This is a genomic window from Phenylobacterium sp. GW821-FHT12F10, from assembly GCF_058806695.1.
Genome location: NZ_JBXAPY010000001.1, coordinates 656,123 through 710,725 on the forward strand (window position 1 = coordinate 656,123; position 54,603 = coordinate 710,725).

58 protein-coding genes (1 of these 58 running past the window's edge) are annotated in these 54,603 nt (G+C 70.2%); 33 read left to right on the top strand and 25 right to left on the bottom strand.

Features of this window, described 5'->3' with window-relative positions; translation table 11 throughout:
- The first annotated feature begins 97 nt into the window (after positions 1 to 97).
- A complete protein-coding gene (locus tag AC1RN5_RS03265; protein WP_493039829.1) occupies positions 98 to 454 on the top strand; it encodes a hypothetical protein in 357 nt (118 codons plus the stop codon).
- 94 nt (positions 455 to 548) lie between these two features.
- Here the strand turns inward: AC1RN5_RS03265 and AC1RN5_RS03270 are convergent, their stop codons facing one another.
- Entirely contained in the window at positions 549 to 1,451 is a 903-nt protein-coding gene (locus AC1RN5_RS03270) for an alpha/beta fold hydrolase (RefSeq protein WP_493039830.1), read from the bottom strand.
- A gap of 261 nt (positions 1,452 to 1,712) precedes the next feature.
- On the opposite strand from AC1RN5_RS03270, the gene AC1RN5_RS03275 reads away from it, so the two are divergent.
- Complete coding sequence (locus AC1RN5_RS03275) at positions 1,713 to 2,888, top strand: S1C family serine protease (protein WP_493039831.1); 1,176 nt, start codon at positions 1,713 to 1,715, stop codon at positions 2,886 to 2,888.
- 235 nt (positions 2,889 to 3,123) lie between these two features.
- Here the strand turns inward: AC1RN5_RS03275 and AC1RN5_RS03280 are convergent, their stop codons facing one another.
- Positions 3,124 to 3,624: a MarR family winged helix-turn-helix transcriptional regulator gene (locus tag AC1RN5_RS03280; protein WP_493039832.1), complete on the bottom strand. Its 501-nt coding sequence runs from the start codon at positions 3,622 to 3,624 to the stop codon at positions 3,124 to 3,126.
- Positions 3,621 to 4,040: an organic hydroperoxide resistance protein gene (locus AC1RN5_RS03285; RefSeq protein WP_493039833.1), complete on the bottom strand. Its 420-nt coding sequence runs from the start codon at positions 4,038 to 4,040 to the stop codon at positions 3,621 to 3,623. Before AC1RN5_RS03285 ends, AC1RN5_RS03280 begins: the two co-directional genes overlap by 4 nt.
- 165 nt (positions 4,041 to 4,205) lie before the next feature.
- On the opposite strand from AC1RN5_RS03285, the gene AC1RN5_RS03290 reads away from it, so the two are divergent.
- Both AC1RN5_RS03290 and AC1RN5_RS03295 read left to right on the top strand, forming a co-directional pair.
- The gene (locus AC1RN5_RS03290; RefSeq protein ID WP_493039834.1) at positions 4,206 to 5,483 is read left to right on the top strand and encodes a NupC/NupG family nucleoside CNT transporter; all 1,278 of its coding nucleotides are present in this window, start codon (positions 4,206 to 4,208) and stop codon (positions 5,481 to 5,483) included.
- Positions 5,480 to 5,989, top strand: a complete 510-nt coding sequence (locus tag AC1RN5_RS03295; protein ID WP_493039835.1) for a molybdopterin-dependent oxidoreductase — start codon at positions 5,480 to 5,482, stop codon at positions 5,987 to 5,989. Before AC1RN5_RS03290 ends, AC1RN5_RS03295 begins: the two co-directional genes overlap by 4 nt.
- On the opposite strand, the gene AC1RN5_RS03300 is transcribed toward AC1RN5_RS03295, so the two are convergent.
- Entirely contained in the window at positions 5,986 to 6,981 is a 996-nt protein-coding gene (locus AC1RN5_RS03300; protein WP_493039836.1) for an MsnO8 family LLM class oxidoreductase, read from the bottom strand. The two genes, AC1RN5_RS03295 and AC1RN5_RS03300, sit on opposite strands and share 4 nt — an antisense overlap.
- Positions 6,978 to 7,439, bottom strand: coding sequence for a PaaI family thioesterase (locus tag AC1RN5_RS03305; protein ID WP_493039837.1), 462 nt, complete (start codon positions 7,437 to 7,439; stop codon positions 6,978 to 6,980). Before AC1RN5_RS03305 ends, AC1RN5_RS03300 begins: the two co-directional genes overlap by 4 nt.
- 108 nt (positions 7,440 to 7,547) lie before the next feature.
- On the opposite strand from AC1RN5_RS03305, the gene pcaF reads away from it, so the two are divergent.
- The 7 genes from pcaF (at position 7,548) to AC1RN5_RS03340 (ending at position 13,678) form a co-directional block, all read left to right on the top strand.
- Positions 7,548 to 8,756: a 3-oxoadipyl-CoA thiolase gene (pcaF, locus tag AC1RN5_RS03310; RefSeq protein WP_493039838.1), complete on the top strand. Its 1,209-nt coding sequence runs from the start codon at positions 7,548 to 7,550 to the stop codon at positions 8,754 to 8,756.
- A complete protein-coding gene (locus AC1RN5_RS03315) occupies positions 8,753 to 9,370 on the top strand; it encodes a hypothetical protein (protein ID WP_493039839.1) in 618 nt (205 codons plus the stop codon). The genes pcaF and AC1RN5_RS03315 overlap by 4 nt, the downstream gene beginning before the upstream one ends.
- Before the next feature lie 17 nt (positions 9,371 to 9,387).
- Positions 9,388 to 10,536, top strand: coding sequence for an acyl-CoA dehydrogenase family protein (locus AC1RN5_RS03320; protein WP_493039840.1), 1,149 nt, complete (start codon positions 9,388 to 9,390; stop codon positions 10,534 to 10,536).
- Positions 10,537 to 10,538: 2 nt separating this feature from the next.
- Entirely contained in the window at positions 10,539 to 10,853 is a 315-nt protein-coding gene (locus AC1RN5_RS03325; protein WP_493039841.1) for a DUF3253 domain-containing protein, read from the top strand.
- A gap of 84 nt (positions 10,854 to 10,937) precedes the next feature.
- A complete protein-coding gene (locus AC1RN5_RS03330) occupies positions 10,938 to 11,522 on the top strand; it encodes a uracil-DNA glycosylase family protein (RefSeq protein ID WP_493039842.1) in 585 nt (194 codons plus the stop codon).
- Positions 11,519 to 12,541, top strand: a complete 1,023-nt coding sequence (locus AC1RN5_RS03335) for an alpha/beta hydrolase (RefSeq protein ID WP_493039843.1) — start codon at positions 11,519 to 11,521, stop codon at positions 12,539 to 12,541. Before AC1RN5_RS03330 ends, AC1RN5_RS03335 begins: the two co-directional genes overlap by 4 nt.
- 60 nt (positions 12,542 to 12,601) lie before the next feature.
- Entirely contained in the window at positions 12,602 to 13,678 is a 1,077-nt protein-coding gene (locus AC1RN5_RS03340; protein WP_493039844.1) for a Glu/Leu/Phe/Val dehydrogenase dimerization domain-containing protein, read from the top strand.
- A 28-nt stretch (positions 13,679 to 13,706) separates the two neighbouring features.
- Here AC1RN5_RS03340 and AC1RN5_RS03345 read toward each other — a convergent pair whose 3' ends face one another.
- The 6 genes from AC1RN5_RS03345 to AC1RN5_RS03370 all read right to left on the bottom strand — a co-directional run bounded on the left by AC1RN5_RS03345 (position 13,707) and on the right by AC1RN5_RS03370 (position 19,983).
- Positions 13,707 to 13,976, bottom strand: coding sequence for a hypothetical protein (locus AC1RN5_RS03345; protein WP_493039845.1), 270 nt, complete (start codon positions 13,974 to 13,976; stop codon positions 13,707 to 13,709).
- A complete protein-coding gene (locus AC1RN5_RS03350; protein ID WP_493039846.1) occupies positions 13,976 to 15,418 on the bottom strand; it encodes a radical SAM protein in 1,443 nt (480 codons plus the stop codon). Before AC1RN5_RS03350 ends, AC1RN5_RS03345 begins: the two co-directional genes overlap by 1 nt.
- Complete coding sequence (locus AC1RN5_RS03355; RefSeq protein WP_493039847.1) at positions 15,324 to 16,094, bottom strand: prolipoprotein diacylglyceryl transferase; 771 nt, start codon at positions 16,092 to 16,094, stop codon at positions 15,324 to 15,326. Before AC1RN5_RS03355 ends, AC1RN5_RS03350 begins: the two co-directional genes overlap by 95 nt.
- A 19-nt stretch (positions 16,095 to 16,113) precedes the next feature.
- A complete protein-coding gene (locus AC1RN5_RS03360) occupies positions 16,114 to 17,451 on the bottom strand; it encodes an MFS transporter (protein ID WP_493039848.1) in 1,338 nt (445 codons plus the stop codon).
- A 160-nt stretch (positions 17,452 to 17,611) separates the two neighbouring features.
- Positions 17,612 to 18,793, bottom strand: coding sequence for an MFS transporter (locus AC1RN5_RS03365; protein ID WP_493039849.1), 1,182 nt, complete (start codon positions 18,791 to 18,793; stop codon positions 17,612 to 17,614).
- Between the two features lie 287 nt (positions 18,794 to 19,080).
- Positions 19,081 to 19,983 (bottom strand): transglutaminase family protein, encoded by a 903-nt coding sequence (locus AC1RN5_RS03370; RefSeq protein ID WP_493039850.1) that lies wholly within the window; start codon positions 19,981 to 19,983, stop codon positions 19,081 to 19,083.
- Positions 19,984 to 20,075: 92 nt separating this feature from the next.
- Here AC1RN5_RS03370 and AC1RN5_RS03375 point away from each other — a divergent pair, with 92 nt between their 5' ends.
- From AC1RN5_RS03375 to AC1RN5_RS03385, 3 genes are read left to right on the top strand one after another with little or no spacing between them, the layout of a single operon-like run.
- Complete coding sequence (locus AC1RN5_RS03375) at positions 20,076 to 22,241, top strand: transglycosylase domain-containing protein (RefSeq protein ID WP_493039851.1); 2,166 nt, start codon at positions 20,076 to 20,078, stop codon at positions 22,239 to 22,241.
- Between the two features lie 60 nt (positions 22,242 to 22,301).
- Positions 22,302 to 23,528: a putative DNA modification/repair radical SAM protein gene (locus tag AC1RN5_RS03380; protein WP_493039852.1), complete on the top strand. Its 1,227-nt coding sequence runs from the start codon at positions 22,302 to 22,304 to the stop codon at positions 23,526 to 23,528.
- Entirely contained in the window at positions 23,528 to 24,955 is a 1,428-nt protein-coding gene (locus tag AC1RN5_RS03385; protein WP_493039853.1) for a UdgX family uracil-DNA binding protein, read from the top strand. Before AC1RN5_RS03380 ends, AC1RN5_RS03385 begins: the two co-directional genes overlap by 1 nt.
- Here AC1RN5_RS03385 and AC1RN5_RS03390 read toward each other — a convergent pair.
- The 4 genes from AC1RN5_RS03390 to AC1RN5_RS03405 form a co-directional block, all read right to left on the bottom strand.
- Positions 24,927 to 26,096, bottom strand: a complete 1,170-nt coding sequence (locus tag AC1RN5_RS03390; RefSeq protein WP_493039854.1) for an MFS transporter — start codon at positions 26,094 to 26,096, stop codon at positions 24,927 to 24,929. The two genes, AC1RN5_RS03385 and AC1RN5_RS03390, sit on opposite strands and share 29 nt — an antisense overlap.
- Positions 26,097 to 26,753, bottom strand: coding sequence for a TetR/AcrR family transcriptional regulator (locus tag AC1RN5_RS03395; protein ID WP_304698700.1), 657 nt, complete (start codon positions 26,751 to 26,753; stop codon positions 26,097 to 26,099).
- A gap of 73 nt (positions 26,754 to 26,826) precedes the next feature.
- The gene (locus tag AC1RN5_RS03400; protein WP_493039855.1) at positions 26,827 to 28,011 is read right to left on the bottom strand and encodes a vWA domain-containing protein; all 1,185 of its coding nucleotides are present in this window, start codon (positions 28,009 to 28,011) and stop codon (positions 26,827 to 26,829) included.
- Positions 28,012 to 28,103: 92 nt separating this feature from the next.
- Positions 28,104 to 29,093 (bottom strand): aldo/keto reductase, encoded by a 990-nt coding sequence (locus AC1RN5_RS03405; protein WP_493039856.1) that lies wholly within the window; start codon positions 29,091 to 29,093, stop codon positions 28,104 to 28,106.
- A gap of 94 nt (positions 29,094 to 29,187) precedes the next feature.
- Here AC1RN5_RS03405 and AC1RN5_RS03410 point away from each other — a divergent pair, with 94 nt between their 5' ends.
- Complete coding sequence (locus tag AC1RN5_RS03410) at positions 29,188 to 30,072, top strand: LysR substrate-binding domain-containing protein (RefSeq protein WP_493039857.1); 885 nt, start codon at positions 29,188 to 29,190, stop codon at positions 30,070 to 30,072.
- On the opposite strand, the gene AC1RN5_RS03415 is transcribed toward AC1RN5_RS03410, so the two are convergent.
- Both AC1RN5_RS03415 and AC1RN5_RS03420 read right to left on the bottom strand, forming a co-directional pair.
- Positions 30,069 to 30,578, bottom strand: a complete 510-nt coding sequence (locus AC1RN5_RS03415; protein ID WP_493039858.1) for a recombinase family protein — start codon at positions 30,576 to 30,578, stop codon at positions 30,069 to 30,071. The two genes, AC1RN5_RS03410 and AC1RN5_RS03415, sit on opposite strands and share 4 nt — an antisense overlap.
- A 135-nt stretch (positions 30,579 to 30,713) precedes the next feature.
- A complete protein-coding gene (locus AC1RN5_RS03420) occupies positions 30,714 to 31,268 on the bottom strand; it encodes a GNAT family N-acetyltransferase (RefSeq protein WP_493039859.1) in 555 nt (184 codons plus the stop codon).
- A gap of 38 nt (positions 31,269 to 31,306) precedes the next feature.
- Between AC1RN5_RS03420 and AC1RN5_RS03425 the strand changes: the two genes are divergently transcribed.
- From AC1RN5_RS03425 to dxs, 4 genes are all read left to right on the top strand, one after another.
- Positions 31,307 to 32,233, top strand: a complete 927-nt coding sequence (locus AC1RN5_RS03425; protein ID WP_493039860.1) for a histone deacetylase family protein — start codon at positions 31,307 to 31,309, stop codon at positions 32,231 to 32,233.
- 78 nt (positions 32,234 to 32,311) lie between these two features.
- Positions 32,312 to 32,554, top strand: a complete 243-nt coding sequence (locus AC1RN5_RS03430; protein WP_493039861.1) for an exodeoxyribonuclease VII small subunit — start codon at positions 32,312 to 32,314, stop codon at positions 32,552 to 32,554.
- Positions 32,554 to 33,435 (top strand): polyprenyl synthetase family protein, encoded by an 882-nt coding sequence (locus AC1RN5_RS03435; protein WP_493039862.1) that lies wholly within the window; start codon positions 32,554 to 32,556, stop codon positions 33,433 to 33,435. Before AC1RN5_RS03430 ends, AC1RN5_RS03435 begins: the two co-directional genes overlap by 1 nt.
- A 25-nt stretch (positions 33,436 to 33,460) precedes the next feature.
- Positions 33,461 to 35,386, top strand: a complete 1,926-nt coding sequence (dxs, locus tag AC1RN5_RS03440) for a 1-deoxy-D-xylulose-5-phosphate synthase (protein ID WP_493039863.1) — start codon at positions 33,461 to 33,463, stop codon at positions 35,384 to 35,386.
- On the opposite strand, the gene AC1RN5_RS03445 is transcribed toward dxs, so the two are convergent.
- From AC1RN5_RS03445 to flgF, 6 genes are read right to left on the bottom strand one after another with little or no spacing between them, the layout of a single operon-like run.
- Positions 35,383 to 35,880 carry a hypothetical protein gene (locus AC1RN5_RS03445; protein WP_493039864.1) on the bottom strand — a complete coding sequence of 166 codons (498 nt, stop codon included), beginning with the start codon at positions 35,878 to 35,880 and terminating at the stop codon, positions 35,383 to 35,385. The genes dxs and AC1RN5_RS03445 overlap by 4 nt on opposite strands.
- 32 nt (positions 35,881 to 35,912) lie before the next feature.
- The gene (locus tag AC1RN5_RS03450; protein WP_493039865.1) at positions 35,913 to 36,386 is read right to left on the bottom strand and encodes a hypothetical protein; all 474 of its coding nucleotides are present in this window, start codon (positions 36,384 to 36,386) and stop codon (positions 35,913 to 35,915) included.
- 47 nt (positions 36,387 to 36,433) lie between these two features.
- Complete coding sequence (gene flgH / locus AC1RN5_RS03455) at positions 36,434 to 37,156, bottom strand: flagellar basal body L-ring protein FlgH (protein ID WP_493039866.1); 723 nt, start codon at positions 37,154 to 37,156, stop codon at positions 36,434 to 36,436.
- Between the two features lie 14 nt (positions 37,157 to 37,170).
- Entirely contained in the window at positions 37,171 to 37,911 is a 741-nt protein-coding gene (gene flgA, locus AC1RN5_RS03460) for a flagellar basal body P-ring formation chaperone FlgA (RefSeq protein WP_493039867.1), read from the bottom strand.
- 4 nt (positions 37,912 to 37,915) lie between these two features.
- Complete coding sequence (gene flgG, locus AC1RN5_RS03465) at positions 37,916 to 38,704, bottom strand: flagellar basal-body rod protein FlgG (protein ID WP_493039868.1); 789 nt, start codon at positions 38,702 to 38,704, stop codon at positions 37,916 to 37,918.
- A gap of 14 nt (positions 38,705 to 38,718) precedes the next feature.
- Positions 38,719 to 39,456, bottom strand: a complete 738-nt coding sequence (gene flgF, locus AC1RN5_RS03470; protein ID WP_493039869.1) for a flagellar basal-body rod protein FlgF — start codon at positions 39,454 to 39,456, stop codon at positions 38,719 to 38,721.
- A 225-nt stretch (positions 39,457 to 39,681) separates the two neighbouring features.
- On the opposite strand from flgF, the gene AC1RN5_RS03475 reads away from it, so the two are divergent.
- From AC1RN5_RS03475 to AC1RN5_RS03495, 5 genes are read left to right on the top strand one after another with little or no spacing between them, the layout of a single operon-like run.
- Positions 39,682 to 40,278 carry a flagellar basal body-associated FliL family protein gene (locus AC1RN5_RS03475; RefSeq protein WP_421932578.1) on the top strand — a complete coding sequence of 199 codons (597 nt, stop codon included), beginning with the start codon at positions 39,682 to 39,684 and terminating at the stop codon, positions 40,276 to 40,278.
- A 26-nt stretch (positions 40,279 to 40,304) separates the two neighbouring features.
- Complete coding sequence (gene fliM / locus AC1RN5_RS03480) at positions 40,305 to 41,372, top strand: flagellar motor switch protein FliM (protein ID WP_304698724.1); 1,068 nt, start codon at positions 40,305 to 40,307, stop codon at positions 41,370 to 41,372.
- Entirely contained in the window at positions 41,369 to 41,911 is a 543-nt protein-coding gene (locus tag AC1RN5_RS03485; RefSeq protein ID WP_493039870.1) for a DUF6468 domain-containing protein, read from the top strand. Before fliM ends, AC1RN5_RS03485 begins: the two co-directional genes overlap by 4 nt.
- Entirely contained in the window at positions 41,908 to 42,897 is a 990-nt protein-coding gene (locus AC1RN5_RS03490) for a MotE family protein (protein ID WP_493039871.1), read from the top strand. Before AC1RN5_RS03485 ends, AC1RN5_RS03490 begins: the two co-directional genes overlap by 4 nt.
- A 4-nt stretch (positions 42,898 to 42,901) precedes the next feature.
- Entirely contained in the window at positions 42,902 to 45,838 is a 2,937-nt protein-coding gene (locus AC1RN5_RS03495; RefSeq protein WP_493039872.1) for a tetratricopeptide repeat protein, read from the top strand.
- Here the strand turns inward: AC1RN5_RS03495 and fliP are convergent, their stop codons facing one another.
- Positions 45,839 to 46,636, bottom strand: a complete 798-nt coding sequence (gene fliP, locus AC1RN5_RS03500; protein WP_493039873.1) for a flagellar type III secretion system pore protein FliP — start codon at positions 46,634 to 46,636, stop codon at positions 45,839 to 45,841. It lies immediately after the preceding gene.
- Positions 46,636 to 46,905 carry a flagellar biosynthetic protein FliO gene (locus tag AC1RN5_RS03505; RefSeq protein WP_421932573.1) on the bottom strand — a complete coding sequence of 90 codons (270 nt, stop codon included), beginning with the start codon at positions 46,903 to 46,905 and terminating at the stop codon, positions 46,636 to 46,638. The genes fliP and AC1RN5_RS03505 overlap by 1 nt, the downstream gene beginning before the upstream one ends.
- Before the next feature lie 98 nt (positions 46,906 to 47,003).
- Here AC1RN5_RS03505 and flgB point away from each other — a divergent pair, with 98 nt between their 5' ends.
- From flgB to cckA, 9 genes are all read left to right on the top strand, one after another.
- Entirely contained in the window at positions 47,004 to 47,432 is a 429-nt protein-coding gene (gene flgB / locus AC1RN5_RS03510) for a flagellar basal body rod protein FlgB (RefSeq protein WP_493039874.1), read from the top strand.
- Between the two features lie 10 nt (positions 47,433 to 47,442).
- Positions 47,443 to 47,862, top strand: a complete 420-nt coding sequence (gene flgC, locus AC1RN5_RS03515) for a flagellar basal body rod protein FlgC (RefSeq protein ID WP_304698734.1) — start codon at positions 47,443 to 47,445, stop codon at positions 47,860 to 47,862.
- A gap of 11 nt (positions 47,863 to 47,873) precedes the next feature.
- Entirely contained in the window at positions 47,874 to 48,179 is a 306-nt protein-coding gene (gene fliE, locus AC1RN5_RS03520; protein WP_421932572.1) for a flagellar hook-basal body complex protein FliE, read from the top strand.
- A gap of 23 nt (positions 48,180 to 48,202) precedes the next feature.
- On the top strand, positions 48,203 to 48,976 hold the full coding sequence (locus tag AC1RN5_RS03525; protein WP_493039875.1) for an ATP-binding cassette domain-containing protein: 774 nt from the start codon (positions 48,203 to 48,205) through the stop codon (positions 48,974 to 48,976).
- Positions 48,973 to 50,511, top strand: a complete 1,539-nt coding sequence (locus AC1RN5_RS03530; protein ID WP_493039876.1) for a glycine betaine ABC transporter substrate-binding protein — start codon at positions 48,973 to 48,975, stop codon at positions 50,509 to 50,511. The genes AC1RN5_RS03525 and AC1RN5_RS03530 overlap by 4 nt, the downstream gene beginning before the upstream one ends.
- A 128-nt stretch (positions 50,512 to 50,639) precedes the next feature.
- The gene (gene fliQ / locus AC1RN5_RS03535) at positions 50,640 to 50,903 is read left to right on the top strand and encodes a flagellar biosynthesis protein FliQ (RefSeq protein WP_304698743.1); all 264 of its coding nucleotides are present in this window, start codon (positions 50,640 to 50,642) and stop codon (positions 50,901 to 50,903) included.
- A gap of 10 nt (positions 50,904 to 50,913) precedes the next feature.
- Positions 50,914 to 51,672, top strand: a complete 759-nt coding sequence (gene fliR, locus AC1RN5_RS03540) for a flagellar biosynthetic protein FliR (RefSeq protein ID WP_421932569.1) — start codon at positions 50,914 to 50,916, stop codon at positions 51,670 to 51,672.
- Position 51,673: 1 nt separating this feature from the next.
- Entirely contained in the window at positions 51,674 to 52,780 is a 1,107-nt protein-coding gene (gene flhB / locus AC1RN5_RS03545) for a flagellar biosynthesis protein FlhB (protein WP_493039877.1), read from the top strand.
- 132 nt (positions 52,781 to 52,912) lie between these two features.
- Positions 52,913 to 54,603, top strand: the 5' portion of a protein-coding gene (gene cckA, locus AC1RN5_RS03550) for a cell cycle histidine kinase CckA (RefSeq protein ID WP_493039878.1). It continues 376 nt past the right edge of the window; only the first 1,691 of its 2,067 coding nucleotides appear in the window; it begins with the start codon at positions 52,913 to 52,915; its stop codon lies off the right edge, out of view.

The following is a 54,603-nucleotide window of genomic DNA, read 5'->3' on the forward strand; positions in this document are numbered from 1 at the left end:
CGTCGAACGACTTAACGTTCGCTTTCCACCCGTTGCGGACATCGAGGCTATGTATTGTGCGGCTCCCATGCCTCGCGCATCATCGCGGAGATTGACCATGGCCAAGCTCCGCAACAGCGAAGGCGCAATGAACCTCAAACGCCTTCCGATATTTGTGCGATGGGCCGTCTTCGTGGCCACAGTCTACGTGAGCGCGACAGTCGTCCAGGCGGTCGTCTTGGCCTATCCTGCTCATCAGGCCGAGGTTCGGTTCAATCTCGAATTTCTATTCTGGATTTGGGCGATCCCCACAGCATTCCACTATCTCGCGATTGGAATCGGCCGAGCGGTCACCCTGTACCAAATGAGCCGCCCCTTGTCTGGGCCGGGCACTGACGAGCCGGCATGGAAAGCGTTCACCCGGCCGGATCGTAGGCGGCCACCAGCGTCTCCGCAGGACCCGGGCGTCTCCTAACCACCCTGGGCGGTCGCTCGGTCCGTCCGCCATTGGCCTTGCCAGGCGCACTTCGAGGCCGTGAAGGGCGCCCCTGTCCGGTCGTCGGATCACATCACGCCAACGGCCGCACATGCGCCACCAGCAGCGCCAGCATCTCGCCGACCATGAACATCGCCGAGTGCCCGCCGCCCTCGACCGGCGCGTAGGTCGCCCCGATCTCCCGGGCATAGGCCTCGACCTCCGAGCTCACGGAGTAGGCGTCGGCCGTCCCCTGCAGGAACACCACCGGCGTCGCGATCGGCCCAAGCTCGCGGGCCTTGAAGGCCATCAGGTCGTCGCGCACCGCCGCATAGGCCGCCATCGCCAGGGCGCGCGTGTCGACGGCCGGCGCGCGTTCCGGCGGCGCCATCACGCTCGGGTCGGCGAACACCGCCTGCTCGGCCGGAGTCTGCGCCCCGGCGTATTTCGACTTGATCGCGTCGGTGGCGGCGTCGCCGTAGGGCGGCGGTCCGATCCCCTCGAGCTCCGCCACGGCCGCGGCGTCCCCCCGGTCCCGCGCGGCGCCCAGCACCATCGCGTAACTCAGGGCGTCCTGCGCCGCCCAGTCCGTGAACTGCCCGGTCCCGGCATAGACGCTGATCAGGTCGGGGCGCGCGGCCGCCATCGACAGCCCCACCACCGAGCCCCCCGACACCCCCAGCACCGCCAGCCTGGCCACCCCCAGCCGCGCCCGCACCGCCTCCACCACCGCCAGGCCGTCACGGACCAGCCGCGCCAGGCTCAGCGCCATCGGCCCCGTGGCGCCGGCCCCCGGCTGGTCCCACTGGACCACGGTGAAGGCCGCCTCCCAGGGGGCGAACAGCCGGGGCATGCGGCTGAAGGCGACGCCGGGCCCCGACAGCACCAGCAGGGGCGGGCCCCGGCCGCTCAGGGTCAGCCACTGGGGGACGCCGCCGATATCGACGAAGCCGCGGTCGTGGCGCGCGTCCTCGCGCGGCCCCTGGGAAGGCGTCATGGCTGTGATCCGGAATCTGGAGACGGCGGGCGGCGCGCGGGCCGGCCCATTCGCGAAGCTTGTCAGCCGGGACGGGGGCCGCGCAAGCGCCTTTTCGCCGCCGCGTCCCCCGCCGGGAGAATCCCCCTGGCCTTGCCGGCGAACCCGGTTATCACCGCGGTCAGGTCTGGCTCAGGCGCCCGACGCGTACGGGGAACCCCACGGCCCTGGGCGACCTCGCCCGGCCCGTGCGCGGCCCCCAGGGTTCGGGGAGCGATCGAGATGGGCCAACTCATGACCAGGGGCGCGACGGCGCTCGCCGCCGGCCTCTGGCTCGCCGCCTCGGCGGGCGCGGCCCAGGCCCAGGCGCCCCGGCTCTGGTGGGTCTGCGGCGTCGAGGTGCCCCTGTCGCGCGACATCGGCATGCGCATGACCATCGTCGGCCCCACCCTGCGCCATGTGGTGGTCAACAACCTCTACCTGACCACCTTCGAGACCGCCGACCCGGTGGGGCGCGACAGGGCCGCGGCCTATGAAGCGGACTTCGTGAGCTTCGTGGGCAAGTCCGGCTATTCCACGGTCTCCAGCGTCGCCGACGACACCACCGCCTCGTCCTGCCTGCCCCACGGTTCGCCCCAGGAGGCCGAGGCGACCAAGGCGCGCCTCACCGCCGACCGGATCTCGGGGGGCGGCGGGGTCAAGCTGACCACCAACAATGTCTTCCTCACCTGGTCGCCGGTCCCGGCGGCGGCGGTGTCGGCCGGGCCGTCGCCCGTCGCCGGCCCGCGGTCGGGCGCCCCTGCGGCCGGCGGCCTCGGCGCCAGCTTCCAGGACGTCACCCCCCAGACCGCGCAACTGCTGGGCCTCGATCCCGCCCAGGGCGCCGCGGTCATGGCCGTCGAGGCCGGGGGCGTGGCCGCCCGCGGCGGCCTGCGGCGCATGGATGTGGTCACCGAGATCAGTGGCCAGACGGTGGCCACCGCCGCCGACCTGACCCAGATCGTCGCCCGCCTGCGCCCCGGCTTCCGCGCCCCGGTTCGGGTCTGGCGCGACGGGGCCACCCGCGACCTCACCCTCGAGATCGCCGCCGCGCCGGCGGCGGGCAAGCCCGACCCCGCAAAGTCCGCCGCCTCCGGCCCGGCCAGGGCGGCCGCGGTCGCCGGCGGCCCCGGCTTCGGCCTCTGCTACGCCACGTCGAAGTACAACAGCCTGACCCTGGTGCTGACACCGGTGTTCCAGGTCGACGCCGCCGAACCGGCCGAAACCCAGGTCGAGGCGTTCAAGCGCACGGTGGCCGCCAGTCTCAGGGCCGACCCCCAGTTGATGATCCATGTCTGCCGCGCCGACCTCACCCTCGCCGCGGCCCAGGAGGTCCAGGCCGAGCTGCGCGCCAGCCACAGCATCATCAGCACCCTCGACTGGGCGCCGCCCGGCGCGCGGAAGGTCGGGCCGTTCTGAGGCGCGGCGCGCCGTTTCAGCAGCCGTAGGGGGCGCTCAGCCCTCCCTCCTCAAGATCGTCATCCTCGGGCTTGTCCCGAGGATCCATGATCTCCGAATCGACGAAGTGGGCGCGAACCTCGCCGCCAGGATTCATCTGCGGCGCGGCGTCTATGGATCCTCGGGACAAGCCCGAGGATGACGATCCAGGGTGGGGTGTGCGTCCTCATCCGGGCCGGAGGACGCGCGGCGCGCCCTAGTCGCCGGGTCCGCGCAGCTTGCGCGCCAGGTCCTGCAGGCTGGCCCGCAGGGCGACGATCTCCTCAGGCGGCAGGTCGAGCGCGCAGGCGAGCGCGAAGGGCACGCCGGCGGCCTCGTCCTGCAGATGTCGGCCCTTGTCGGTGAGCGCGATCAGCACCCGGCGCTCGTCGGCGGCGTCCCGCCTGCGGGTCACCAGGCCGGCGGCCTCCATGCGTTTCAGCAGCGGGGTCAGCGTGCCGGAGTCCAGGCCGAGCGCCTCGCCCAGGTCGCTCACCGTGCGCGGGGCCTTTTCCCACAAGGCCATCATGGCCAGGTACTGGGGATAGGTCAGGCCGAGCGGCTCCAGCAGCGGCCGGTAGGCCCGGGTCACCAGCCCGCTCGCCGCATAGAGGGCGAAGCAGAGCTGGTTATCGAGGCGCAGCTGTTGCGCGACACCCTGACGGTCACCTGTCGGCGTTCGTCGGTCGGTGGTCTTGTTTGTCGTCTTGGGACTCATTGCGCCCTTACGGTTATCCCAACATCGACATTGCCGCGAACCGCATTCGAATAGGGGCAGACCTGATGGGCCTGGGCCACCAGGGCCTCGGCGGCGGCCTGGTCCAGGCCCTGGGTCTCCACCTCCAGGCCCACCCCCAGGCGGAACCCGCCCTCGGCGCGGGGGTGCAGCTCCACGGTCGAGGTGACGGCGGCGCCGGTCAGGCCGAGCTTCGACTGGCCGGCGATGAAGCGCACGGCGTTCTCGAAGCAGGCGGCGTAGCCGGCGGCGAACAGCTGCTCGGGATTGGTCGCCCCGCCCTTGCCGCCCATCTCCTTGGGCAGCGCCAAGTCGACCTTCAGCAGGCCATCGGTGGTCTCGACATGGCCGGCGCGGCCGCCGACGGCGCGGGCCTGGGTGGAATAGAGGGCGGTCATGGGGTCGTCTCCGGTTTCAATGTTGTACAATCATATTGTGTACAATCTAACTAGGTCAAGCCCGGTCTTCCATCCGTGGCCACCGACACGTCTTGCCTCGGCGCCCGCCTTCCCCTCAATTGCCCCCGTGGGGTTGAGTCCGCCCACGCCGGGGGCCCAAGCCGCATGTTCCGTCCCGAAAACGCCCAGAGCCTGGTCGGTGTCGCCCTGACCCTGGCGGTCTGCTGGGCCATGTCGGAGGATCGCAGGCGCTTCCCCTGGAAGCTGGCTCTGGGGGCCATCCTGGTCCAGGTCGCCCTGGTGCTGCTGCTGTTCGGACTGCCCGGCGCCCAGAGGGTGATCCAGGCCCTCAACGACGGCGTCGACGGCCTGGCCGCGGCCACCGCCCAGGGCACCCAGTTCGTCTTCGGCTACATGGGCGGCGGGGCCCAGCCCTACGCCGTCACCAACCCCGGCGGCCTGTTCGTCTTCGCCTTCCAGGTCCTGCCGCTGATCCTGGTGATCTCGGCCCTGTCGGCCCTGCTCTGGCACTGGCAGATCCTCAAGTGGATCACGCGGGGCTTCGGCTTCGTCTTCCAGAAGACCATGGGCCTGGGCGGCGCCTCGGCCCTGGCCGTGGCCGCCAACATCTTCCTAGGGATGATCGAGAGCCCCATCGTCATCCGCGCCTTCCTGGACAAGCTGACCCGCTCGGAGCTGTTCCTGATGATCGTGGTGGGCCTGGCCACCGTCGCCGGCTCCACCATGGTGGCCTACGCCACCATCCTGAAGAGCGTCCTGCCCAACGCCGCGGCCCACGTCCTGGTGGCCTCGATCATCTCGGCCCCGGCCGGTGTCCTGCTGGCCCGCATCATGGTGCCCGAGAAGCCCGGCCAGGGCGGCTTCTACGCGGACTACAATTCGCTCTTGAAGTATGACAGCGCGATCGACGCCATCTCCAAGGGCACCATGGACGGCCTGTCGGTGGTGCTGAACATCTCGGCCATCCTCATCGTCTTCGTGGCCTTCGTGGCCATCGGCAACGGCCTGCTCTCGGTCTTCCCGGACGTCATGGGCGCGCCGCTCACCATCGAGCGCATCCTCGGCGTGGTCTTCGCCCCCCTGGCCTGGACCCTGGGCATCCACTGGGACGAGGCGCTCAAGGCCGGCTACCTGCTGGGCGTGAAGCTGATGCTGACGGAGTTCATCGCCTTCATCCAGCTGGGCGCCACCCCCGCCGCCGAGATGACCGAGCGGACCCGGATGATCATGACCTACGCCCTGTGCGGCTTCGCCAATGTCGGCTCGGTGGGGATCACCGTCTCGGGCATGGGGATCCTGATGCCCGAGCGCCGCAACGAGATCATCGGCATGGTCTGGAAGGCCCTGGTGGCCGGCTTCCTGGCCACCTGCATGACCGCCGCCATCGTCGGCGCCATGCCCCGCGAACTGTTCGGCCAATGAGGGCGCTGGTCCTCGCCCTGGCCCTGGTCCTGGCGCCCCTGGCGGCCCGGGCCCAGGCCCTGACCCTCGTGGCAGCCGACGGCAAGGCCAAGGTCCTTGGCCCCGCCGACCTTGCCGACCTGCCCCGCGCCGAGGTGAAGGTCACCCTCGAGACCGGCGCCCAGACCTATGAGGGCCCGATCCTGGCCTATGTCCTGCGGGCCGGCGGCCTGCCGGTGGGGCCCAAGCTGCACGGCGATCCGCTGCGGGCCTATGTGGTGATGACCGGCAAGGACGGCTTCCAGGCGGTCTATTCCCTGGCCGAGCTGGACAAGGACTTCCACGACGACGTGGTGATCCTCGCCGACCATGTCGACGGCAAGCCCCTGCCCGAGAAGGAAGCGCCCTGGCGTCTGGCCTCCAGCGGCGACCGGAAGGGCTGGCGGAGCGTCTTCGGCCTGGCCCGCATCGAGGTCCGCATGGCCGAGGCTCCGGCCAAGCCCGCCGAGATGGACCACGCCCACTAGGGCTTGATCAGCTCCAGGGACCGGATGCGGCTCTGCAGGTCGGGGCCCACCGCCATCACGAACACCTCGTCGGCGCCGGTGGTCCGCGCCTTGTCGTCCAGCCGCCTCCGCACCGTGTCGGCGTCCCCGACGATGCCGCGGGCCAGAACGCCGGCCAGCCTGGGATCGCCGGCCCGTTCGGCCAGGAAGGCCTGGGCCTCGGGGATGGAGGTGAAGCGGCGGCGCTCCCCATCCAGGGTGGCCAGATTGCCGGCCCGCATCGGCGCGGCCAGGCGCTCGGCCTCGGCCGCGGTCTCGGCGGCCAGCGCGATGGTCGCCACACCTGCCCAGGGCGTCTGCCGGAAGGCCGAGGGTTCGAAGGCCTGGCGATAGGCCGCCACCGCCGGCCCCCCGTCGGTGCGGGCGATGAACTCGGCGAACACCATGCCCACCCCGACCTGCCCCGCGAAGGTGGCGCTCTCCACCGAGGTGCAGAGCAGGAAGACGTCCGGGTGCGAGGGTCCCTTGGGGTTGGCGTGGATCTCCCGGGCCGGGTGGGCGTCGGTGATCGGCTCGATGTCGGCGGCGTCCAGCAGCCAGGCGCTGAGCAGGGCGAAGTATTGCGGAAAGGCCTCGGAGCCAGAGGTGCGCAGGGCCGCCCCGGTGCGCGGGTCGGTCCCCAGGGCGCGCCCGACTCCCAGGTCGATGCGGCCCGGCGCCAGGGCCTCCAGCTCCATGAACACCTCGGCCACCTTGAGGGGGCTGTAGTTCACCAGCATCACCCCGCCCGACCCCAGCCGGATGGTCGAGGTGATCTGGCTGGCCGCCGCGATCAGGATCTCCGGGGCCGGCGAGCCCAGCCCGCCGATATTGTGGTGCTCGGCCACCCAGAAGCGATGATAGCCCAGCCGCTCGGCGGCCTTGGCCACCTCCAGGCTCTCGCGCACGGCCTGGGCCTGGGTGTTGGTCCCGCTGACCGGCGAGAGATCGAGGACCGAGAGGGTGTAGGTCACGGGGCTCTCGGGGCGGTCTTCTTCAGCACGGCCGAGAAGCTCAGCACCGGCTCGCCCTCGACGGCCATGATCCCGCGCACGAAGACCATGCTGCGGCCGGCCTTCACCACCTCGCCGGTGCATTCCAGCAGGCAGCCGGGGGGCACGGCGCCGACGAACTCGCTGTTGAAGGTGGCCGTCACGCTGCGGCTGTCCTTCAAGGCGTCGCGGGCGATCACGAACAGGCAGTAGTCGGCGAAGGTCATCAGGGCCCCGCCGTGCATGAAGCCGCCGCCGTTCATGTGCTTGGGCTCGGGCCGCATGGCGCAGACCGGCCGGCCGTCCTCGCCCATCCGGTAGTAGAAGGGCCCGGCGTGATCCTCGAAGGGATCATTGCCGTACATGGACCAGCCGGCCCATTCGCCCTCCTGCACCACGGCGTGCACCCAGGGATTGGTCTCGGTCTCGGTCCCGTCCATCGTCGCCCCCTCGTACGCCGGAAGCGTTTGCCCGCCGCCGATCCAAACACTAGTTTGCGGCCGCGAAGACGCGCCGCCGCAAGGCGACCTAAGTGGCGGAGAGAGATGATGCAAGGCCGGACTGTCTATCTGTGCGGGGGCCTGCGCAGCCCGATCGGCCGCTACGCCGGGGCGCTCGGCAAGGTCCGCGCCGACGACCTGGCCGCCCATCCTCTGAAGGCCCTGATGGCCGCCTATCCCAAGCTCGACTGGGGCCAGGTGGACGAGGTGATCTACGGCAACGTCAACCAGGCCGGCGAGGACAACCGCAATGTCGCCCGCATGGCCCTGCTGCTGGCGGGCCTGCCCGCCACTGTGCCCGGCCTGACCGTCAACCGCCTCTGCGCCTCCGGGTTGGACGCGGTGATCGCCGGCGCCCGCACCATCGCGGTGGGGGAGGCCGACCTGATCATCGCCGGCGGGGTGGAGAGCATGAGCCGCGCCCCCTTCGTCATGGCCAAGCCCGACACCGCCTTCTCCCGCACCCCGGAGATGTACGACACCACCATCGGCTGGCGCTTCGTGAACCCGCAGATGAAGAAGGAATACGGCGTCGACGCCATGCCGGAGACGGCCGAGAACGTCGCCACAGACTACCAGATCAACCGCGAGGACCAGGACGCCTTCGCCCAGCGCAGCCAGGCCCGCGTCGGCGCCGCCCGCGCCAAGGGCTTCTTCGACGGCGAGATCGCGCCGCTCACCATCAAGGACCGCAAGGGCGACGTCGTCGTCTCCGAGGACGAGCACCCGCGCCCCGACACCACGCTCGCCGCCCTGCAGGGCCTCAAGCCCATCGTCCGCGAGGGCGGCACGGTCACCGCCGGCAACGCGTCGGGCGTCAATGACGGCGCCGCGGCCCTGCTGCTGGCCTCCGCCGAGATGGTCCAGAAGCTGGGCCTCGAGCCCCTGGCCCGCATCGAGGGCGGCGCCTCGGCCGGCGTCGCGCCGCGCATCATGGGGGTCGGTCCGATCCCGGCGGTGGAGAAGCTCTGCGCCCGGCTGGGGATCAGCCCGCGGGACTTCGATGTCGTCGAGCTCAACGAGGCCTTCGCCGCACAGGCCCTGGCCTGCACCCGGTCCTGGGGCCTGGCCGACGACGCCGAACATGTGAACGCCCACGGCGGCGCCATCGCCATCGGCCATCCGCTGGGCGCTTCGGGCGCCCGCCTGGCGCTCACCGCCGCGCGTAGCCTGCACCGGTCGGGCGGCGAGCGGGCGCTCGCCACCATGTGCGTCGGTGTCGGCCAAGGCTCGGCCCTGGCGCTCGCCAAGGCATGATCCGTCCGCTGATCCTCGCCGCCGCCTTCCTGGCCCTGGCCGCTCCGGCGGCCGCCCAGGACGAGGTGGTCAAGACCGCGCCGGCGGCGTCTCCGCCCCTGGCCGGCGGCCCCGCAGCGCCCGCCGGGACCGCGCCCGCGCGGCCCACCGGTCGACCGCCCCTGGTGGCCGCCCTGATGGCGGCCGGCTTCGACCCCCACTCCAAGCTGATCGGCGAGAGCGTCCAGGTGATGTTCGGCCAGCGGGCCACCGTCCACTTGGCCGACGGCAAGCCGGTCCTGGACGCCGTGGAGATCGGCCGCCTCGACATGGCCCTGCCCGAGGGGACGCCGGACACCTACAAGCCCCTGGAGCCCGGCAAGGTCGCCTTCGCCGTCGATTCCTCGCCCGAGAAGCGGCAGTCCTTCCTGAAGATCTGGAACGGCTTGGGCCACGCCGTGGGTTACGAGGCCGAGCTCACCGCCATCCGCGGCGGCCAGCTGGCCAAGCGCAAGGCCCAGGTCTGCGCCGTGCCCGGCGGCAGCTCCAACTACGAGATCTGGTCGGATCCGGTGCTCGCCGTCACCCTGTCCCAGATCGCCGAAATCGCCGACGACAAGATCACCTGCAAGTAAGCCCCGAGAGAGACATCATGGCCCTCGACCTGGAAACCCGCGACCAGCTCATCGACACGGTGCGCCGGTTCGTCTCCGAACGCCTGCGGCCCCTGGAGGCCAAGGTCTCGGAGGAGGACGCCATGCCTCCGGAGCTGGTGACCGAGATGAAGGAGCTGGGCCTGTTCGGCCTCTCCATCCCCGCCGAGTACGGGGGTCTCGATCTCTCCATGGAGGACGAGTGCCTGGTGGCCGTGGAACTGGGGCGCACCAGCCCGGCCTTCCGCTCCACCTTCGGCACCAATGTGGGCATCGGCAGCCAGGGCCTGGTGATGTTCGGCACCGAGGCCCAGAAGGCCAAGTACCTGCCGGGCATCGCCTCGGGCGACATCATCACCTCCTTCGCGCTCACCGAGCCCGAGGCCGGCTCGGACTCCGCGGCGGTCCAGACCCGCGCCGTGCTGGATGGCGACTGCTACGTCCTGAACGGCACCAAGCGCTACATCACCAACGCCAACAAGGCCGACCTCTTCACGGTCATGACCCGGACCGACGCCACCAAGCCGGGCGCCGGCGGGGTCTCGGCCTTCCTGGTGGAGCGCAACCTGCCGGGCCTGTCCATCGGCAAGCCCGAGAAGAAGATGGGCCAGCAGGGGGCGCACATCTGCGACGTGATCTTCGACAATGTCCGGGTGCCGGTGGAGAACCGCCTGGGCCGGGAAGGGGAGGGGTTCAAGGTCGCCATGCAGGTGCTCGACCGCGGCCGCCTGCACATCTCGGCGGTCTGCGTCGGGGTCGCCGAGCGGCTGCTGGCCGACTGCGTGGCCTACGCCAACGAGCGCAAGCAGTTCGGCCAGCCCATCGCCGGCTTCCAGCTCATCCAGGGCATGATCGCCGACTCCAAGACCGAGTCCCTGGTGGCCAAGGCCATGGTCATGGAGACCGCCCGCAAGCGCGACGCCGGCGAGAGCGTCACCATGGAGGCCGCCGCCGCCAAGTACTTCGCTTCGGAGATGGTGGGCCGGGTGGCCGACCGGGCCGTGCAGATCTTCGGCGGGGCCGGCTATGTCGCCGACCACGGGATCGAGCGCTTCTATCGCGACGTGCGCATCTTCCGGATCTATGAAGGCACCAGCCAGATCCAGCAGGTGGTCATCGCCCGCGAAACCCTGAAAAGAGGCGGCTGACCATGAGCATCGACATGGAGGCCGTGATCCTCGAGATCGTCGGCAAGCTGCCCGCCGGCAAGTCGGTGTCCTCCGAGGAGGTGGCCCGCGCCGCCGAACCCGAGCGCTGGCAGCGCCTGACCGGCCACGTCCGCGCCACCGCCCGCGGCCTGGCCCGCCAGGGCCGCATCACCGTCCTGCGCCACAACAAGCCCGCCGATCCCGACACCTTCAAGGGCGTCTACCGCCTGCGCCTGCCCACCGAGGCCGAGCGCGCGGCGGCCCTGGCCAAGGCGGCCGAGGCGCCGGTGGTGGAAGCGCCGGACGAGGCGGAATAGCTCCAGATCCGCCCCTCCCGGCGAAGGAAGGGATGAGCGGTTTTGGGGGTGGCCGTCCGCGCGCGTCCAACCCACATAGCCCCCATGTCCCTCGACGCCATCCTCGCCGACATCGCCGCCTGCCGGGCCTGCGCCGGCGAGCTGCCGCACGCGCCGCGGCCGGTGGTGATGGTCAAGCCCCAGACCCGCCTGCTGATCGTCGGGCAGGCGCCCGGCCGCCGGGTGCATGAGAGCGGTCTGCCCTTCACCGATCCCTCCGGCGACCGGCTGCGGAGCTGGATGGGGATCGACGCCGAGACCTTCTACGGCCGGCCGGAGATCGGGGTCGCGGCCATGGCCTTCTGCTTTCCCGGGACCAGCCCCAAGGGCGTCGACTATCCGCCGCCGCCGCGCTGCGCTCAGCTGTGGCGGCCGCAACTGATGTCGGCCCTGCCGGAGATGGAGCTGACCCTGCTGGTGGGCGGCTACGCGCAAGACTGGGCCCTGGGCGGCCGCGCGAAGGAGAACATGACGCAGACCGTGCGGGCCTGGCGGGACTACCTGCCCCACTATCTCCCCATGCCCCACCCGTCCTGGCGCAACACCGGCTGGCTGAAGCGGAACCCCTGGTTCGAGGCCGAGGTTACGCCCTATCTTCGCCAAAGGGTCCAAGCCATTCTAGAGTCGTGAAGCGCCTCCTCGTCGCCCTCGCCGCCCTGATGCTGTCGGCCTGCACCCCCCTGATGGTGCAGCAGGCCGGCATGCCGCCGGCCGCCTTCTCGGGCCCCCGGCTGGAGGGCGACAGCTTCGTCTCCTTCGACGGAACCCGCCTGGGCCTCACCACCTGGGCGGCCAACACGCCGGAGCCCTGGGCGGTGATCATCGGCGTCCACGGCATGAACGACTATTCCAACGCCTTCCACCTGGCCGCGCCCTGGTGGGCCAGCCAGGGGGTGACCACCTACGCCTACGACCAGCGCGGCTTCGGCCGCTCCCCCCACCGCGGGGTCTGGGGCGGCGACGAGCTGATGGTGGAGGACCTGCGCACCATGGCCGCCGTGGTCCGCGCCAAGCACCCCAAGGCCATCGTCGTGGTGGCGGGCGAAAGCATGGGCGGCGCCGTCACCGTCCAGGCCTTCGCCTCCGACCGACCGCCCACCGCCGATCGGGTGGTGCTGCTCTCGCCGGCGGTCTGGGGCTGGTCGACCCAGCCCCTGCCCTACAAGACCACCCTGTGGTTCGCCGCCCGGCTGACGGGGTCGAAGGTCTATACGCCGCCGGAATGGCTCACCAAGCGTGTGGCCCCCACCGACAATCGCGAGGAGCTCATCGCCATGGGCCGGGATCCGCTGATGGTCTGGGGCGCGCGCTCCGACACCCTCTACGGCCTGGTGGCGATGATGGAGCGGGCCTGGCGGGAGACCGGCCAGATCAAGGTCCCGGCCCTCTATCTCTACGGCGCCCACGACGAGATCATCCCCAAGCGCCCGGCCTTCGAGGCCGCCAGCCGCCTGAAGCCCGGGGACCGCACCGCCTATTACGCCCAGGGCTGGCACCTGATGACCCGCGACCGCCAGGGCCCCAAGGTCTGGGCCGATATCCTCAGCTATGTCCGCGATCCCGACCAGCCCCTGCCGTCGGGCGCCCCGCCCATCCCCCGTCCGCGCCATCCCCGCGGCGGCCCCGCCACCACATCGGCGGGGTTGTGAGATGGATCACAGGGGCGTAGAGCCGGGTAAATCCTTCCCCACTTCGAGCCAGTTCTCAGCATGACCCTGTTCGATCACCCCGCCTTCGAGGGCCATGAGAGCGTCAACGCGTTCTTTGACGAGAAATCCGGCCTCAAGTGCATCATCGCGGTCCATTCCACCGCCCTGGGTCCGGCGGCGGGGGGCTGCCGCATGTGGCCCTACGCCAGCGCCGACCTGGCCCTGGAGGACGCCCTGCGGCTCTCACGCGCGATGTCCTACAAGAACGCCATGGCCGACATCCCCTTGGGCGGCGGCAAGGCCGTGATCATCGGCGACAGCCGCACCCAGAAGACCCCGGCCCTGTTCGAGGCCTTCGGCCGCGCGGTGGACTCCCTGGGGGGCCGCTACTGGACCGCCGAGGACGTCGGGGTCTCGGTGGCCGACCTGACCCACGCCCGGCGTCAGACCCGCTATGTCGCCGGCCTCGAGGGCCATCCCGCGGCCTCGGGCGATCCCTCGCCGGTGACCGCCGAGGGGATCTTCCGGGGCGTCAGGCTGAGCGTCCGCCGGGCGCTGAACCGTGACCTGGACGGCGTCACCGTGGCGATCCAGGGGGTCGGCCATGTCGGCGCCTATCTGGCCGACAAGCTGCACGCCGCCGGCGCCAGGCTGATCCTCACCGACACCAACGCCGAGGCCCTGCGCGCGGTGGCTGAGCGCACGGGCGCGAAGGTGGTCAGCCCTGCCGACATCTTCGAGGCCGACGCCGACGTCTTCGCCCCCTGCGCCCTGGGCGGCGCCATCAACGCCGAGACCCTGCCGCGCCTGCGGGCCGGGATCATCGCCGGCGGCGCCAACAATCAGCTGGCCAGCCCCGAGATCGGCCGCGCCCTGTTCGAGCGCGGCATGCTCTATGCCCCCGACTACGTCATCAACGGCGGCGGCATCATCAATGTGGCCGCCGAGATCGCCGCCCTGGAGGCCGGGACCAGCTTCGACCCCGCCTGGGTCGCCGCCAAGCTCGACCGCCTGATGGAGACCCTCGACGAGGTGCTGTCCCGCGCGGCGTCCGAGCGCCGCCCCACCCACGAGGTCGCCAACGAGATGGCCAAGGCCCGCATCGCCGCCGCGGCGCAGGCCAAGCTGGCCGCCTAGGGGTCTCCGCTCTCGAACGGGCTGGGGGCTAACCTTCGTTCCGAACGGGCTTGGGCCGCCGCAGCGCCTTGCCGCCGAAATAGAGCCCCACCCCCACCAGGATGGGCACGACGCCGGTGACCAGGGCCATGATCATCATGGCCACGCCATAGGCGTCGCCCTGACCGGCCCAGGCCACCAGGCCGATGCCGGCATAGCCGAGGGTGCACAGGCCGCTCAGCCCCGCCAACAGGACGCCCACCGCCATCAGGGCGCTCCCGATGAAGCGACGCGTCGTGTTGGGCGCTTGTTCCGCCATCAGATTCTCCCCTGTCCGCGCGCCAGGACGGACGCGCCCTCGGCGCCCGGGCGATAGAAGGTGTTGTAGGTGTCGAAGGGGATGATCCGCCCGTCCGGCTGCACGAAGTGGACGCAGGAGCGCTTCACGGTCCCGAGGTCGAAATTGTAGCGGTCCAAGAACTGCGAGATCACCACCCGGAAGGTGTGCTCATAGCCCAGATCCTGGGGCACGGCCGCCTCGGGCAGGCAGCAGAGCAGGGCGCCCAGCTTGTCGGAGGTGTCGCCCTGGGCCGTCGACAGCGACAGCAGGTCGAACACCTTCTGCTGCAGTTCCGGATAGGCCTCGAAGGTGACGGTGTTGGGGGCGGCGGCCACGAACAGCTCGCGCGGCAGCATGGCCGTCACCGGCTCGACCCGGTCACCGTTGCGCAGGCCGTATCCGATGCAGATCTGGTCGGGATTGCAGGGCAGGGGGATCAGGTCCTCCAGGGCGAAGACCCCGGCCTTGGCGATTTCGCGGCGGATCTCAGTGAGCACGATGCGGTGGGTCTTGGGATCGAAGCCGTCGTTGCGCCCGGCGTCCTGGATCGGCTGGAAGGTGACGCCGCGCACGCAGCGCCACTGCAGGGCATGGCGCACGATGTCGGCCACCTCGTGGTCGTTGACGCCCTTCTTCAGGGTCACCACCAGGGTGGTGGAGATGTTGTTGCGCTCCAGCGCCTCCAGGGCCTGCTGGCGGACACTGCGCAGGTCGGCGCCGCGCAGCTCCATCAGGGCGTCCCGCTGCAGGCTGTCGAACTGCAGATAGACCTCGAACCGGGGCATGAAGGCCGCCAGCTGCTCGGCGAAGCCGGCCTCGCGGGCGATGCGGATGCCATTGGTGTTGATCATCAGGTGGCGGATCGGCCGGGCCCGGGCGGCGGCCAGGATCTCGAAGAACTGCGGGTGCAGGGTCGGCTCGCCGCCGGAGATCTGCACCAGGTCCGGCTCCCCTTCGGAGGCCACCAGGATGTCGAACATCTTCTCGATTTCGGCGAGCGGCCGGTGCGCCTCCCGCTTGACGGAGGACTCGGCGAAACAGACCGGGCAGGACAGGTTGCAGGCCTCATTGACCTCGACGATGGCCAGGCAGGAGTGCTGCTCGTGGTCGGGGCAGAGGCCGCAGTCGAAGGGGCAGCCGTGGTCGGTGCGGGTCTGGACGTTCAACGGCCGGTCGCCGGGCTTCAGCCAGTCCTTCTGCGCCTTCCAGTAGCCGAGATCGTCGCTGATCAGGGTCTTCTGCACCCCGTGCTCACGGCAGCGCTTCAGGTAGAAGACGTTCTGGCCCTCGGAGATGATCTTGGCCGGGACCAGGGCCAGGCAGGTCTCACACAGGCTGGTGGTCTGGCCCTGGAACAGATAGGGCGCGCTCTTGCGCGAGACGCTCTGCGCGTCGGTCGCGCTGGTAGTAGACCCATCCATAAGCGACCAACCCCAGGCACAGAATATGGAAGAGGTTAAACGGCCCCACCAACCTGGGATAGGGCTTTAGGAACTCCCAGGCGAAGCGTTGCAGGCCGTACCAGCCGCACATGATGTAGAAGCCGCGCTTCATGGCCCAGGGCCGGCGCCGCGCCAGACCCTCCAGATAGACCGCCAGGAACAGGGCCATGGCCGCGCTCTCGTAGAGCTGCACCGGATGACGGGCGATCCCGTCGCCCAGGTCCACGGCCCAGGGGACTGTGGCGGGCGTCCCATAGGTCCCGTCGGCGAGGCCCGCGAACAGGCAGCCGAACCTCCCGATCACGACGCCCAGGGCGAAGGGGCCGACGAAGACCCCGCCGGTTGAGCCGGTGACGCCTCTGGCGAGCTTGTAGATCTCCACCCCTAGGATGGCCCCGGCCAGCGCGCCGACGACGCTGTGGGACAGGGCCGGGTGCGCGCCCTGCAGGCTGTTGACCGAGCCCAGCAGCCAGGCGGCGGGAATGGCCCCGGCGGCGAGGGCCGCGAAGTAGCCGCCATCCACCTTGCGCGCCAGCCGGTCGGCGGTCTCCCGCATCCGCCATCGATAGAGCGCGACGCTGAACGCCAGGCCCGAGAGCCAGGCGGTCAGGTCGAACAGGGTGTGCGCCCAGGGGGCGGTGGGAACCTCGATCATTCAGGTTCCGCCGCCTTCGCTAGAGCCGCGCCAGCCGCGCCGTCCGGGGTTCCTTGACGAAGGCCAGCAGGGTGGCCAGGGCCAGGCCCAGGAAGCCGATGGAGGTTCCGAACACCGCGGGATAGCCAAGCTGGTCGGCCATCACCCCGGCCACCAGCGGACCGATCGAGGCCATGATCCCCTCGGCCATGGAGGAGATGGCGATGCGCATCGGCATCTCCTCTCGACTGCCGAATTCCAGGATCATGGTCTGGGCGGCCATCATGTAGCCCGACTGCGAGCCGCCCAGGCCGAAGAAGGCCAGGAAGAAGGCCCAGGGCTGGTGCACGGTCATCAGCAGGATGGTGGAGGCCACCGAGATGGCCATCGACAGGATCAGCACCAGCTTGAAGCCGGTCTTGTCGCCCATATAGCCCCAGACCAGGTTGGAGATGGCGTCGGCGCCGATGAAGCACAGGCCCAGGACGCCCAGGAATGTGCCCGCCCCGACCGCCCCGTGGACGTCGCCGCTCACCGTCATCAGGTGGGTGACATAGATGGCGTAGAAGGGCGTCGCCGCCCGGCCCGCGGTGCCGGCCATCTGCATGACCAGGAACCAGGCGTAGCTCTTGTCGCCGAGGATGAGGCGCGGGAAGTCCTTCAGGCGGTCGCGGAACCCCGAACGCGCGGGCAGGTTCGGCGGCTCGGGCTCCTTGAGCAGCAATTGCAGGGCCCATAGGCCGCAGGTGGTGAGGAAGGCCGACAGGGCGAAGGTGGTGGAGTAGCCGTTGCCGAACAGGTCGGCCTTGATGATGTACTTGCCCGCCGCATAGGCCAGCGCCGCGGCGATCAGGGATCCGGTGGCGTTGCGCCAGGCCTGCAGCCGCCCGCGGCGGCTGAGCGGGATCACCTTGGCCATCAGGAAGCCGAACACCACCCGCTGCGTGCCCATGAACAGGCCAAACAGGAACATCAGCACCATCATGGCGATGACCAGGGGCTGGCCGTGCAGGAACCAGCCGGCCAGCGCCATGCCGACGATCTGCACGCGGGCCAGGCCGCCCATCCAGATGGCCGCCGGCATCACCTTCTTGCGGTGCTCGATCTGGGTCGCCCCGAACACCGGGGAGATCACGCTGCCCAGCTGTTGCAGGCCGAGCGCCAGGCCGACGATGGCGTTGGAGCCAGAAATCAGGTGCAGATAGGCGGGCAGGAAGGTGGGCGCGTTCACCAGCCGGAAGCCGGTCATGCCCAGCATGCCGTGCAGGTAGTTGCCGATATAGTTGCGCTTCAGATTGTCCCAGACGAACTTCTCATAGGCGGCTTCCTTGTCCGCCATGGTCTCGCCTTCGGGGGCGCCGGCCTCGCCGGTCGTCACCAGATCGTCCCTAATGATTTTCTCTTCCAATGCGTCCCGCCCGCGCGCGCAGGGGAGTGAAAAGCCGCGCAGGGCTCTCCCTTCATAAACGGATAAATTCAATCCCTTCGGTCTAGCAGAGTCCCCCGGGAGGGAAACCCCAAACCCTGGCCACGTGACATCACGTTCCGTCGGCGGCCCGGCGCAGCAGCATCAGGGCGCCGAAGGCCAGGACCGAGCCGGCCGCCATCGCCGCTAGGGCGAGGTTGGCCGAGCGGTCGATCATCAGGGCGAAGACGAAGGGCGACAGGGCCTGCAACAGCCGGGCGGGTACGTTCAGCACGCCGAGCCTGCGGCCGTAGTTGCGCTCCCCGAAGAGCGCCAGCGGCAGGGCGCCGCGCACGATGGTGAAGAGCCCGTTGCCCGCGCCGTAGAGGATGGTGAAGGGCGCCGCGGCGACGCCGCCCAGCGCGATCAGCAGCACCGCGCCGATGGGGAACAGCGACACGGCCACCCGTCCCGAGACCAGGGGGTGGATGCGTCGGACCAGGGCGAACTCCGCCAGCCGCGCGGCCACCTGGGCCGGCCCCACCAGGGCCGCGGCGCCGACCGCCGCGGCCGGGCTGACCCCCAGCGCGCCCAGCAGCGGCGGCAGGTGGGCCGACATGGCCGAGCCGATGGCCGCCAGCACTGCGAAGGCCGTGGCCATCAGGATCATCTTGGAAAGGTCGCCGGGAACCGGGGCGTCGCTCACCGGGGCGGCGTCGGCCGCGGGCTCGGGCTTCGGCGCCGGAGCATGGGGCAGGCTCAGGTGCAGGGGCAGGGCGATCAGCAGGTTCAGGGCCGCCCAGGCCAGGCAGGCGCCGCGCCACCCCACCTGATGCTCCAGCCAGGCCGTCAGCGGCCAGCCGATGGTGCTGGCGAAGCCGGCGATCAGGGTGACTCCGGTGATCGAGCGCCGGGCGTCGGCGCCGAACCAGCCCACCAGGCCGGCGAAGGCGATGTCGTAGAGTCCCGCCGACATGCCGAAGCCGATGACGAACCAGGCGGCGATCAGCACCGCCGGAGTCTGGGCGACCGCCAGGCCCACCAGGCCCGCGGCGAACAGCAGGCTGGCGGCGGTGAGCGGCAGGCGCCCGCCGCGACGGTCCACCAGCTTGCCGATCCGGGGGCCCGTCACCGCCTGCAGCAGCAGGGCGGCGGAAAAGGCCAGGAAGACGCCGGAGGTGGACATCCCCACATCGGCCGCCATGGGCTTGGCCAGGGTCGCGGGCAGGTAGGTGCTGCACGCATAGCCGATGGTCTGGGTCACCCCCAGGGTGAGGACCGCGCGGCGCGGGGTGAAGGTGGCGCGGTCGGTCAATGGCTCCGGGCTCCCCTCGCCAGATGGCGTCGGGGCCTAGCCTAGACGGAGTCGCGTGCTCCGTGGGCGGAGCAGACGCGGCGCCTCGGATCCGTGCCGGCTGAAGCCGACCTAATGGCCTGGCCGCGGCTGGAAGGAGCGCGGCTCCTTGGTCTTGACGGGCTTGGCCTCCGGGGTCCGCCCATGCTGGGGCCTGGGCGCGGACTTGGGGAAGCTGAAGTTGAGGGATGGGTCTTGCTGGTCGAAGCCTCGAGTCATGGGCTGTTCCTCCCGTACGCCACTGTCGCTCACGCCACGGCCATCTGTGTTTCAGCCGGGCGCACATCTACGTGAATCGAAAGCTCGCTGCGGCCCGGATCCCCCAGGATCACCCCGCTGACCGGGGTGGCCTCGGCCGGGGTGCGGCTGACCGCAACCGGGATCAGGTCGGCGGATTCCGCCAGGCCGTTGGTGGGGTCGAACTCCATCCAGCCGAGGTCCGGCAGGAAAACCTCGCACCAGGCGTGGGTCGCCCCGGCGCCCCGGACGCTGGAATGGCGCGGCGAGTAGAGATAGCCGGTGACGAAGCGCGCGGCGTAGCCCAGCCGCCGCAGGGCCTCCACCATCAGCCAGGCGAAGTCGCGGCAGGTGCCCGAGCCCATGGTGACGGTGAAGTCAGGCGACTGCACCCCCTCCTCGTCGCGCCTGCGATAGTCGAAGTGCTGGTGGATGTAGCGGTTCAGCCGCTGCAGGAAATCGAGCGCCGGCTCATAGGTCCCGCCGGCCTGGGCCCGCACCCAGTCCAGCAGCATGCCGTTGGGATCGTCGGTGGCCGGGTCGATGAAGGGGTCCAGCACCGTGCGGTCGCCGCGGTCGTAGACGATGGGCATGGCGGTGTGGGGATTGTCGATCCGCAGCGGCGCCAGGGGGGCGGGGAAGCGCTCGATGGTGAGCTCGCTGACCACCCACAGTTCGGTGGACCGGCCCTGGGGCGTCATCAGGCAGACGCAGTTGCCCAGGGCGTCATAGACCCAGCGGGTGGAGGCCTGCTGCGAGAAGGTGAGGTGGGCCTCCACCACGCGGGTCGCGTGGCTGTCGCGTGGACGCAGCAGCAGGCGGTGCAGGCCAAAGCCCACCGGCCGCTCGTAGAGGTAGCGGGTCTCGTGACGGATGGTCAGGCGCGCCATGGCGGAGGGGAAACCGTCCAGCACGGCGCCGGTTCCCCGCGGCCAAGCTTGGCTCGCGGCGGGCTTGTGCTATTGACGCCGCTCTTCCGGGCCTCCGCCCGATGGGCGCTTTCCGAATGTCCGACCCCGAGGCCGATCCGTCGTCCCCCGAGCCCCCCGTCGATCCCTCGGCGGAGCCCGTGGCTGACCTGGACGCGGCGGACGAAACGGGGAACCCCGCCGAGCCCGAGCCCGAGCCCGAGCCCGAGCCCGAGCCCGAGCCCGAGCCCGAGCCCGAGCCGGACCTTGCGGCCCAGGCGGAGCCGACGGTCGAGTCTGAACCGGCCCCGCCGCCCCCGCCGCCCGCCGACCTCCCGCCCGCGGCGCTTGAGCCGACGCCGCTGTGGATGCGACGGCCGTGGCAGATCGGCGCCGGGGTCGCGGCCCTGTTCGTCGTCCTGATGATCTGGCTGATCGGCTCCCTGCCGCTGGGCCGGGCCCTGGAGCCCCTGGACAACCCGACCCTGGTCCTGGTGGCCGCCGACGGCGCCCCCATCGCCCGACGCGGCTCCTACAAGGAAGCCCCGGTCGAGGTCGCCAAGCTGCCGAAATACGTGCCCGGCGCCTTCATCGCCATCGAGGACCGGCGCTTCTACCGGCACTTCGGCATCGATCCCCGGGCCATCGCCCGGGCCATGAACGCCAACGCCAAGGCCGGCGGCGTGGCCGAGGGCGGCTCCACCATCACCCAGCAGCTGGCCAAGAACGCCTTCCTGTCCAACAAGCGGACCCTGCGCCGCAAGGTGCAGGAGGCGATGATCGCCCTCTATCTGGAGGCCCGGCTCTCCAAGGACGAGATCCTCTCGCGCTATCTGTCCTCGGTCTATTTCGGCGACGGCGCCTTTGGCCTGCGCGCCGCGGCCCGGCACTATTTCGACAAGACTCCCGAGACCCTCTCCATCGGCGAGGCCGCCATGCTGGCCGGCATGGTCAAGGCGCCCTCGCGCCTGGCCCCCACCGAGAACCTGAAGGGCGCCCGCGAGCGGATGCGGATCGTGCTCGGCGCCATGGCCGACACCGGGGTCATCACCAAGGCCCAGGCCCGCCGCGCCGCGCGCGGGGTCAGCGTCCACGCCGGCCGCAAGAAGCTGCCCACGGGCTCCTACTTCGCCGACTGGGTGATCCCCCAGGCCAAGGAGGTGTTCGAGGCCAGCTACGGCGAGACGGTGGTGCGCACCACCCTGGACACCAACCTCCAGGCCCAGGCCGAGAAGATCTTGGCCCGCTACCTGGACCGCGATGGCAGGGGGCTGGGCGCGAGCCAGGGCGCCCTGGTGGCCATGCGCACAGATGGCCGGGTGGTCGCCATGGTGGGGGGGCGCGACTACAAGGTCAGCCAGTTCAACCGCGCCGACGCCGCCCGCCAGCCGGGCTCGGCCTTCAAGCTGTTCGTCTATCTCGCCGCCCTGCGCGAGGGCTGGACCCCCACCAGCCCGATCCTCGACGCCCCGGTCGATGTGGCCGGCTGGAGCCCGAAGAACCACGAGGGCAAGTACGCCGGCCGCGTGGTGCCCCTGATCACCGCCTTCGCCGGCTCCTCCAACGTGGCCGCCGTGCGCCTGGCCCAGCAGGTGGGTCGCGACGACATCGTCCGCACCGCCCGCGATCTCGGCGTCACCGAGCCGATCCCCAAGGACCTCACCCTCGCGCTGGGCACCGGTCCCATGAGCCTGGTCCAGCTCACCGCCGCCTATGCCGCCATCGACGCCGGCGAGGCTCCGGTGGTCGCCCACGGCCTGGCCGACTGGAAGAAGCCCAAGACCGTGCACAAGCTCGGCAAGGCCGAACTGGCCGGCATGCGCGACCTGCTGCGCTCGGCCACCCAGCGCGGCACTGGCGTCGAGGCGGCCATCCCCGGCGCCTTCGGCAAGACCGGCACCACCCAGGATTACCGTGACGCCCTGTTCGTCGGCTATGTGGGCGACCTGGTGGTTGGCGTCTGGGTCGGCAACGACGACAACAGCCCCATGCGCGGCGTGGTGGGCGGCGGCCTTCCGGCCAAGATCTGGAAAGAATTCGCCTCCTACGCCGTGGCCCGCAGCGCCCCCAAGGCCGCCCTGGTGGAGGCGCCGCCGGTGGAGACCGAGGATCTGGCGGTGCCGGAATTGCCGGCTGACGGGACCGTGCCGGAAGGGACGGAAGCGCCGACCCCTGCGGCTCCCGCCGAGGCGCCGCCCGCGCCCTCAGCCCCGGCCGCGGAACCGGCTCCGGCGCCGCCATCCACGGACACGCCAAAGCTCTAGCCCGCAGATTCACCGGCGGCTCAGCTTGTAAGAACAAAACTAGAACATTAGGGTCATCGCATGGTGGCCCTGACCCTGAAGCGCAAACTCGAAATCCTCTCCGACGCCGCCAAGTACGACGCCTCCTGCGCCTCGTCGGGGACGGTGACGCGGGACTCCGTGGGCGGGAAGGGGGTGGGGTCCACCGACGGGGGCATGGGCATCTGCCACGCCTATGCGCCGGACGGCCGCTGCATCAGCCTGCTGAAGATCCTGCTGACCAACTTCTGCGTCTATGACTGCGCCTATTGCGTGAACCGGGTGTCCTCCAACACCCCGCGCGCCCGGTTCAGTGTGGCCGAGGTCGTCGACCTGACCCTGGGCTTCTACAAGCGCAACTATATCGAGGGCCTGTTCCTCTCCTCGGGGATCATCCGCAGCGGCGACTACACCATGGAGGAGATGGTCCGGGTGGCGAAGGCCCTGCGCCTGGACCACGACTTCCGGGGCTACATCCACCTCAAGGTGATCCCCGAGGCCTCGCCGGCCCTGGTCAATGAGGCGGCCCTCTACGCCGACCGCATCTCCATCAATGTGGAGCTGCCCCGCGACGCCAGTCTCGCCGACCTCGCCCCCGAGAAGGACGCCGTCGGCATCAAGAAGGCCATGGGCCGCGTGCGCCTCGGCATCGACCAGACCAAGGAGAAGGCGATCAAGACCAAGCCGCCCAGGTTCGCGCCCGCCGGCCAGTCGACCCAGATGATCGTCGGCGCCGACGCCGCCACCGACGGCGAGATCCTGGCCAGGAGCGCGGGCCTCTACGGCGCCTACGGCATGCGCCGGGTCTACTACTCGGCCTACAGCCCGATCCCCGACGCCACCTCCAGGCTGCCCCCGGTCCGCCCGCCCCTGATGCGCGAGCACCGCCTCTACCAGGCCGACTGGCTGATGCGCTTCTACGGCTTCACCCACGACGAGATCACCGTGGAGGGCGTCGATCTGGACCTCGACATCGACCCCAAGCTGGCCTGGGCCTTGCGTAACCGCGGCGACTTTCCGGTCGACCTCAACACCGCCGAGCGCGAGGCCATGCTGCGGGTCCCGGGCCTGGGGGTGCGCAGCGTCGAGCGGATGATCGACATCCGCCGCTACAAGCAGCTGACCCTGGAGGACGTGAAGCGTCTGACCCGCCGGCTCGACAAGCTGAAGCCCTTCATCGTCACCGCCGACTGGCGGCCCGGCGCATTGACCGACAAGGCCGACCTGCGCGCCCGCCTGGCGCCACCGCAGCAACTGAGCCTGTTCTGATGCGCGTCGTGCGGCTGGCCTCCGAGATCGACTTCGCCGGCTGGCGCGAGGCCGCGCGCGCCCTGCGCGGCCAGGGCGTAGCGCCCGAGACCGTCATCTGGACCGTGGACGGGGAGGGCGACCTGTTCGCCGATCCCGAACCCCTGGCGGCGCCCGGCCCCGGCGGCTTCACCGTCAGCCGCGAGTTCCTGGAACTGGCCGAGGAAGTCATCCTGCACCGGTCGGCCGAGCGGTTCGCCCTGCTTTACCGGCTGCTCTGGCGCCTGGCCGCCGAGCCCAATCTGCTGCGCATCGCCACCGATCCCGACGTCGCCCGCGCCAACGACCTGGCCCGCCAGGTCAGCAAGGCGGCCCACAAGATGAAGGCCTTCGTTCGCTTCCGGATCGTCAGCCCCGATCCGGAGACCTACGCCGCCTGGTTCGAGCCGGCCCACCGGGTCACCGAGGCCGTCGCCCCCTTCTTCGCCCGCCGCTTCGCCAACATGGCCTGGTCGATCCTGACGCCGGACGTCTGCGTCCACTGGAACGGCGCGCAGCTGGCGGCGACCCCCGGCGCCGATCCCGCCGACGCCCCGGCCGAGGACGCCCTGGAGGACTACTGGCGCACCTACTACGCCTCGATCTTCAATCCGGCCCGCCTGAAGGTCGACGCCATGACCAAGGAGATGCCAAAGCGCTACTGGCGGAACCTGCCCGAAGCGCGCCTCATTCCAGATCTGATCGCCGCCGCCGAAGGCCGTACGAACCTCATGGTCGCCAAGCCCCCCACCGAACCCTCCCGCCGGGTCGTCCGCGCCGTGGCCCGCGCCAGCCGCGACGCCGCCTATGACGGCATGGCGCTGCAGAGCCTGGAGGAGGTGGCAGCCGGCGTGGACGCTTGCCGCCGCTGCCCGCTCTATCGCGAGGCGACCCAGGGCGTTTCCGGCGAAGGTCCCGGCCACGCCCGCCTGATGCTGGTGGGGGAGCAGCCCGGCGACCAGGAGGACCTGGCCGGCCGCCCCTTCGTCGGGCCCGCCGGCCAGGTGCTGGACAGGGCCCTGGCCGAGGCCGGCGCGCCGCGGGCCGAGACCTATGTCACCAACGCCGTGAAGCACTTCAAGCACGAGCTGCGGGGCAAGCGCCGCATCCACCAGACCCCCAACCCGTCGGAGGTCACCGCCTGCCGCTGGTGGCTGGACGCCGAGCGCCGGCTGGTCCGGCCCCGGGTGGTGGTGGCCCTGGGGGCGACCGCGGCCCTGTCGGTGTTCGGCAAGGCCATGCCGATCGGCAAGAACCGGGGCCTCGCCCTCCAGCTGCCGGACCAGTCCCAGGGCGTGGTGACCTACCATCCCTCCTACCTGCTGCGGATTCCCGACGCCGAGGCGAAGGCGGCGGCCTACGCCCTGTTCGTGCAGGACCTCAGATTTGCGTGGGGGCTGGCGGCCTGAGCCGGATCCAGGCCAAGGCGCCCACCCCGATCAGGGCGATCGCCCCGCCGCAGGCGAGGAAGGCCATGCGATAGGAGGCGCCCTGGGCCAAGGCGCCGAAGGCCATCAGCATGCCGGTCATGGTCACCTGGCCCGAGAAGCTCTTCACCGCGGCGATGGTGGCCCGGGTCTCGGTGGGGATGGCGTCGTGCAGCCGGGCGTCGAAATTGACGTCGACGATCTTGAACAGGCCGCACAGGGGTACGATCAGGGCTACCGACCAGGGCCGCATGGATCCCGCCGCCGCCAGCAGCAGCAGGCCGATCAGGGCGAACAGGCCGAAGAAGACCGGGGTGGCCGCCCCCCGCAGCCGATGGGCCCAGAGGGCGCCGCCGGCCTGGGCGGCGCTGATGGCGGCGACGAACAGGGCCACGCTGGAGGCGGGCAGGCCGGTTTGCGACCCGAAGATCGGCCAGAACCCCTCGAGCCCGCCGCCGAAGGCGTTGCTCAAGGCGGCGAAGGCGATGAAGCCCACGATCAGCGGCGCCCCGGCCACGGTGTGGAAGCCCTGCTTGAGCAGGGCCAGGTAGTGGCGCCCGACCCTCAGGGTCTGGCGGGCGCGGGGCAGGGCCAGGGCGGCCGCCGCCGCGCCCAGCACGCAGACGATGCTCGCCAGCAGGATGGCCGTGTAGCCGAACCGCACCGTCACCGAGGCGCTGAGCGAGGCCAGCAGCACGGCGACGAAGCCCACCCCCTGGGCGCGGCCAATGACGCGGGAATAGTCCTCCGCCCGGCCCTCGCCGTGCAGCTCGTCATAGACCAGGGCCTCGAACACACCGTTGGTGAAGGCGCTCTTGGCCCCCCACAGCACCATGCCCAGCAGGCAGCCGGCGAAACTGGGCCAGACGATCCAGGCGGCGAAGCCGATCACCCGCAGGATCTGGGCCCCGGCCAGGATCCAGCGTCGCGACCAGCGGTCGGCCAGGACGCCGGAGGGGATCTGCAGCAGGAAGGCGGTGATCGACCAGGCCATCAGGGTGGCCGAGACCTGCACCGGCGTCAGGCCGCGGGCGACGAACATCACCGTATAGAGGGGGTAGATCAGGACGAAGGCGTCCAGCGCCTTGAAGGCGTAGACCCGCCCGACGAAGGGTCTGGCCACCTAGGCCAGGAAGCCGGCCTCGGCGAAGTCGAGCATCCGCTTCAGCAGGCCGTCGATGTCGCTCTCGCGGGTGGCGCCGTCCGACAGCACGTGCAGGCGGTCGAACTCGGCGAAGCGGTTGTTGTGGACCATGCCCAGGCAGAAGTGCAGCCGCCAGTAGACGCTCTCCCGGGGCAGGTCGGGGCGGGCGGCGATCAGGGCGTCGGCGAAACGGGCCAGGTGGGAGACGTCGTTGGTGAGCGCCTCGCGCATCTCCGCGGTGCCCTCGCTGCGCGAGCGGATGATGAACTGGACCGAGATGCGCCGGTCGTTCTCCGGCGAGGCCCAGCGCAGGGGCGGGGCGAACAGGGCCTCGAGGATGTCGCGCACCGGCGGCTTGCCGTTGTGGCGGTCGCGGGCCTCGTGCAGCATCCGAGCCCGTTCGCGGTTCAGCTCGGCGGTGCGCCGGCGGAAGATCTCGAACAGCAGGGCGTCCTTGGACCCGAAATGATAGTTCACCGAGGCGAGATTGACCCCGGCTTCGGCGGTGATGTCGCGCACCGAGACGTTCTGGAAGCCGTGCAGCGCGAACAGCCGCTCAGCGGCGGCGAAGACCGCGGCCTTGGTGGCGGCCTCGTTGGGCGGGTCCGGGTCGTTGGCCGGCACGGGGTCGGTCACAGGCGAATCCTTCACGGTTGCCGGCAGCTTAACAGGCTCGCGTCGGTCGCAAACGATTGTCCGCGTGCGACCTTTAGCGCGACAGCTCCCGCATGGCCTTGTCGAGCCCCTCGATGGTCAGGGGATACATCCGGTCGCCGACCAGCTGCTTCATGACCTCGATGGAGGGGGTGTAGTCCCAGTGCCGTTCGGCGGTGGGGTTCAGCCAGACCATGTTCTCGTAGATATTGGCCACCCGATCCATCCAGACCGCGCCGGCCTCCTCGTTCCAGTGCTCCACCGAGCCGCCCGGATAGGTGATCTCGTAGGGGCTCATGGTGGCGTCGCCGACGAAGATCACCTTGTAGTCGTGGCTGAACTTGTGGAGCACGTCCCAGGTGTTCAGCTTCTCGGCGTGGCGACGACGATTGTCCTTCCACACGCTCTCATAGAGGCAGTTGTGGAAGTAGTAGAACTCCATGTTCTTGAACTCCGACCGCGCGGCGGAGAACAGCTCCTCACAGACCTTGATGTGGCTGTCCATGGAGCCGCCGATGTCGAAGAAGATCAGGACGCTGATCTTGTTGCGGCGCTCGGCGCGCAGATTGATGTCCAGATAGCCCTTCTCCGCGGTGCCGCGGATGGTGGCGTTCATGTCCAGCTCTTCGGGGGCGCCCTCGCGGACCCATTTGCGCAGGCGGCGCAGGGCGACCTTGATATTTCGGGTGCCGAGCTCGACGGAGTCGTCGAGGTTCTTGTACTCGCGCTTGTCCCAGACCTTGATCGCCTTGCCGTGACGGCCCTTCTCCTGGCCGATGCGGACGCCCTCGGGATGGTAGCCGTTGGCGCCGAAGGGCGAGTCGCCCTTGGGACCCTGGCCGCCCTTGCCCTCGTCGCCTTCGCCCTTGCCTTCCTTGGCGTCCTTCATGCGCTGGGCCAGCGCCTCCATCAGCGCCTCGAAGCCGCCCATGGCCTCGATCTGCGCCTTCTCCTCATCGGTGAGGAACTGGTCCGACAGCTTCTTCAGCCACTCGGCCGGGATGTCGGAGACGCCGATCCCGTCGACCTTCTCCAGCCCCTTGAAGACGTGGCTGAAGACCTGGTCGAAGCGGTCGAGATTCTTCTCGTCCTTCACCAGGGCCGAGCGCGACAGGTAGTAGAACTCGTCCACCGACCGGTTGATGACCACCTTGTCGAGCGCCTCCATGAGCATGAGGTACTCTTTCAGCGTCACCGGGACCTTGGCTTCCCGAAGCTCGGTGAAAAAGCGCATGAACATGGCGGGCTTCCCTAATAGGGGGACGAACGATTGTTTGATCCCCGAAGATGGAGGCCCGCGCGCCTTATGTCCAGTATGGCGCGCGGTAGGGATCAGCGCTCGCTGTCGAGCATGGCCATCTGGGCCGAGGCGTAGCGGTCGCCCGCGGCGGCGCCCTTCGGGGCGGCGGTCTCGATGGCCGCCATGTCCGCCGGGGTAAGGACCACCTCCAAGGCGCCGAGGGCCTCGGTCAACCGGTCGCGGCGGCGGGCCCCGATCACCGGGACGATGTCGGTCCCTTTCGCCATGACCCAGGCGATGGCGATCTGGGCGACGCTGACGCCACGGGCCTCGGCCACGGCCCGCAAAGCCTCCACCAGGGCCAGGTTGCGGTCCAGGTTCTCGCCCTGGAAGCGCGGGCTGTGGGCGCGGAAGTCACCGGCGGCCAGGGCCTGCCTGGCCCAGTGGCCGCTGATCAGGCCGCGCGACAGCACGCCATAAGCGGTGATCCCGATCCCCAGTTCGCGGCAGGCCGGCAGGATGGCGTCCTCTATGCTCCGGGAGATCAGCGAGTACTCGATCTGCAGGTCGGCGATGGGGTGGACGGCGGCGGCGCGGCGGATCGTCTCGGCGCCGACTTCGGAGAGGCCGATGTGGCGGACATAGCCCGCCTTCACCAGCTCGGCGATGGCGCCGATGGTCTCCTCGATCGGCACGGCGGGATCGAGCCTCGCCGGGCGATAGATGTCGATGTGGTCGACCCCCAGACGCTTGAGGCTGTAGGCGACGGAGCTCTTCACCGCCTGCGGCCGGCCGTCGAAGCCCAGGAAGGCGCCGCCGGGGTCGCGCTGGGCGCCGAACTTCACGCTCAGCAGGACCCGGTCGCGGCGGCCCTTCAGGGCCTCGCTGATCAGCATCTCGTTGTGGCCCATGCCGTAGAAGTCGCCGGTGTCGATGAGGTTGATCCCGGCCTCCAGGGCCGCGTCGATGGTGGCCAGGCTCTCGGCGCGGTCGGAGGGACCATAGAGGTCCGACATGCCCATGGCGCCGAGGCCGAGGGCGGAGACCGTGGGGCCGGTGGTTCCGAGTTGGCGAGTGATCATGGGGCGCTCCTAGGTTGCCTGGAAGGTGTATGCGCTCAGGTCGATCGTGCGATAAGTCGAATATCTGCGAACAGACTGTGCTGGAATTCGTACAATGAGCGGGCTGGACGACCTGGACGCCTTCGCGGCGGTGGCGCGGCATCGCAGCTTCCGGCGGGCGGCGGCGGCGCGCGGGGTCTCGGCCTCGACCCTCAGCCAGGCCCTGCGGGACCTGGAGGCGCGGCTGGACGTGCGGCTGCTGAACAGGACGACGCGGAGCGTGGGTCTGACCGAGGCCGGCGCCCGGCTGCTGGAGCGTCTGTCACCGGCCCTGGCCGATATCGCCGCCGCCATGGATCAGGTGCATGCGGAGCGCGGCGTGCCGGCGGGCGCCCTGCGGATCAACGCCCCGGAGCCGGCGGTGGAGCTGGTGCTGGCGCCCATGGTGGCGCCCTTCCTGGCGGCCTATCCGCAGGTGCGGCTGGAGATCATCGCCGAGACCGCCTTCGTCGACATCGTCGCCCAGGGCTATGACGCCGGCGTGCGCTGGGGGGAGAGCCTGGCGCAGGACATGATCGCCGTGCCGATCGCCGGCCCGCAGCGCTTCTGCGTGGTGGCCTCGCCCGAGCTGATCGCCCGCACCGGCGTTCCGCAGCGGCCGCAGGACCTGCTGGCTCACCCCTGCCTGCGCGTCAGATTCCCCAGCGGCGTCCGGCCACCCTGGGAGTTCGAGCGGGACGGCAAGGAGCTGAAGCTCGAGCCGGAGGGGCCGCTCTCCTCCAACAGCACGCGGCTGCAACTGGCCGCGGCCCTGGCCGGGGCCGGCTTCCTTTCCACCTTCGAAGGCCAGGTGGCCGAGCACATCGCAGCGGGCCGGCTGGTGAGCGTGCTGGAGGACTGGCTGCCGCCGTTCCCGGGCCCGTTCCTCTACTATCCCAGCCGTCGTCACCTGCCCGCGGCGCTGCGGGCCTTCATCGACTTCGCCCGGGTCAGATCCTAGGCGGTGGCGCGGGTCTCGACGTCGCGCAGCTTGCGCCAGACGGTCATGCGCGAGACCCCGAGGCGCCGGGCGATCTCGACGGGTCCGACGCCAGCGGCCTGCAGGGCGCGGATCTCGTCGACAGCCGACTGGCCGCGGCGGCGGCGGACGCCGCCCATGGGTTCCACGGCCAGCACGGCCTGGAGAGCCGCGCGCAGGGCCCGGCCGCCCTCGCCCTGGCTGGAGATCTCGGGTTCGACGATATAGACGCTGGCGTTGCGCTCCTCGAGGCGGTCGATGACGTCGAGCACGTCGCGGCTGGCGCCGCCCAGGTGTTCCAGGCGGGTGACGACGAGCTGATCGCCCTCGCCGATGAAGTCGAGAATCGAGCTCAGCACCGCAGACTCGTCCATCATCGGGCCAGCGGGCTCCTCGGCCCGGACCACGTGACATCCGATCGCTTTCAACGTCGCCGTATCGTCCGCGGAGCGCTCGTCGCGCAACCGGACATATCCAATTCTCAGCATCCCACCCGTCGCTTTCAGCTACTGCGATGATTGCCCGCAAACTCGCAAAAGCTGGCGACGCCGTCAAAGCGTAGAAGCTTAAATCTCCGCAATAATTCTCCGGTTATCGGCGTTCACCTACCGCTTGGCTGCAAACTAGGCAGGCAAACTGATGGGTTTGTGAGAAAAACTATCCGCAACCCGACATAGGATGAACTCCCGGTCTGTCGTGGAGCCGACCTTGAAGCCGTACTCGCCGACCTTCTCGAAGCCGGCGCGCTGATAGAATCGCTGCGCGCCGTGGTTCTCCGACCAGACTCCGATCCACAGGTCGCGCGGTCCGTCCTCCAGCATCCAGGCCATGGTCTCCTGGAACAGCCGTGTCCCGGTCCCGCCGTTCTGCCAGGCCTTGAGCAGGTAGAAGCGCTTCAGCTCCCGGCTCCGGGGCGTCACCGCCTCGTGGGGCAGTTCGCAGGGGCCGCACTGGGCGTAGCCCACCGCCGCGCCCTGCGCCTCCACGATCCAGGCGGCGCGGGCGGGATCGGCGAGGTCGGAGGCCATCTTCTCCACCCCGTAGGCGCTCGCCAGGAAGTGGGCGAGGTCGGCGGGATCGTAGAGGTGGGCGAAGGTGTCGCTGAAGGTCCGCGCGCCCAGGGCGGCGAGGACCGGGGCGTCGTCGGGGCGGGCGCGGCGGATCTTGATATCGGACATTTCGGGTCGGGGCGGTTTCAGGGTTAGGATCGATTCCAATGACTGTCGCGCTCTACACCCATGCGGACATGCTCGACCACCGCCCTGGTTCCGGCCACACCGAGCGGCCCGAACGACTGTCGGCGGTGATCGACGCCCTGAGCGACGCCTCGGATCTGGACCTCGAACCCTGCGACGCCCCCCTGGTGAGCCCGCAGGACCTGGCCCGGGTGCACCTGCCGGCCTACGTCCAGGCCATCTTCGAGGCCGCGCCGACCCAGGGCCGGCTGATGCTGGACGCCGACACCTACATGTCGCCGGGCAGCCTGAACGCCGCGCGGCGGGCCGCGGGCTCGGTGGTCCAGGCGGTGCAGGATGTGGCCGCCGGCCTGCAGGGGCGGGCCTTCTGCGCCGTGCGGCCGCCCGGCCACCATGCCGAACCCCACAAGCCCATGGGCTTCTGCATCTTCTCCAATATCGCCGTCGCCGCCCGGGTCGCCCAGGCCGCGGGCCTGAAGCGGGTGGCGGTGGTGGATTTCGATGTCCACCACGGCAACGGCACCCAGGCGGCCTTCGCCGGCCACGAGGACCTGTTCTTCGCCTCTGTCCAGCAGTGGCCCATGTGGCCCGGCACCGGCCACCCGGACGAGCCGGTCCCGGCCAACATCAAGAACGCCGTCGTTCCCCCCGGCGCGCCGGCGGAGGCGTGGCGCAAGGCCTTCGAGAGCCTGATGCCCCACGTCGACGCCTTCGCCCCCGACCTGATCCTGATCTCGGCCGGCTTCGACGCCCACGCCTTCGATCCCGTCGGCGACGCCCACCAGAACCTGGAGGCGGCGGACTTCGCCTGGGCGACCCGGGCCATCGCCTCGGTGGCGGCCAAGCACAGCGGCGGGCGAATCGTTTCCTCCCTGGAGGGCGGCTACGGCCTGGAGGCCCTCGGCCGCTCGGCCCTGGCTCACGTTCGCGCGCTCTCTACGCCTTGAACCCCATTCCGCGCGCTTGCCCCGTTGCGGGGGCCAGCCGGCCTCTCTAGGTTGCCAGGCTCAAATCCGGGAACCGCCATGGCCGACGCCGCTGACATCGAAGGGCTTTCGTTCGAGCTGGCCCTCGCCGAGCTCGAGAAGATCGTGGCCCAGCTGGAGTCGGGCCAGGCGCCGCTGGAGCAGTCCATCGAGCTCTATGAGCGCGGCGCCAAGCTGAAGGCCCACTGCGAGTCGCGGCTCGAAGCCGCCCGCCTGCGGGTCCAGAAGATCGTTATGGGCGCCGACGGGGCGCCAGGGGTCGAGGCGGCGGAATTCAACTGATGCCCGAACTCGCCCATCGCGTGACCGAGGCCGCCGACCTGGTCACCGTCGCGCTGGACGAGTTGCTGCCCCGAGCCGATGGCCCGGAATCGCGGCTGACCGAGGCCATGCGCTACGCCGCCCTGGGGCCGGGCAAGCGCCTGCGGCCCTTCTTCGCCATCGAGACCGGCAAGATGTTCGACCTGGACGAACGTCCGGTGCTGCGGGCGGCCTGCGCGGTGGAGTGCGTCCACGCCTACAGCCTGGTGCACGACGACCTGCCGGCCATGGACGACGACGACCTGCGCCGCGGCCGGGCCACCGTGCACAAGGCCTATGACGAGGCCACCGCCATCCTGGCCGGCGACGCCCTGCAGACCGCCGCCTTCGAGATCCTGGCCCATCCCGACACCCACAAGGACGGCAATGTGCGGGCCGAGATGGTGATGCGCCTGGCCCACGCCTCGGGCGCCAAGGGCATGTGCGGCGGCCAGATGATCGACCTGCTCGGCGTGCGCGACGACCTCGGCGCGGTGGCGCGCATGCAGCGCCTGAAGACCGGGGCCCTGATCGCGGTGGCCTTCGAGCTGCCGCTGATCATGGCCCACGCCGGCGAGGGCGAGCGCCACGCCCTGATGGCCTTCGCCCAGGACCTGGGCCTGGCCTACCAGATCGTCGACGACCTGCTGGACCACGACGGCGAGGACGCCGTCCTGGGCAAGAAGGCCGGCAAGGACGCCGCCAAGGGCAAGGCCAACTATGTCACATTGCTGGGCGCCGACGCCGCCCGCGAGCGGCTCAAGCTGCTGATCGAACAGACCAAGGCGCACCTCGACCCCTTTGGTCCGCGGGCTGAATTCCTGCGGGCCAGCGTCGATTTCGTGCTAGAGCGCCGAAACTGATTTCAGAGAGATCTGTTCGCGTAACATGCCGCCCCATACGCCTCTGCTCGACCAAGTCGCCTCGCCCGCCGACATGCGGGGTTTCAACGCCGCCCAGCTCAAGCAGCTGGCCGACGAACTGCGGGCCGAGATGATCGACGTCGTGTCCCAGACCGGCGGGCATTTCGGGGCGGGCCTCGGGGTGGTCGAGCTCACCGTGGCCCTGCACCATGTCTATGAGACGCCCAAGGACATCCTGATCTGGGACGTCGGCCACCAGGCCTATCCGCACAAGATCCTCACCGGCCGCCGCGACCGCATCCGCACCCTGCGCCAGGGCGGCGGCCTCTCGGGCTTCACCAAGCGGTCCGAGAGCGAATACGACCCCTTCGGCGCGGCCCACGCCGCCACCTCGATCTCGGCGGCGCTGGGCTTCTGCGCGGCCCGCGACGCCCACGGCAAGGACAACAGCGTCGTGGCGGTGATCGGCGACGGCTCGATGAGCGCCGGCATGGCCTATGAGGCGATGAACAACGCCTGCGAGACCACGGGCCAGCTCACCGTCATCCTCAACGACAACGACATGTCCATCGCCCCCCCCGTGGGCGGGATGAGCGCCTATATGGCGCGCCTGGTCTCCGGCGGCGGCTACCAGTCCCTGCGCCACCTGGGCAAGTCGATGGCCAAGGTTCTGCCCAAGCCGCTGCAGGAAGCCGCCCGCAAGGCCGAGGAATATGCGCGGGGCATGGTCACCGGCGGCACCTTCTTCGAGGAGCTGGGCTTCTACTACGTCGGCCCCATCGACGGGCACGACCTCGACGCCCTGGTGCCGATCCTCAAGAACGCCCGCGAGATCAAGGACCGTCCGGTCCTGGTCCACGTGGTGACCCAGAAGGGCAAGGGCTACGCCCCGGCCGAGAGCGCCGCCGACAAGCTGCACGCGGTGGCGAAGTTCGATGTCGTCACCGGCCAGCAGGCCAAGTCCACAGCCCCGGCGCCGCCCCAGTACACCAAGGTCTTCGCCCAGGAGCTGACCAAGCACGCCGAGCGCGACCCGACTATCGTGGCGATCAACGCCGCCATGCCCTCGGGCACGGGCCTGGACCTGTTCGGAAAGCGGTTCCCGGACCGCACCTTCGACGTCGGCATCGCCGAGCAGCACGCGGTGACCTTCGCCGCGGGCCTGGCCGCCGACGGCATGAAGCCCTTCTGCGCCATCTATTCCACCTTCCTGCAGCGCGGCTACGACCAGGTGGTCCACGACGTGGCGATCCAGCGCCTGCCGGTGCGATTCGCCATGGACCGGGCCGGCCTGGTGGGCGCCGACGGGCCGACCCATGCCGGTTCCTTCGACATCGGCTTCATGGGCGCCCTGCCGGGCATGATCCTGATGGCCCCCTCCGACGAGGCCGAGCTGGCCCACGCCATCTCCACGGCCGTGGCCATCGACGACCGGCCCTCGGCCTTCCGCTATCCGCGGGGCGAGGGCGTGGGGGTGGCGATCCCCGACCTGGCCGCGCCCCTCGAGATCGGCAAGGGCCGCATCGTCCGCGAGGGGACCACGGTGGCCATCCTGTCGCTGGGCACCCGTCTGGCCGAGAGCCTGAAGGCCGCCGACCTGCTGGGGGCCCGGGGCTTCTCCACCACCGTGGCCGACGCCCGCTTCGCCAAGCCACTGGACATCGACCTGCTGCTGCGTCTGGCCCGCGATCACGAGGCCCTGATCACGGTGGAGGAGGGCGCCATGGGCGGCTTCGGCGCCTTCGTGCTGCAGGCGCTGGCCGAGCACGGCGCGCTCGATCGCGGCCTGAAGGTGCGCACCCTGGTCCTGCCCGACATCTTCCAGGACCATGACAAACCCGAGCTGATGTACGCCCAGGCCGGCCTGGACGCCGAGGGCATCGCGCGCGGCGCCCTCCACGCCATGGGCGTCGACAATGTCGCCGCGGCCGGAGCCGGCCGCCGGGCCTAGCGGCAGGCGCTGAGGAAGGGCCGGACCAGCTTCAGCGGGACCGGCGGAGCGTCCTTGGTTTCGTTCAAGCCGGAAAGCGTGATCACGCCGGTCTTTCGGAGGGCCGCGATGACCGGCGCGCGGGTGGCGATCTCCGCCGACAGCAGCGAGCCGCCGTTCAACGCGTCGGCGTTGGCCTGACCGCGCAGGGTCGACGAGGCGGCGCCCGACGCGATGGTGACGCTGACGGGCCAGGGGGCCGGGCGGCCGATCTTGTCGACCCAGATCTCGCCCTGCCGGTGGTCGGCGAGCTTGGCGGCGACGGCGAAGCTGGCGGTGACCTGGCCGGTCTGGCGCGGGCAGCGCAGGGCGATCACCACATCATCGGAGTTTGGCGCGCCATAGGTCAGTGTCACCTCCGGCAGGGCCTTGTCGTTGCCGAGGGTCCAGACGCGGCCCTCCTGCGCCTGGGCGGCGGAGGCGGTGAGCATCAACAGGGTGAGGGCGAGCTTCATGCGGGGAAGCTAGCACCGCATTCGGGCGGCCTCTAGGCGCGGCAGGCGGCGAAGAAGTCGTTCACCGCCCGGCGTTCGGGGCCGCGGACCGGCAGGGGCGACTTGCGGCCGTTGGCCATGACGGCGAGGTCGCCGGTGGCGGCGAAGCTGGTCAGGGCGGGATCGGTGACCGCGGCCTGGGCCTCCACATAGGACGCGCCCTCGCCCATGCCGGGCGTGGCGTCGGCGGCCAGGCGGCTGTTGTGGTCGCGGGAGGCGATCTCGATGGCGTCGGAGGGCGCGTCCAGCGGCGCGGTCATGGAGACCAGGACCCGGCCCGATCGGGGCTGGCAGGTCATCATAATCAGGACATTGTCGCTCTGCGGCTGGCCATAGGCCAGCTTGGCGCCTTCGCCCTCGGCGTGGTTCAGGGACCAGGCCATGCCCGGCAGGCCGCTCTGGCCCTGGTGGGCGCAGGACGCCAGCAGGCAAGAAATGCCCAGTCCGATGATCGCGCGACGTTTCATGAGCGACGTTCCCTTCGGAAAGGGGAACGCCGCCGGTGCGCTTCGGTTCAGAAGGGCGTGAAACGCTCCACCAGCGACTGCACCGCCGGGGTCTTCTGCACGCGGCTGATATCCCCGCGGCCGCCGTAGCTGATGCGGGCCTCGGCGATCTGGGTGTGCTTGACGGTGTTGGCCGAGGAGATGTCCTCGGGCCGCACGATGCCGGCCACCGTGAGCTGGCGGACCTCGGCGTTGGTGCGCACCTCCTGGGTGCCCTGGATCACCAGGTTGCCGTTGGGCAGGACGGCGGAGACCACGGCGGCGATGGTCAGGGAGATCTTTTCCGACCGGGTCACGGCGCCGGAGCCGGCGTTCGAGGAGTTGGAATTGGTCTCGATCCCGCCCGCCAGGTCGGTCCCCGGGGGCAGCAGACGGCCGAGGCTGCCGGTCAGCCCGTACAGCGACGGCGCGGCGGCCTTCATGCCGGCGGTCCGGCTGCTGTTGGAGGCGTTGGAGGTCTGGGCGCTGTCGTTGATGTCGATCTGGACGGTGAGGATGTCGCCCACCTTCGAGGCGCGCTGGTCGATGAAGAAGGCCCGCGCGCCCGAGCGCCACAGGGAGTTGGCCGAGGCCGCCTGGCCCTGGTTGCTGGCCAGATAGACCTGCTCCTGCGGCACGAGGGCGGAGGGATAGCCCACCGGCGCCAGGGTCGGGCCGACCACGGCCTCCTTCACGGTGGAGCAGGCGGCGAGGGGAACCAGGGCGGCAATGGCGAGGATGGCGAGACGCATGGGGGACGCTTTCTCTAACGCTGGGCGTACTGGGCGCGGCCCAGCGACTTGAGTTGGTCGGCGGCGGGGCCGACCACGGCCTGGCCGGGTCCGCTGGCCGTGGCCTGGATGATCTTCTTCGAGGCGGTGTTCTGGACCGCGACCGTGTCGCCGATGCCGGCGGCGGCCATGGCCTTGCCCTCCAGGGCCAGGGACACGCCCCCGGCCTCGTAGGTGACGGTGACCGTGTCGCCGGCCTTGATGACCTGGGGGGCGGAGACGTCGCGGCTGGAGACGGCGGCGCCGGCGCGCAGGGGACGCCGCGCGGCCATGCCGATCACGGCCTCGGCGTCCCGGGGGGCGTCGGCCGGGGCGGCCGCGGCCTTGGCCCAGACCACGTCCTGGGGCTGCACCATCTCGCCGGCCGACAGGCTGCGGGCGTAGGTGAGGATCTCGACATTGCCCCGGGTGGCGGGGGCGCTGGCGCCGCCGTCGGACCCGGCGCGGACGACGATGCGGCGGAGGCCCTCGGCGTTGGCCCAGTCGAGGCCCGCGCGGCGGGCGGCCGACTGCACGGCGCCAGCGTCGAGCACGGCCGAGGTTCCGGGCCGCGAGGCCACCGCGATCTTGCCGGCGCCGCCGGCCCCGTCGAACAGGTCGCCAAGGGTGATGACCCCGTCGGAGTCGAAGGTGTCGGACCGCAGGGTCACCGCCTGGCCGGCCAGGGCCGGCGCGGCGGCGAGGGTGAGGGCGCAGGCCAGGATCAGGATGCGCATCGCCCTAGCCCTTCAGCTGGTTGGCGGCCTGCAGCATCTGGTCGGCCGAGGAGATGACCTTGGAGTTCATCTCGTAGGCCCGCTGGGCGACGATCAGGGAGGTGATCTCGGTCACCGCGTCGACGTTGGAGGCCTCGGTGTAGCCCTGCAGCAGGTTGCCGAAGCCGGCGTCGCCAGGGGCGCCGGTGGTGGCCGCGCCGGAGGCGCCGCTCTCCATGAACAGGTTGTCGCCGATGGCCTCCAGGCCCGACTCGTTGATGAAGGTCGCCAGCTCGATGCTGCCCACGACGCTGGGGGTGGGAGACCCGGGCTTGGTCACCTGGACCTGGCCGGTCTTGGAGATGATGACGTCGGTGGCGTCCGACGGGATCGTGATGGCGGGCTGGATCTGGTAGCCGTCCTCGGTGACCATCTGGCCCTGGTCGTTGACCGACAGGTTGCCGGCGCGGGTGTAGGCGGTCTCCCCGGAGGGCTTGAGCACCTGCAGGTAGCCGCGGCCCTCGATGGCCAGGTCGTAGCGATTGCCCGTGGCGGTGAGCGAGCCCTGCTCGGTGATGCGATAGACCGAACCGGCCTTCACGCCGCCGCCGACCTGGACCCCGGTGGGAACGATGGTGCCCTGGTCCGAGGACTGGGCGCCGGCCCGTTCCAGGGTGTTGTAGAGCAGGTCCTGGAACTCGGCCCGTTGGCGCTTGAAGCCGACGGTGTTCATGTTGGCGATGTTGTTGGAGATGACCTCGACATTGAGCTGCTGGGCAGCCATGCCGGTCGCGGCGGTGCGAAGTGCTTGCATCTCTTAGACTTTCCTTACTGGACGCGACCCATCCGCTCGATCGAGCGGCGGGACAGGTCGGCGTTGGAATCCATCATCTTGGCCATCGACTCGTAGGCCCGGGTGACTTCCATCATCCGGGTGATCTCGAGGACCGTGTTGACGTTCGAGCTCTCGAGCATGCCCTGGTGGACGCGGGCGTCCGGGGCGGCCTGGGGCTGCTGGTTGGAGGTGTTGCGGTAGAGATTGTCGCCGGCCTTCTCGAGCACCGACAGGGTGTCGAAGCGGACCACGCCGACCTTGCCGATGCGTTCCGTGCCCTGGCTGACCGTGCCGTCGGTGGCGATGGTGAGCGGGCCCTTGATGGGGTCCACCGTGATCTCGCCGCCGCCCTCGTCGAGCACCGCCTTGCCGTCCTGGGTGGTGAGCTTGCCGGCGTCGTCCATCCGGAAGTGGCCGTCGCGGGTGTAGCGCTCGCCCTCGGCGGTGGTGATCTTGAAGAAACCCTGGCCCTCGATGCCGAGGTCGAAGGGCGCGTCGGTCTTGTGCAGGGCGCCGCCGGTGAAGTCGCGGGCGACGCCGGAATCCAGCACGAACTTCACCGGCTTGGGACCGCCCTGGGTCACGGCCGGAGAGCGGGCGGCGGTCTCGAGCATCAGGCTCTCGACCTTGAAGCCGGTGGTGTCGGCGTTGGCGATGTTGTTGGCCACGATGTCGAGTTCGCGGCGCAGCGTCATCTGCCTCGACAATCCGACGTAGAGGGCGTTGTCCATCGAAGGCGCTCGAACCTTTAACCTGCGACACTTTCGTCGAAGGCAGGACTGCAAGGTTCGGGCCAGTCCAAAACATCTGCAAAAACAACAAATAAGAAGGTTAACGCGGGCCTTCCGGCCAATTCTGCCGGGCAGGGTTGGACCGCCCCGTCGCGCCCCGAAAAAACCAGTCCTTAACCATGTCGGCCCCATGCACAGGGGGTAAGATTCTAAGGAGCCGCGCGCGTGGCCAAGGACAAGGTCAAGGAAGCCCCCGAGGGCGAGGCCGCCGCCGAGGGCGAGGACGGCGCGGTCGTGGGCAAGAAGAAGCTGCCCATGAAGATGATCATCATCGCCGGCGTCGCCGCGGTGCTGGTCCTGGGTGGCGGCGGAACCGCGGCCTTCATCTTCCTCAAGCCCAAGCCCGACGAGGCTCACGCCAAGGCCGACGAGCACGGCAAGGACAAGAAGAAGGAAAAGAAGGGCGAGAAGGGCAAGGAAGAGAAGACCATCGGCACCATCGCCGAGGGCCCGGACGGCGTCCTGTTCTACACCATGCCCAATGTGGTGGTGAACATGCAGACCGCCGACGGCCGCGCCACCTTCCTGAAGCTGAAGCTCACCCTGGAGGTCCCCGACCAGGAGACCGTGGACCTGCTGGAGCCGAACATGCCCAGGCTGCAGGACATGTTCCAGACCTTCCTGCGCGAGCTGCGCCCGGAGGACCTGCAGGGCAGCCAGGGGTCCTACCAGCTGCGCATGGAGATCCTGCGCCGGGTGAACCTCGTCATCGCCCCCTCAAAAGTAAATGCGGTCCTCATTGAGGAGATGTTGATCAACTAGGGCCTATCCCTGGTTGGCGTGCTCCCATGGACGATGAACTCGAAAACCCCAACGCCGCCGAGGGCGAGAACTGGTCGGACGCAGAGGCGTCCGGCGAGAGCCTGATCGGGTCTGAGCGCATCCTCAACCAGGATGAGATCGACAGCCTTCTGGGCTTCGATCTGTCCGACGAGGAGGCGGCCGAGCGTTCGGGCATCCGAGCCATCATCAACTCCGCGCTCGTCTCGTACGAACGCCTGCCGATGCTGGAAATCGTCTTCGACCGCCTGGTGCGGTACATGACGACCTCCCTGCGCAACTTCACCTCCGACAACGTCGAGGTCAGCCTCGACAACATCTCCTCGATCCGGTTCGGCGACTATCTGAACTCGATCCCCCTGCCGGCCATCCTGTCGGTGTTCAAGGCCGAGGAGCTGGAGAACTACGGTCTGCTGACCGTCGACTCCAACCTGATCTACTCCATCGTCGACGTGCTGCTGGGCGGCCGCCGCGGCACCGCGGCGATGCGCATCGAGGGCCGCCCCTACACCACCATCGAACGCGTGCTGGTGCAGCGGATGGTCGAGGTGGTGCTGGCCGACGCCAAGCTGGCCTTCGAGCCCCTGACCCCGGTGACCTTCACCCTCGACCGGCTGGAGACCAATCCGCGCTTCGCCGCCATCGCCCGCCCGCCGAACGCCGCGATCCTGGTCAAGCTGCGGGTGGACATGGAGGACCGCGGCGGCCGCATCGAGCTGCTGCTGCCCTACGCCACCCTCGAGCCCATCCGGAAGATGCTGCTGCAGCAGTTCATGGGCGAGAAGTTCGGCCGCGACAACATCTGGGAAGGCCACCTGGCCACCGAACTCTGGACCACCCAGATGGAGGTCCGCGCCGTCCTGGACGAGCAGCAGATCAGCCTCAAGGAGGTCCTGAACCTCGAGGTCGGCCAGACCATCATGCTGAACGCCACCCCCGACAGCCTTATCGAGCTGCGGGCCGGAACCATTCCCCTGACGCGGGGCCGCATGGGCCGCCGCAACCACCACATCGCCGTCCGTGTGGAGGCGCCCCTGACGCCCCACGCCCGGCGCGCCATCCAGAGGTTGAAATGAGCCTGATCGCCATTGGGATGAACCTCATGCTGGCGGGCCTGCTGGTCGCCGCCCTGATGATGGGTTTCCGGCTGAACATCCGCCTGAAGCACCTGCGCGACAGCCATGACGGCTTCGCCCGCGCCGTGGCGGAGCTGGACGTCGCCGCCGCCCGCGCCGAACAGGGCCTGGCCGATCTGCGCGCCGCCACCGACGAGGCCACCGACGCCCTGGCCGACCGCATCGAGAAGGCCCGCGCCCTGACCGCCAAGCTCGATCGCCAGCTGCAGGGCGCGCCCCCGGCCGCGGCGGCGAGCTCGCCCCGCGCCGCCCGCGTCGCCTTCCGCCAGGAAGAGGCCGAGGTCGACGTGGCCGACGTCGAGCGCGTCACCCACCGCCTGGGCGCCCTGCTGTCGGCGGCCCGCGAGCCCCGCGCGCGGCCCGAGCCCGAGCGGTTCGCGCGGCCCGACATCGCCCCGACGCGCCAGCGTCCCCGTTTCGAAGACGACCTGTTCGATGGCCCCGCCGAGCGCGTGGCCATGGGTGGAGCCCGCCGATGAAGAACATCCCCCGCATCCTGCCCCTGGTGGGCATCGCCGCCGCCGGGGTCCTGGCGGTCAACGCCATGGCCGGCGCCCGCTCGCTGCCCGACATGATCTCCGGCGCCAAGGCCTTCGCCGAGGAAGCGGCAAAGCCGCTCAAGGGCGGCAAGGGCGAGAAGGCGGTCGAGGAGAAGGCCACCGAGGGCAAGGCCGGCGCCGAGGGCGCGGCCATCGGCTCGGCCCTGGACGCCTCGACCCTGGCGCCCGCCGCGCCGCGGGCCCCGGCCGTCTGCGCCCCCACCGCGGCGGAGCTGGCCAAGGAGGCCGGTCTCTCGCCGGCCGAACTGCAGATCCTGCAAAGCCTCGGCTCCCGCCGCGGCCAGCTGGATCAGCGCGAGCAGGACATGGACGTCCAGCTCGCCCTGCTGGCCGCCGCCGAGGCCAAGCTGGACGCCAAGGTCAAGACCCTGACCGGGCTGAAGGGCGACGTGCAGTCGCTGCTCAACCAGGCCGACGGCAAGGAGCAGGCCGAGGTCGACCGGCTGGTGAAGGTGTTCGAGGGCATGAAGGCCAAGGACGCCGCCCCGCGCATGGTGCTGCTGGACGACTCCGTGCGCCTGCCCATCGCCGGCAAGATGAAGGAACGCGCCCTGTCGGCCATCATCGCGGCCATGCCGCCGGCCGAGGCCAAGCGTCTGACCGAGAGCCTGTCGCGCCGCTTCGCCGACGCCCGCAAGGTGGCCGCCTCCGCCGACGCGGCCGCCACCAACGCCGCGGCCTCCACCCCCTCGGCGCAGCAGCAGGCCGCGGCCGACCCCACCGCCGAGAAGGCCGCCGCGCCGCCCGCCGCCAAGCCCAAGGCCAAGGCCGCGCCCAAGAAGGTCGCCGCCCGCAAGCCCGCCGCCAAGGCCGCCCCGGTCAAGCAGGCCGCCGCGACTCCGGCGACGCCGGCCGCCGCCCAGCCCGCCGCCCCCGCCGCGGCGGCTCCGCCGAAGGCCGGCTAGTTCCTTGAGCCTGCGCCGGGCCCTCCACTCCAGCGTCGCGGCGATCTGCATCGCCGGGGTGATCGCGCCTGCGGGCGTGGCCGCCACGACGCCGGTGCAGGTCGCCCCCCGCGGGCCGCTGGACGTGCATGTCGCCCAGGCCAAGGACTTCTCGCGCATCGAGCTACACTGGGCGGGCGGCGCGCGGACCATCACCAAGCGTGACGGCCAGGTCCTGACCCTGAAGTTCAACCGGGACGCCAATCCCGATATCGCCCGGCTGCGGGTCGATCCCCCCCGCTGGCTGAAGACCGCCGAGGCGCGCCATTCCGGCGGTGGGCTGGAACTGGTCCTGACCCTGGCCGACGACGCCGACGCCAAGGTCGGGACCGCCGACGGCGCCACCTATGTCAATCTCTTCGAACGGCCGCCGCCGCCGGAGCCGGAGATCGCCGAGACCGCGCCGCCGGTGACCGAGCCGGAGCCGGCGCGGCCCAACCCGGTCCCCGCCGGCGGGGTCGTCCAGATGGAGGCCAAGCTGGCCAACGGCCAGGTGCTGCTGAGCTTTCCCTGGGCCAATCCCAACGGCGCGGCGGTCTTCCGGCGCGGCGACGCCATATGGGTTGTGTTCGACGCCCCCGCCGATCTCGACGTGTCCAGGGCCCCTCGGGGCCTTCGCCAGTTCTCGAAGGTGCAGAGCTTCAAGGGCGCCGACTATTCGGCGGTGCGCATCGCCGCTCCCAAGGGCACCCCCTTCTTCGCCTCGTCCGTGGGCGCGGTCTGGACCGTCGCCATCGGCCCCGGCGCCCAGAGCCAGAGCAGCCAGGTCCGGATCGTCCGCGACGACGTCGGCGGCCCCGCCGCCCTGAAGGCCGTGGTCTCCGGAACCACCCGGACGGTCAGGGTCGATGACCCGGTCGTCGGCGACGCCCTGTCGGTGGTCACCGCGCTCGGCCCCTCCAAGGGCGTGCCGAGCCGCCGCGAATACGTCCAGATGGCGGTCCTGCCGTCTGCCCAGGGCCTGGCCCTGGAGTCCTATGTCGAGGACCTCTCCCTCTCCCACGACGGCGATCTGGTGCAGATCGGGCGGCCGGCCGGCCTGACCCTGTCGCCCGCCTCGGCCGGGGTGGAGCGGGCCGAGGCGGAGCTCGGGGCGCCGCAGCCGGCGGGCATGCCGGCCCTGATCGACTACGCCAACTGGCCCAAGACCGGTCACGGCGGCTTCCTCGCCCGCTACAACGGCCTGCTCAACGCCTCCATGGAGGAGGCCGCCCAGGGCCGCGACGCCCCCGTGGCCGCGCGCATGGCGCTGGCCCGCTTCCTGGTGGGCTCGGAGCTGTCCTTCGAGGCCATCGGGGTGTTGAACGACACCGCCCGCACCCACCAGGAGCTGCTGGAGGACCCGGAGTTCCGCGGCCTGCGCGGCATCGCCCGGGTCATGGCGCGCCGGTACAAGGAGGCCCAGGCCGACTTCTCCGCCCCGATCCTGGCCGACGATCCTTCGGCGGCCCTGTGGCGCTCCTATATCGCCGCCCAGCTGGCCCAATGGCCGGAGGCCCGCAGCCAGTTCGCCGCCGGGGCCGAGGCCTTCAACCAGTTCACGCCGGTCTGGAAGGCGCGCTTCGCCCGCGCCGACGCCGAGGCGGCCCTGGCCCTGGGGGACATCGACGGCGCCGACGCCCGCATCAAGCTGGCCCTGATGGACCGCACCGAACCCCTGGAGGAGCTGGCGACCCGGCTGATCCAGGCCAAGGTGGTGGAGGCCCAGGGCCATCCCGACCGCGCCCTGCGCATCTACGCCGCCCTCACCGGCGCGCCGGTGGAATCGATCTCGGCGCCGGCCCTGCTGCGGGCCACCCAGATCCGCCTGACCGCGGGCAAGATCACCCCGGTCCAGGCCGCCGACGTCTTCGACGGCCTGCGCTACCGCTGGCGCGGCGACTCCACCGAACTGGAGACCATCCGCGCGCTGGGCCAGCTCTATCTGAACCAGGGCCGCTATCGCGAGGCCCTGGAGGCCTTGCGGTCGGCGGGCCAGCGCCTGCCCGACCTGCCCGAGGCCCTGCAGCTGCAGAGCGACCTGGCCAACGCCTTCCGCAGCCTGTTCCTGGACGGCGCCGCCGATGGCCTTGAGCCGATCCAGGCGCTCGCCCTGTTCTTCGACTTCAAGGAGCTGACCCCCCTGGGCGCCGACGGCGACCTGATGGTCCGGCGCCTGGTCCGCCGGCTGGTGGACGTCGACCTGCTGGACCAGGCCGCCGACCTCCTGAAGTACCAGGCCGACAACCGCCTCGACGGCGTGCCGCGCGCCCAGGTGGCCACGGACCTGGCGGTCATCTACCTGATGGACCGCAAGCCCGAGCAGGCGCTGGGGGCCATCAACGCCTCGCGGACCACCATCCTGCCCATCGCCCTCAACAACGAGCGCCGCCTGGTGGAGGCCCGCGCCCTGATGAACCTCGGCCGCCTCGACGCGGCCCTGGAGGTCATCGAGCGCGACACCTCCAAGGAGGGCTCGGACCTGCGCGCCGAGGTCGTGTGGAAGAAGAAGGACTGGGCCGGCGCCGGGATCCTGTTCGAGAAATCCCTCGGCGACCGCTGGAAGGGGCCGGGCCCGCTGGCCAGCGACGAGGAGGGCAAGCTGCTGCGCGCCGGCGTCGCCTACAGCCTGGCGGGCGAGGACATCGCTCTGGCCCGCCTGCGCGAACGCTATCAGGGTTTCACCGACCAGGCGCGCAACCCCGACGCCCTGCGGGTGGCCCTGTCCGGCGTCCAGGACGGCCGGCTCAGCGTCGCCGACTTCGGCCGCATCACCGCCGACAACGAGGCCTTCGCGGGCTGGGTCGGCAAGATGAAGGTCAAGTTCCGCGACAAGCCCGCGCCCGTGGGCCTGCGCACGGCGGCCACGCCGGTGCCGGCCAAGACCGCCCAGGCGGCGGCCCCGGCGGCGAAGAAGGGCTGATCAGCCTCCGCCGGCCCCGCGCTGGAAGCTTTCCACCAGACTGCCCGCCACCAGCCGCCAGCCGTCCACCAGGACGAAGAAGATCAGCTTGAAGGGCAGGGACACCACCACCGGCGGCAGCATCATCATGCCCATGCTCATCAGCACGCTGGCCACCACCAGGTCGATCACCAGGAAGGGGACGAAGAGCAGGAAGCCGATCTCGAAGGCGCGCTTCAGCTCCGAGATCATGAAGGCCGGGGTGACCACCCGGATGGGAATCTCCTGCACGGTCTTGGGCCGCTCGATCTTGGACAGGCGCACGAAGAGGGCCAGGTCCTCGCGGTCCACCTGGGCCAGCATGAAGGTCTTCAGGGGATCGCTGGCGGCGTCGAAGGCCTGGGGCAGCTCGATCTGCTGGTCCAGCAGGGGCTTGATCCCCTCGTCGTAGGACTTCTGCATCGTCGGGCCCATGACGATGGCCGACAGGAACAGGGCCAGGCTGATGATCACCGCGTTGGGCGGGCTCTGCTGCAGGCCCAGCGCCGTGCGCAGCAGGGACAGGACCACCACGATCCGCACGAAGGAGGTGGTCATGATGACGATGGAGGGGGCCAGGGACAGGACCGTCAGCAGGCCCATCAACTGGACCACCCGCTCGGTCAGGCCGGCGCCGGTGCCGAGGTTGATGTTCACCGCCTGGGCCAGGGCGGTGGCCGGGACCACGAGGCTGGCCAGGGTGGCGAGCGCCGCCAGCAGGAAGGCCTTGCGCCAGTCCTCGGCGCGCAGCTCGGTGACGGATTTGAACATTCCGGCCATCAGGCGCGGCCCTTCTTCACGGGGGGCAGGACCTGGCCCTCCCCCAGCAGCAGCAGACGTTCCTCGCCGTCGCAGGACACCAGGACCAGGCGGCGCGCCGGATCGAGCACCAGGCTCTCCACCACCGCCAGGCGGCGGTCCTTGCGGGTGGGGGCCAGGCGCGCCAGCGCCTCCGGCCCGAACCGGCGCAGGGCGACGGCGGCCAGGCCCACGAGCCCCAGGGTCACGGCCAGGGCGAACACGGCCCGGGCGAAGATGGCGAAGTCCATCGCGATGAGACGAATATGGAGACGGCCGGCCGAAAGCGCCGGTCAGGGCCAGGAGTGCCGCAAGGGTCTTAAGGAGCGATTAACCCTATTTATTCACCATGTTCGGCATGGATATCGGCGACATCCCCCTGTTCTCGATGCTGCGCAGCCGGCTCGGCTACCTGTCCGAGCGGCAGAAGCTGATCGCCCAGAACGTCGCCAACTCCGAGACCCCGGGCTTCGCGCCCAAGGATCTCAAGCCCTACGACTTCGCCGCCCAGATGAAGCTGGCCACCAGCGGGGCCGGGATGCAGGCGGTGACCCAGCCGGGCCACATGCTGCCCCCCAGCCAGAGGGGCGGGGCGACGCGGGCCTTCAAGGCCCAGACCATGAAGGACTCCGAGACCACGCTCGACGGCAATTCGGTCGTGCTGGAGGAGGAGATGCTGAAGATGTCCGACGCCCGCATGAGCTACGACGCGGCCATCGGCTTCTACCAGAAATCCCTGAACCTGCTGCGGATGGCCGCGCGGGCGCCGGGTCGCTAGGACGCCATAGATGCCTGAGATCAAGCCCGTCAGCGGCGCCGCCCAGGCCATCGCCACCTCGGCCCTGCGCGCCCAGCAGGCGCGGATGCGGATCATCGCCGAGAACCTGGCCAACGCCAATTCCACCTCCAAGACCGCCGGTGGCGATCCCTACCGCCGGCAGGCGCCGGTGCTCACCGCGGTGAAGATCGACGGCGCCATGGGGGTCCGCATGACTCGCGTCGCCCAGGACATGAGCGACTTCAAGACCGAGTACGAGCCCGGCCATCCCTCGGCCGACGCCAAGGGCTATGTGAAGACCCCCAATGTCGACCCGCTGATCGAGGCCCTCGACATGAAGGAGGCCCAGCGGGCCTACGAAGCCAACCTCAACGTGATCGAGACGGCGCGCGCCATGGAGACGCGCACCCTCGATCTGCTGAAGCGATAGGATCCTAGGCCATGATGACCGCGCTCGCCGCCGCCAAGGCCTACGCTTCCACTCAAGGGATCGGGGGCTCCAAGCCGATCGGGGGCTCCGCCGAGGGCGGGCTGGACTTCGGGGCCATGGTGAAGTCGGCCATGACCGACGCCATGCAGGCCTCCAAGCACGCGGAAAACCAGATCAAGGCCAATGTGGCCGGCAAGGCCGAGCTGATCGACGTGGTCACCTCGATCTCGGCGGCCGAGGCCAGCCTGGAGACGGTGATGGCCGTCCGCGACCAGGTGATCAGCGCCTATCAAGAAATCATGCGTATGCCGATCTGAGCTTCGTTCGCTAAGGTCCGGGCATGGCCCAGACCGCGATCGAACTTTCGTCCATCGAGAAGCGCTACGGCGCGCACGCCGCCCTGGCGGGTGTCAGCCTGGCCATCGCCCCGGGCGAGTTCGTGGCCCTGGTGGGCCCCTCGGGCTCGGGCAAGACCACCCTGCTCAAGACCATCAACGGCCTGGTGGCCCCCGACGCCGGGACGGTGCGGGTGATGGGGGAGGACGCGGGCGCGGTTCCCGTCCACGTCCTGCGCCGCCGGATCGGCTACGTGTTCCAGGAGATCGGCCTCTTCCCGCACCTCACCGTGGCCGAGAACATCGCCATCACGCCGCGGCTGCTGGGCTGGCCCCAGGAGCGGATCGCCGGCCGCGTCGCCAACCTGCTGGGTCTGGTGGACCTGCCGGCCGAGATGGGCGCCCGGCTGCCGGCCGCCCTGTCCGGAGGCCAGAGGCAGAGGGTGGGGGTGGCCCGCGCCCTGGCGGCCGAGCCCAAGATCATGCTGATGGACGAGCCCTTCGGGGCCCTGGACCCGGTGACCCGCGACCAGCTCGGCACCGACTACCGCGCCCTGCACGACCAGCTTGCCCTCACCACCGTCATGGTCACCCACGACATGAGCGAGGCCGTGCTGCTGGCTGACCGCATCGTGGTGCTGAAGGCCGGCGTCATCGTCGCCGACGGCGGGCCGGCCGAGCTCAGCCGGCGGAGCCAGGACCCGGATGTGCGCGCCCTGCTGGACGCGCCCAGGCGGCAGGCCCAGCGCCTGGCCGAGCGCCTGGGAGGCGCGGCGTGAGTCCCCGTCTCGCGGCCGCCTGGGCCCTGCTTCCGGAATACCTCGCCTGGCACGTCCTGCTGAGCGCCAGCGCCCTGGCGCTCGGCCTGGTCATCAGCCTGCCCCTGGCGGTGGCCGCCAGCCGCAGCCCGCGCCTGCGCTGGCCGGTCCTGGCCTTCGCCGGCCTGATCCAGACCATCCCCAGCCTGGCCCTGCTGGCCCTGTTCTATCCCCTGCTGCTGGCGGTCTCGGCCCTCAGCCTCTCCACCTTCGGCCACGGCTTCTCGGCCCTGGGTTTCCTGCCCTCCCTGCTGGCCCTGACCCTCTACTCGATGCTGCCGATCCTGCGGACGGCCACCACCGGCATCCTCGGCGTCGACCGGGCGGTGCGCGAGGCCGCCGACGGGGTGGGCATGACCGCCCGCCAGAAGCTGTTCCAGGTGGAGCTGCCCCTGGCCATGCCGGTGATCATGGCCGGCGTCCGCACCGCCGCGGTCTGGACCATCGGGGCCGCGACGCTCTCGACGCCGGTCGGTCAGACCAGCCTGGGCAACTACATCTTCGCCGGCCTGCAGACCGAGAACTGGGTCAGCGTCCTGTTCGGCTGCGCCGCCTCGGCGGTGTTGGCCATGACCGCCGACCAACTGCTGGGCCTGATCGAGACCGGGGCGGCCAAACGCGACCGGCGGCTGATGATCGGCGGCGCCGTGGGGCTCCTGGTCGGGGTGGCGGTGGCCCTGCTGCCCCTGGTGAGCTTCGGCAAGCCGGCCAGCTATGTGGTCGGCGCCAAGAACTTCTCCGAGCAGTACATCCTGGCCGAGCTGATGGCCGACCGACTGGAGAAGGCCGGGGCCAGCGTGAACCGCAAGGAAGACCTGGGCTCGGCGGTGGCCTACCGCGCCTTGGCCGCCGGAGAGCTGGACGTCTATGTCGACTACACCGGCACGCTCTGGACCAACGTCCTGAACCGGCAGGACAATCCGGGCCGCCAGGCGGTGCTGGAGGGCCTCACCACCGAACTCAAGAACCGGGACGGGGTGACCGTCCTGGGCTCGCTGGGCTTCGAGAACGCCTACGCCTTCGCCATGAAGGCCGACCGGGCCAAGGCCCTGGGGATCGTCAGCCTGGCCGACCTGGCGCGGGAGGCGCCCAAGCTGACCCTGGGGACCGACATCGAGTTCCTGTCGCGGCCGGAGTGGAAGGCCGTCGACGCCGCCTACGGCTTCAAGTTCAAGGCCCAGCGGTCCTTCCAGCCCACCTTCATGTACCGGGCGCTGTCGGGCGGCGAGGCCGACGTGATCTCGGCCTTCTCCTCCGATGGCCGGATCGCCGCGGACAAGCTGCTGGTGCTCACCGATCCCAAGGGCGCCTTGCCGCCCTATGACGCGGTGATCCTGATCTCGCCCAAGCGGGCCGGCGATCAGCGGCTGATCGCCGCGCTGAAACCGCTGGTGGGCTCGATCCCGGTGGCGGCCATGCAGGCCGCCAACTACAGCGTCGACCGCGACACCGCCAAGGCCAGCCCGGCGGAGGCGGCGAGGGGGCTGGCGAGGTGATGGCCGAGGGGCCGCAGCCCCTCCGGAGGATCGACGAACCAGTTGAGCATTAACGGCCGGTAGCCCTTCGTTAACCATGTCCGCGCCACATGGAGGGGTCTTCAATTCCCCCTTTCGAGAGGCCTTTCATGAACGGCGCCGAGGTTCTGGACGTCGGTCGGGACGCCATCTGGCTGACCCTGCAGCTCTGCGCGCCGGTGCTGATCGTGGGCCTGGTGGTGGGGGTGGGCATCGGCCTGATGCAGGCCCTGACCCAGATCCAGGAGGCCACCCTGGTCTATGCGCCGAAGATCGTGGCCATCTTCGTGTCGCTGCTGATCTTCCTGCCGCTGATGGGCGCCCTGATGAGCAGCTTCATGCGCCACATCGCCGCGCGCATCGCGGCGATGTGAGGACGGTCCGGTGGAATCCTACGCCACCGCCCAGCAGGTCTATGTCGCCGGCCTGATCTTCTCGCGGCTGTCGTCCCTGGTCATGCTCATGCCGGGGATCGGCGACACCACCGTGCCGCCCCGCATCCGCCTGGCCTTCGCCTTCGTCATGAGCCTGATGCTGATGCCGGTGGTGGCGCCGCACCTGCCGCCGGTGCCGAACGCCGTGGGGGGCATGATCACAGGCATCCTCAAGGAGGTGCTGATCGGCCTGATGATCGGCTCGATCCTGCGCATCTTCCTGATGTCCCTGGCCACGGCCGGCGAGATCATCTCCATCCAGACCACCCTGTCCTTCGCCCAGACCGCCGCGCCCGGCGTGGCGCCCGGCTCCTCGACGGTGAGCACCTTCCTGGGGCTGATCGGCCTGGTGCTGATCATGGTGACGGACCTGCACCACCTGTTCCTGGCCGCCATCGTGAAGTCCTACACCCTGTTCCCCTTCACCCGGGACCTGCCGGTGACCGACTCCGCGACGCTCGCCGTCCAGACCGTGGCCGGCTGCTTCAAGCTCGGCGTGCAGCTCTCGGCGCCGATTCTGGTCTTCTCCCTGGTGTTCAACATCGCCACCGGCCTGGTGGGCCGGGTGATGCCGCAGTTCCAGGTGTTCTTCGTCGCCTCGCCCCTGATGGTGATCTTCGGCCTGTCGATCCTGGCGCTCAGCCTGGGGGTCATCGGGACGGTCTGGATGAGCCATTACCGCGACCTGCTCATGATCTTCGGAGGCTGAGATGGCCGACGACACAGATCCCGAGTCAAAAACAGAAGAACCGTCAGCCCAGAAGCTGGGCAAGGCCCGCGAGAAGGGCGACGTCGCCAAGACCGCCGACCTGCCGACGCTCGCCGCCTTCGCCGCCTCCGCCAGCGTCATCGCCGTGGCCGGCGGCTGGATGTCGCGGGACCTGGCCAACGCCCTGGTGCCCTTCATCGCCCATCCGCAGTCCATCAGCCTGGAGGGCGGCGGCGGGCAGGGGGTGCTGCGGCACGTCATGGGGGCGGCCGCGCCGCTGATCCTGGGGGTGATGGGCGCCGCGGCCCTGGCCGGGGTCGCCGGCAACGTCATCCAGACCGGCCTGATGTTCAGCCCCGACAAGCTGAAGATAGACTTCAAGAAGGTCTCGCCGGTGGGCGGCCTCAAGCGGATGTTCGGCATCGACGCCCTGATGCAGTTCGTCAAATCCCTGGTGAAGATCGCCCTGGTGGCCTGGATCGGCTACCTGGTGGTCAAGCCGCACATGGCCGAGCTGTCCAACCTGGCGGCCATGGACGCCATGTCGATCCTGCCCTTCGCTGTCGACATCATCCGCCGGCTCACCTTCTCCATCGCCGGCTTCCTGCTGTTGATCGCGGGCCTCGACTGGTTCTGGCAGAAGCAGCGCTTCACCGCCCGCATGCGGATGAGCAAGGAAGAGCTGAAGGAAGAATACAAGCAGACCGAGGGCGACCCCCATATCAAGGGCAAGCAGAAGCAGTTGCGGATGATGCGCGCCCGCTCGCGGATGATGCAGAACGTTCCAAACGCCACCGTGGTGGTGATGAACCCGACCCACTACGCCGTCGCCCTGAAGTACGAGGATGGGGCGGAGTCCGCCCCGCAGTGCGTCGCCAAGGGCATGGACAACGTCGCCCTGCGCATCCGCAAGGTGGCCGAGGACGCCGGCGTGCCGGTGATCGTGGATCCGCCGCTCGCCCGCTCGCTCTACGCCTCGGTGGAGATCGAGGACTTCATCCCCCAGAAGCACTACGAGGCCGTGGCCAAGATCATCGGCTTCATCATGCAGACCGCGCAGAAGGCCAAGCCGAAGATGGCGCCGATGCGCGCCCGGGTCGGCGGATGATCCGACCCCCGCCGGACGCCTGACGCCGCACCATCCCCATTCACCGTAAAGCCGCGTAATCTCTGGGCTTCATGTATGCTGAACACCGATTCGCCGGGCCAACCCGTTCAGGGCGCCCGCCTGGGACACCCCATGGCTGAGCCGACCGCAAAACGCCGGTTTGATCCGCTGACCGCCGCGGCGGTGGTGTTCTTCCTCATGGCCGTCGCCTTCGCCGCCGCCCCGGCCATCAACGCCGGGCCCGCGACCCTGGCCGGCCTGATGCTGCTGATCGGCCTGGCGGGCGTCGCCTGCCTGGGTCTCTTCGCCCTGCGCGGCTCGGTCGAAGCCGCCGCCGAGAGCGAGCCCGGCGCCGACAAGCTGATCGAGGCCCTGTCCGAACCGGCCGCCATCGCCGCCGCCGACGGCCGCATCCACGCCGCCAACGGCGCCTGGAAGACCGTGCTGGGCATGGCCCCGCGCCTTCCCAAGGGCGGACCGTCCGCCGCCAGCCTGTTCTCGGCCCTGACCTCAGCCCGCCGCGGCCTCACCGCCCAGGCCTCGATCCGGGCCAACGGCGCGGAACACAACGCCACCATCTCGCCGCTCGGCGAGCGCCGCTTCCTGGTGCGCCTGGCCGCCGGCCCCGCCGAGCCGCTCGCCCTGCCGTCGGCGGCGATGGAGGTGCTCACCGCCTTTTCCGCCGCCGTGCCGCCGCCCCCCAAGGTGCTCGACGCCTTCGCCGCGGCCTCGCCCTTCGGGGCGGCCCTACTGGAGGGAGACGATCCCCTAGAGGCCACCATCATCGAGGCCAATCCGACCCTCGCCGCCGCGCCGGGCTATGGCGGGGTGGGCTCGGTGTTCGGCGACCTGATCGAGACCGCCAGCCGCGCCGACGCCGCCCAGAAGCTGAAGGACGGCACGGCCAGCGCCGGGGCCCTGGAAGTCCGGCTGGCCAAGGACCCCACCAAGATCGCCCACCTCTATCTCTCCAAGGGCTCCGGCCGCTGGGTGGCCTATCTGGTGGACGTCTCCGAGCAGAAGCAGATCGAGCTGCAGCTGGCCCAGAGCCAGAAGATGCAGGCCATCGGCCAGCTGGCCGGCGGCGTGGCCCACGACTTCAACAACCTGCTCACCGCCATCTTCATGCAGCTCGACGTGCTGTCGACGCGCCACCCGGTGGGGGACCCCTCCTATGAGGGCCTGAGCGAGATCCGCTCCACCTCCACCCGCGCCGCCGACCTGGTGCGCAAGCTGCTGGCCTTCTCCCGCAAGCAGACCGTCCAGCGCGAGATCCTCGACCTGGGCGAACTGATCAGCGAGTTCGAGGTGCTGCTGCGCCGGGTGCTGCAGGAGGACGTGCGGCTGGAGACCGAGTACGGCCGCAACCTGCCCCACGTGCGGGCCGACCGCGGCCAGCTGGAGACCGCGGTGATGAACCTGGCGGTCAACGCCCGCGACGCCACCCGCATGAACGGCGGCTCCTGCGTCACCATCCGCACCGCCCGCGTCACCGAGGCCGAGGCCCATGCGCTCGGCTATCCCTCCGCCCAGGGGGAACAGGCCCTGATCGAGGTCTCCGACGACGGGCCCGGCATCGCCAGCGACGTGGTGGACAAGATCTTCGACCCCTTCTTCACCACCAAGCCGGTGGGGGAGGGCACGGGCCTGGGCCTGGCCACGGTCTATGGCATCGTCAAGCAGTCCGACGGCTGGATCAGCGTCGACTCCCGTCCCGGCGAAGGCGCGGCCTTCCGCATCTTCCTGCCGGTCCACGCGGCCCCGGCGGTGCTGGACAAGCCCCTGGTCCCCAAGGCCACCCGGCCGGCGGCGCGCGATCTCTC

Coding starts and splice junctions, on each gene's coding strand:
- AC1RN5_RS03265 (WP_493039829.1), top strand. CDS start 98: ATGGCCAAGCTCCGCAACAGCGAAGGCGCAATGAACCTCAAACGCCTT.
- AC1RN5_RS03270 (WP_493039830.1), bottom strand. CDS start 1,451: ATGACGCCTTCCCAGGGGCCGCGCGAGGACGCGCGCCACGACCGCGGC.
- AC1RN5_RS03275 (WP_493039831.1), top strand. CDS start 1,713: ATGGGCCAACTCATGACCAGGGGCGCGACGGCGCTCGCCGCCGGCCTC.
- AC1RN5_RS03280 (WP_493039832.1), bottom strand. CDS start 3,624: ATGAGTCCCAAGACGACAAACAAGACCACCGACCGACGAACGCCGACA.
- AC1RN5_RS03285 (WP_493039833.1), bottom strand. CDS start 4,040: ATGACCGCCCTCTATTCCACCCAGGCCCGCGCCGTCGGCGGCCGCGCC.
- AC1RN5_RS03290 (WP_493039834.1), top strand. CDS start 4,206: ATGTTCCGTCCCGAAAACGCCCAGAGCCTGGTCGGTGTCGCCCTGACC.
- AC1RN5_RS03295 (WP_493039835.1), top strand. CDS start 5,480: ATGAGGGCGCTGGTCCTCGCCCTGGCCCTGGTCCTGGCGCCCCTGGCG.
- AC1RN5_RS03305 (WP_493039837.1), bottom strand. CDS start 7,439: ATGGACGGGACCGAGACCGAGACCAATCCCTGGGTGCACGCCGTGGTG.
- pcaF (WP_493039838.1), top strand. CDS start 7,548: ATGCAAGGCCGGACTGTCTATCTGTGCGGGGGCCTGCGCAGCCCGATC.
- AC1RN5_RS03315 (WP_493039839.1), top strand. CDS start 8,753: ATGATCCGTCCGCTGATCCTCGCCGCCGCCTTCCTGGCCCTGGCCGCT.
- AC1RN5_RS03320 (WP_493039840.1), top strand. CDS start 9,388: ATGGCCCTCGACCTGGAAACCCGCGACCAGCTCATCGACACGGTGCGC.
- AC1RN5_RS03325 (WP_493039841.1), top strand. CDS start 10,539: ATGAGCATCGACATGGAGGCCGTGATCCTCGAGATCGTCGGCAAGCTG.
- AC1RN5_RS03330 (WP_493039842.1), top strand. CDS start 10,938: ATGTCCCTCGACGCCATCCTCGCCGACATCGCCGCCTGCCGGGCCTGC.
- AC1RN5_RS03340 (WP_493039844.1), top strand. CDS start 12,602: ATGACCCTGTTCGATCACCCCGCCTTCGAGGGCCATGAGAGCGTCAAC.
- AC1RN5_RS03345 (WP_493039845.1), bottom strand. CDS start 13,976: ATGGCGGAACAAGCGCCCAACACGACGCGTCGCTTCATCGGGAGCGCC.
- AC1RN5_RS03350 (WP_493039846.1), bottom strand. CDS start 15,418: ATGGATGGGTCTACTACCAGCGCGACCGACGCGCAGAGCGTCTCGCGC.
- AC1RN5_RS03355 (WP_493039847.1), bottom strand. CDS start 16,094: ATGATCGAGGTTCCCACCGCCCCCTGGGCGCACACCCTGTTCGACCTG.
- AC1RN5_RS03375 (WP_493039851.1), top strand. CDS start 20,076: ATGTCCGACCCCGAGGCCGATCCGTCGTCCCCCGAGCCCCCCGTCGAT.
- AC1RN5_RS03380 (WP_493039852.1), top strand. CDS start 22,302: ATGGTGGCCCTGACCCTGAAGCGCAAACTCGAAATCCTCTCCGACGCC.
- AC1RN5_RS03385 (WP_493039853.1), top strand. CDS start 23,528: ATGCGCGTCGTGCGGCTGGCCTCCGAGATCGACTTCGCCGGCTGGCGC.
- AC1RN5_RS03400 (WP_493039855.1), bottom strand. CDS start 28,011: ATGTTCATGCGCTTTTTCACCGAGCTTCGGGAAGCCAAGGTCCCGGTG.
- AC1RN5_RS03405 (WP_493039856.1), bottom strand. CDS start 29,093: ATGATCACTCGCCAACTCGGAACCACCGGCCCCACGGTCTCCGCCCTC.
- AC1RN5_RS03410 (WP_493039857.1), top strand. CDS start 29,188: ATGAGCGGGCTGGACGACCTGGACGCCTTCGCGGCGGTGGCGCGGCAT.
- AC1RN5_RS03415 (WP_493039858.1), bottom strand. CDS start 30,578: ATGCTGAGAATTGGATATGTCCGGTTGCGCGACGAGCGCTCCGCGGAC.
- AC1RN5_RS03420 (WP_493039859.1), bottom strand. CDS start 31,268: ATGTCCGATATCAAGATCCGCCGCGCCCGCCCCGACGACGCCCCGGTC.
- AC1RN5_RS03425 (WP_493039860.1), top strand. CDS start 31,307: ATGACTGTCGCGCTCTACACCCATGCGGACATGCTCGACCACCGCCCT.
- AC1RN5_RS03430 (WP_493039861.1), top strand. CDS start 32,312: ATGGCCGACGCCGCTGACATCGAAGGGCTTTCGTTCGAGCTGGCCCTC.
- AC1RN5_RS03435 (WP_493039862.1), top strand. CDS start 32,554: ATGCCCGAACTCGCCCATCGCGTGACCGAGGCCGCCGACCTGGTCACC.
- dxs (WP_493039863.1), top strand. CDS start 33,461: ATGCCGCCCCATACGCCTCTGCTCGACCAAGTCGCCTCGCCCGCCGAC.
- AC1RN5_RS03445 (WP_493039864.1), bottom strand. CDS start 35,880: ATGAAGCTCGCCCTCACCCTGTTGATGCTCACCGCCTCCGCCGCCCAG.
- AC1RN5_RS03450 (WP_493039865.1), bottom strand. CDS start 36,386: ATGAAACGTCGCGCGATCATCGGACTGGGCATTTCTTGCCTGCTGGCG.
- flgH (WP_493039866.1), bottom strand. CDS start 37,156: ATGCGTCTCGCCATCCTCGCCATTGCCGCCCTGGTTCCCCTCGCCGCC.
- flgA (WP_493039867.1), bottom strand. CDS start 37,911: ATGCGCATCCTGATCCTGGCCTGCGCCCTCACCCTCGCCGCCGCGCCG.
- flgG (WP_493039868.1), bottom strand. CDS start 38,704: ATGCAAGCACTTCGCACCGCCGCGACCGGCATGGCTGCCCAGCAGCTC.
- flgF (WP_493039869.1), bottom strand. CDS start 39,456: ATGGACAACGCCCTCTACGTCGGATTGTCGAGGCAGATGACGCTGCGC.
- fliM (WP_304698724.1), top strand. CDS start 40,305: ATGGACGATGAACTCGAAAACCCCAACGCCGCCGAGGGCGAGAACTGG.
- AC1RN5_RS03485 (WP_493039870.1), top strand. CDS start 41,369: ATGAGCCTGATCGCCATTGGGATGAACCTCATGCTGGCGGGCCTGCTG.
- AC1RN5_RS03490 (WP_493039871.1), top strand. CDS start 41,908: ATGAAGAACATCCCCCGCATCCTGCCCCTGGTGGGCATCGCCGCCGCC.
- fliP (WP_493039873.1), bottom strand. CDS start 46,636: ATGGCCGGAATGTTCAAATCCGTCACCGAGCTGCGCGCCGAGGACTGG.
- AC1RN5_RS03505 (WP_421932573.1), bottom strand. CDS start 46,905: ATGGACTTCGCCATCTTCGCCCGGGCCGTGTTCGCCCTGGCCGTGACC.
- flgB (WP_493039874.1), top strand. CDS start 47,004: ATGTTCGGCATGGATATCGGCGACATCCCCCTGTTCTCGATGCTGCGC.
- flgC (WP_304698734.1), top strand. CDS start 47,443: ATGCCTGAGATCAAGCCCGTCAGCGGCGCCGCCCAGGCCATCGCCACC.
- fliE (WP_421932572.1), top strand. CDS start 47,874: ATGATGACCGCGCTCGCCGCCGCCAAGGCCTACGCTTCCACTCAAGGG.
- AC1RN5_RS03525 (WP_493039875.1), top strand. CDS start 48,203: ATGGCCCAGACCGCGATCGAACTTTCGTCCATCGAGAAGCGCTACGGC.
- fliQ (WP_304698743.1), top strand. CDS start 50,640: ATGAACGGCGCCGAGGTTCTGGACGTCGGTCGGGACGCCATCTGGCTG.
- flhB (WP_493039877.1), top strand. CDS start 51,674: ATGGCCGACGACACAGATCCCGAGTCAAAAACAGAAGAACCGTCAGCC.